This is a genomic window from Paenibacillus rubinfantis (assembly GCF_001486505.1).
GTDB lineage: Bacteria > Bacillota > Bacilli > Paenibacillales > Paenibacillaceae > Fontibacillus > Fontibacillus rubinfantis.
This window is the reverse complement of sequence record NZ_LN909055.1, coordinates 1-57671: the sequence shown is the minus strand read 5'-3', so window position 1 is coordinate 57671 and position 57671 is coordinate 1. Positions and strand designations below refer to the sequence as shown.

Sequence of the window (57671 nt, the reverse complement as noted above, 5' to 3'; positions counted from 1 at the left end):
AATTATCCGATTCTGATCTCGGAGCGGTTGTCGAGCCTGGCTGCGATCCCTTTATATCTGGCGGACCGGGTGGAAGGGGTTCTCCTCGCCGGCTATCGGGGAGAGCAACGGATGTCCCAGGAAGGGCTAAACCAGCTGTATGGATGGCTGCAAGGCAGATTTGGAGATTTTGAGATCAAGGAGTTGACCCCATGAATCCGTCATCCTTGAATATACCGGTTGAATTGCTTTATAAGCATTTTGAACACAGCTCCGATGCCATCATTTTCTTTGATGCCGTTCATCGGGTAATGTCGATGAATCCGCAGGCTGAACGGCTGTTGGACCGTCGGGTGCTGGAAGAACCAAGCGATGCGGACAGCAATGCGTTTTGTTTCTCCTGCCGCGGCTACACCAGTGAAGAAGAACCGATGTCCTGTCTGAACTGCTATCTGTCCAACTCGGAGAAGGATTTCAGCTCCTTTCAACTCTATTTGGAGACGAAAACCAAAGGGGTAGTCCCGTTTTCGGCCAGCTTTCAAACAGTAGATCGAGCGGCAGGGGTTCGGGTGCTTATTTTACGCGACCTGACCAATCAGCTGATGACTCAGCAAATGCTGAACCGAAACACGATGATGAAAAGCGTCATTAAAGCCCAAGAAGACGAACGCAAGCGAATTTCCCGCGAGCTGCACGATAGCGTAGCGCAAGAGTTAATCAGCTCGTTAGTGGATCTTCGGGTGTTAAAATATTTGAACGTGCAGGAGGAGGCCCTGCAGAAAATCCAGCAAACCGAAGCATCGCTCACGCGGTTGCTGGAGCAAATCCGCAACCTCTCGGTCGAGCTGCGGCCGGCGTCCCTGGACGATCTCGGCCTCGACGCCGCCTTCCGGTCGCACTTCAAGTGGATCGAGAAGAATTACGGCGTACTGGTGCGGTTTGTGGCAGAGCTAAGCGGCCAGCGATTTAATAGTGAAGTAGAAACGGTTGTCTACCGCGTGTGCCAGGAATCGGTACTTAACGCCTTGAAATATGCCGATGTGGACGAGGTGGACGTGCGTTTGTTTGCCTCGGAGCATATGCTGGAGCTGATCGTCTCGGATCGCGGCATCGGATTCGACGTCAATACGAACGACCCCAAGGGAACCGGTCTTGGCATCTACGGGATGAAGGAGCGCGCCGAGCTCGTGGGAGGAGAGGTCATGATTACCTCTGGGCTAGGGAAAGGGACAACTGTCCATCTACGGGTTCCGTTTGGGGCTGTATCTCCGTGAGTGAGCATCGTGTAACGGTTGGGAGTATAACTTTTCGAGGGTAAGGGGGAAAGGGTCTGTGAAAGTGGTAATCGCGGATGATCATGCCGTCGTCCGAAGCGGGTTTGCGATGATCATCAATTTTCAAGAGGACATGGAAGTGGTCGCAACGGCTGCGGATGGGATCGAGGCGTACAAAATGGTGGCAAAACACCGGCCCGACATCCTGCTGATGGATCTCAGCATGCCTCCCGGGGAAAGCGGCTTGATCGCAACCGCTAAAATCCACGAGGATTTTCCCGATACCCATATCATTATTCTGACGATGCACGATGATGAGGAATATTTATTTCATGTGCTTAAAAAAGGGGCGCGCGGGTATGTGCTGAAAAATTCCCCGGACGAACAGCTCGTCTCGGCCATTCGCATGGTGCATCAAGGCGGAGTGTATATTCATCCGAAGCTCGCTTCTTCCCTTGTCCGCGAATTCGTGAACCATGATCAGCAGGCGGATGAGAGCAATCCCTATCAGCTGTTATCCACCCGCGAAATCGAGATTTTGCCGCTGGTCGCCAAAGGATACGGGAACAAGGAGATTGCTGAGATGCTGCATATCTCCGTGAAAACGGTAGAGGCGCATAAAGCCAAAATCATGGAGAAGCTGAATTTGAAATCAAGACCCGAGTTGGTGGAATATGCGATCAAGAAAAAACTGCTGGATTTCTAACGGAGGCTGGTAACATGGTACAAGGAACACTGTTAAGCGAATTACCCGCCATGCGTATTCTGGAGAATGAGCATCGCTATTTGGCAAGTCTCATGGATGAATGGCATTCGATCGTGCTGGACTTTCAAAACGACCGCTATTCCAAGGATCAGGCGAGTCTGCAATTCGCCCGCCTGCGCGAGCTGCTGAATGATTTTAAAGCGCCTTTGCGTAAGCATTTTCAAAAAGAAGAGACTTATTTTTTTCCGAGATTAGGGAAGCATATAGGATATGAACAAGGCCCCATTGTTTCGATCGAACAGGAGCATGAGGAGATCTTCGCTTATATCGACCATTTTCTCCATTATGCCAACGGCGAGTTTTCGCTGGAGGAAATGAAGGCTTTGTCCCGTGATGCGGGCGAAGCGTTTGAAATTCTGACGGTACATTTCGTGAAGGAAGAAACCGTGCTGTTTTCGATGACCGGTCAGGTCATGAAATCGGAAGAACAAGAGCAGTTGAATAAGGAGCTTTACACCCTGATTGTTGAATAGTTCCCCATTCAATGAGCAGCCCATAAACATCAACCGGTGCTTATGGGCTTTTTTGTGTCCAAATCGGTTGAGTAGGGAGTTTCCCGGGGCGATCAGGGGAAAACCCTATTCAGAGCCACTTAGGGAATCGGCTAAAATACGGGTGGGGAATTCGATGGTTATTCAGAAGACAATTTGGAAAAGGTGATCGATTTGATTAAAAAAGTTCAATTGCCGCTGCAAACGCTAAATCTGATTGTGGGCTTTGCTGTATGGGTCATTATTTCGTCCCTCATCTCTTTTATGGGGGAGGATATTCAGATCCCGGCGGATAAGGTTGCGATCATTACGGCCATTCCTGTCGTATTGGGCTCCGTTCTGCGTATCCCGCTGGGGTATTACGCCAATATTTTCGGGGCAAGGATCGTTTTTCTGATCAGCTTCATTTTGCTGTTGTTCCCGGTGTTTTACATTAGTGAGGCGAGTTCTTACGTCGATCTAATTATCGGCGGGCTGTTTCTCGGGATCGGCGGAGCGGTCTTCTCCGTTGGCGTAACCTCGCTGCCGAAGTATTACCCGAAAGAGCGTCACGGTCTGGTGAACGGTGTGTATGGTCTCGGGAACCTTGGGACTGCCGTTACCTCGTTCTCCGCTCCGGTCATCGCAACGCAAATCGGCTGGTCCGCGACCGTTAAGCTTTATTTGATCCTCCTGCTGGTTTTTGCAGCATTAAATGTCTTCTTTGGAGACCGTAAAGAACCGAAGGTGAAAACGGCTCTGATGGATCAAATTAAAGGTGTTTACAAGAATGAAAAGCTCTGGTTGTTCTCGCTGCTGTATTTTATTACATTTGGTTCGTTTGTCGCTTTCACCGTTTATCTACCGAATTTCCTGGTGACCAACTTCGAACTCACCAAAGTGGATGCGGGAATGCGCACGGCCGGGTTTATCGCTCTGGCGACGTTTATGCGTCCGGTTGGCGGTTGGCTGGCGGACCGATTTAATGCCTTAATGCTGTTGATCGTTGTCTTCACAGGATTTACACTGGCGGCGATCGTGCTGGCGTTCTCCCCAACGTTTACCCTCTATACCATCGGCTGCTTGGTGATTGCGATGGTTGCCGGGGCAGGGAACGGGGTTATTTTTAAACTGGTTCCGCAGTATTTCAACAAACAGGCCGGGATTGTGAACGGGATCGTTTCGATGATGGGCGGTCTGGGCGGATTCTTCCCGCCGCTGCTGCTGTCTTATATCCACTCGGTTACCGGTCAATATTCCATCGGGTTTATGCTGCTATCCCAGGTGGCCTTGGCCAGCTTGATTCTGGTGCTCTGGATGATTTATTCCGATAAGCTAAGCTTGTCCTCGGAAGTGTTCAACACAACGGCGCAGGGGATTTTGGTCACCAATACGAAAGGGACCATTGTGGCGGTGAATCCCGCGTTTACCGCCGTGACGGGTTTTCGTGAAGAAGAGGCGGTTGGGCAGAAACCCAATATTCTGCGGACCGATCGCCAAGCTCCGGATTTCTATTCGCGGATGTGGAAGAGTATTAAAGAAACCGGCATGTGGCAGGGAGAAATTTGGAACAAGCGCAAAAACGGCGAAATTTACTTGCAATGGCTTAACATCAGCGCCGTCAAGGACGAGACGGGTGAGGATGTCCGCTACGTGGGGACGTTCTCCGAGCTTCCGGACGGTAAGGTGCAAAAATAAGGGGAACGACTCACATCAGTGAAGAGGGGGAGTAGATATGCCGGTTGGTCCATCCTTACGTCAATTACACGCGCATCAGGCCATCCATCACAGCGGCTTGGCCGGGGCAAAGTCGAAAACGGAGGAAGTTGAGCAGTTCTATTCCAGTGGGGATCTAGAGCTGGCGGAGCAAGCAACCGCTGAATTGCTCGAGTACTGGGAGTCGCGAATTCTCAGCCATGCCGATGCAGAGGAAGACGGCTTCTATCAAGAGGCTGTAGAGAAGAATCCCGCTCTGCAGGATGTGGTTCTACAACTGAAGCGCGATCATGAGCTGATGCGTATCGTGGTGAAGAGCATTCACCAACTGCGAGAAACTCCAGGATGGAATGTAGAAATTCTGCACAAGCTATATGCTTTGCTGGAGATCAATGAAATCCACAGCAGAGAAGAAGAACGGTTGTTGTTCTAACTACTTGATCGTAAATGTTGCACTTTCTGCAACAGTCCTAACCCAGACTAGACTAAGGAGTATAAGTGCTTCTTTTTCAACAAATAAAAATAATCGGCCAGGTATGAGCACCTGGCCGATTATTTTTTTTGCTAGATCACATAGATACACTCTTCGGCTGACTTGGGCTGGATCCCAAACTCAAACGTATCCTGACGAAGTCCCCGCCGCATCGTTTCGAGCGATAATATATCCTGCGGCTGGATATTGCCCAAATGCACGCCCGCGCCGAATTTGCGGAGCAGCAGCACTTGCTGGTGTTTCAGCGGAGCTTCCCACATCAGTCTCGTTGAATCGGGGACGAATTTCAGGATATTGTCTAGAATATCCAGACGACATTCTCCATGATCGTCGAAGATGCCGACCCCCATCCCCGATTCACGTGCCTCCACGGTCATCAGCTCGGCTCCAGCTTCCAGATCGGCCTCCTGCGTCTCTGCCAAATGCGTGGCATCGATTAACGAACCCGATAACTTCTTGCCAAATTCGGTCACCACGCGCAAGCCCCGATTGTTCCCTTCCTGAATCAGTTCGGTACGGCGCTTGCGAGGCAGCTCGATCGTTCCGTCGGACACCTCGATGCCGTTAAAGCCCAGCCGGCAGATCGTCGTGAAGAAATCCGAGACCACCCCTTGTTGAACGGCCGTTTCCAGCAGTGTTCCGCCAGGCATCACCATAATGCCGTGCTGCTTGGCAAGATTGATTTTGTACATCAACAGCTCCGTGCTGTAGAGGGGGGCCGTGCCGAAACCCAATTTGATGCAATTTACGTAACCCGCGGCCAGTTCGATGAAGTCCGTGAAGGCAGTCCGCCCGAGCCCTTTATCGATCACCATCGTCAGGCCGGGTCCGGTCACCTGCAGCTCCGGCAAGTTTTCTTCCGGCTCGCGGGTTTGCCGTCTTCCGCTCGGATCAAACAACTCGGCAGGCCATACGGCGCGTAACGTACTCTTCATCCTGATAATCTCCTCGTTTCCTTATGAACTTATCCTTTCACCGTTGACATAGGCATCATATGCGATTTCCACGCGGCGGGTGCCCAAGAATTAACAATTCTTAGTGAAGGTTCAGTTGATTTGACGAGGAGGTTTGATGAGGAAAAAAACCAGTCCCAATGTGACCAGGGATAAGCAGGAAACGGTGATAAACACAACGCGGTCGGAGATGTCCATCATCCACCCGAACAGGGGCGGGCCAAAGGCGACACCTAGGAACCGGAGGCTGTTGTACAGCGAGGTGATCATGCCGCGTTCGCTTTTTTGCACCGATCCGGTAATCATCGTATTCAGGCAGGGCAGAAGCAATCCGGTTCCGATACTGCTGACGGTCAGCAAGCCAATAAAAACATAGATGTTTTTAAAAAAGAAGATTGTCGCAGCCAAAGCCAGCGTCATCATCACAAGTCCGATGTTCATGAGCCAGCGGATCAGCAGGCCTTTCTTCTTAATCAAGCTGCCTGTCGTATAGGAAGTGATGACCATGCCGAGCAAGGGAATCGCCAGAATGGCGCCTTTAAGCACGCCGTCGATTTGGTAAGGGGCATCTTCCAAGGTGTTGGACAAATAAAACAGAACTCCAAAAAGAATAAAAAGTCCCAATGACCCCGCAAAAAAAGAGGTGATCAACCAACTCCCTTTTTTACGGAAAATTTGGCCGATTTTATGGATGTACGACTTGAGCGCCTGTTGTTCGCCATGTTTGGGTTCTTTGATCAGAAACAGGACAGCCAACAGCGATAAGGCGCAAAACACGGGGAACGCGAAAAAGGAAGCATACCAAACGATCAGCACCAGCAAAGACCCGATGATCGGACTTAGAACCTTGCCGACGCCGTTTGACGCTTCGATCAAGCCTAAGGCTTTGCTTTCCGTCCCACCTTTGTATAAATCGCCAACCAGCGCCATTGCAATCGGTGCTGTTCCCGCCGCAGCCATGCCCTGGATCGCCCGTGCTGCAATGATGACAGCATAGGAGTTCCAAATCGCACCGAAACCGGCCAAGAGCCCGGCACCTCCATAGACGATCAACGCCGGGATGATGATTTTCTTGCGTCCAAACCGGTCGGATAAGTAGCCGATGACCGGTATGAATAAGCCTGCCGCCAAGGAGAATATCGAAATGATCAAGCTGCTTTGAAATTTACTGATTTCCAGCTGCCTTTGCATTTCCGGAAGGACGGGCACCAGCATCGAATTGCCGAACACAAGCACGATCGGGATGGTCGCGATAGCCATAAACTCCCAGATCCGTCCCTTTGATCCGCTTTGTTCCGAGGCTACCGCTTTATGGTCGGTACGCTCGGCCATTTCCTCCTCGGGGAGGGAAATGTCGCTTTGAAAGGTGATTTGCAGCCTTTTCCGCGTTTTGGTGTTAGTCATCGGATTAGCTCCTCACGTTATTTTCGGACATAAGAACATGTTCATTATTTGTGATTTGGAGATCGGGTATGCATTCATGTTGCACGGGCTCCCACCTATCGGGCATAAGCTGATAATGTTCAAAGGGAAGGGTAGGGAGACCATGATCCAAATCGTACAGGGGAACAATCACCGGCTGCCGGACGCGGAGGTCCATGTGGTGATCGATGTGATCCGAGCCTTTACGGTGGCACATTATGCTTTTATTCAGGGGGCGCAAAAGATTGTTTTGGCCGGTTCGCTGGAGGAGGCATTTCGCTTGAAACGGGATAATCCAGATCACTTGTTGGCGGGAGAAATCAAGGGCTTGCCCATTCATGGCTTTGATTTAGACAATTCGCCTGCTCGGATTGCCCAAGCGAACCTGACCGGGAAAACCCTGATCCAAAAAACGACAAACGGGGTGGAAGCCACTTTAAATTCGTTAAACGCCAAAGAAGTCTATGTAACGGGGTTCTCTAATGCAGTTGCAACGGCGGCAAGGGTCAAAATCCGGCTTGCGGCTGCCGGCCCTGAACCCATCGTGCGTCTGATCGCTTCGCATCCAACAGGGGATGATGATCTGGCCTGTGCGGAATATATCGCGGGACTCTTACGCGGAGGTGGGGGGCCTACAGCGGCGCAAACGCTGGAGCGGATACGCGGCTCGGAAGCAGCGGCTAAGTTTTTTGATCCGGGACAACCGGCGTTTTTGCCTGAGGATATGGAGTTATGCTTGCGGGAACGACCAACCGACTTCGTGATGAAGGTGGATACCCGAGATGGGATCCCGGTCATCGAACGGGAGGAGGCAAATTAAAGGGAGAATCATCGTAGATTCTCCCTTTTTGTTTCTATTCTGGTTTTTTGACTAGGAGCGGTGGAGGAATCAGCCAGCCTTTTTCCTTGCTCATCCGTAAGATTCTTAGAGCCAGCGCCGTTTTGGTGGCATGGTATTTGGCAAACAACGCGCCGATATCCTCCCGAATGGACAGTCCCATCGCCCCGCTGCAGCCGGCTAGGGAGGCGGCGGTATCCATGGCGATCTTCGCCCCGATTTCCGGATCGGCAAATCTGGCGCCCGGTGGGATATCCTCGAGCTTCACTTCCGGACGTTCCGGCAGCATCGGGGAAGGCGTGATCCCATTGTCCGTTAACAGCTTGTCCAATTCCTTAATTTCCAATTTGGCTTGATCCATCAGATCTTTCAGAATCTCCTTCAGATCCTTGTCGCCAGCATGATACGTGTACAGCTGATAGCAGGACAAGATCATCTTGGCTGCCATCGAGCTCTCCCAAATGGTAAAGATTTCACCGTAATGCATTGGCTCGTGCTTCGGATTACCGTCTAAAACACCCATGAAAAAATCTCCTTTGCTTCGTCATTTTACTTGCCGTCGGTAGTATGTCTCACGGTGGCAGGTTGTATGATGGAGCGCCGCAGGAGTTGTTCTTTTGGGATTAACGATGCACCGTATATTGATTCGCTTTACTAAAACGTCGGATCATCTCAACTTCCTCAGCGCTTAACTCCGAAACATCGGCCGCGGCAAGATTCTGCAGCAGCTGTTCGCGAGATCTTGCTCCGGGAATGGCCACGGCCACTGCAGGATGGGCCAGTGAATAGCGGATGGCCAACTGCGTTAGGCTTCGTTTCGGCGTTTCCAGCTCTTGCAGTTTCCGACGCAATTCGCGCAGCTCGTCCAGCTCATAATCCAGCACGCCTTTCGCCGGTTCACGGTTCGCCGCCAGCGCTCCGCTTGCTAATGGACCCCGGGCGATCACGCTGATCCTCTGTTCCTGAAGCAGTGGAAATGCAGCTTCTTCGCCTCGTCGATCCACGATACTGTACTGGTTCATAACGCTAACGATCGAGGAACGAGAGACGTATTCGCGAATCACGTTCGGACGAATGGAAGAAATTCCGTACTCCCGGATGACACCTTCCTTCTTCAATTGTTCAAACGCTTCAATCGTGTCATCGATCGGATCTTCAATCGTCCCGCCATGCAGTTGATATAAATCAATATAATCCGTGCCGAGCCGACGCAGGCTGTCTTTGACCGCCGACAGGATGTACGCCTTTGACGGATCCCAGCTCCAGCCTTCCTGCCCCGGAATCCGGCGGTTGCCGACTTTGGTCGCCAGGATAACTTGGTCTCGGCGTCCCTTAATGGCCTTGCCGACGATTTCCTCATTGGTTCCGGCATCGTATAGATCGGCGGTGTCGAGAAAGTTGACACCCCGGTCCAACGCTTCATGGATCAGGCCAATCGCTTTCGTTTCCTCCGTCCCCAGCGACATGCATCCAAGTCCAATTTCACTGACGATCAGGTCGGAGGAGCCTAAACGGTTCATTCTCATCATTATGTACTCCTTATCCTTAGGTATGGTCATTCTATTATATGAAAAAAAGATCCCCATTCCAATTCAAACGAAACGCGGGGCGCTTCGTTGTTCCCCGAAAGCCCCGCGCGATCACCTTTTACATATACAGACTAGCCAACAATATCCCCAAACTCTCCTCATAAATCTCGTCGAATTGCGAGAGCGGCAACGGGTTGACACCGGTTCCCAACTCAATCGTAAATCCGGGACGACGGAAATCATAGATAAACCAATCTTTATATCCGGCATAGCTCTCCACATTACGGATGGCCTCGTAACCGCTGACCCGGGCGAATTCATTCGCGATTGTTTCGGCGTAAGGCGGTTCGCGGTTCTCAAATCCCCAATAGATGACTTCGCCTTGAGTGTGGAAGGCCAAGACATGGTCAAAATCGCTCTGCCGAGTTAGGTTAGCCATGGCGATCGCTTCGGGTTCGGTCAGCGGGGCGGTGCCTGGAAAATCCCGAGGTCCCCGTTCCACCGGATTCCGGTCCACCTCGCGTTCCCATAACGCCGGGAACTGGTCGTTTAAGTCAACTCCATTGATATTGGCTTTCCATCCCTGGAAATCGGTACTGCCGCTATTGTAAGACAATACGTTGCTGCGATAAGGCTCTTGTTCCGGCAATCCATGGATCACAAGGTCCACGCCGTCCAGATTCACCATAGGTACCATCGAGAAAGTCACCTCTTCATAATAAGGCCACATCGCCAGACCGCGAATCGAGCTGCTGTTCGTAAGCGCAAGCAGATATTGATTCAAGAACTTGATCAACACCGGCGTTGTAATCCATTCATTCGCATGAAAGGCGCCGTTCACATGCACTTGTTTGCTGCCTTTACCGATGCGCAATTCAGGGATGGGCTTGTTCATCACCGTATTCCCGATATTTCGGTAGACGATAAACGGGTAGATATCCATCAATCGGTTCAAATCTTCCCGTAATGCGGCGGAATCGTACGGTTTTCGGATGTCGACCACGAACCAGGTGACCCGCAGCGGAAGCTGCAATCGCTGGCCGACAGCAAGGTGGTTGGGATTCACCGACTGATTCAGCAGCAGGATTACATCCATTGGAACCCCGCGATCCCGGGACAACTTCCAAATGGAATCCCCAGCTTTGACCTGATATTCGCTGGATACGAATCCGGGGATGTGGACGGTCTGGCCTGCGTGAAGACCCTCCGCTTGGATCCCCGGGTTGGAATCCAAAATCAACTGCAGCGGCAGTTGAAAGATCTGACTGTAGTACCATAACGTATCCCCTGAACGTACTTGAATACGCATAACATATCCCTCCTGCACAAGTATGCCTTATCACAGCCTATGTAGGAGGAAGCGTGCAACATGCCAAAATGAAGGATTCCTCTTCACAATCACCGTGCTTTCAGGTAGACTTTAGAAAGTCTATTGTTAACCGACATTTTATATCCTGGTTAACAATAGATTCTCATTCGAACATATAGAAAGCTGGGATGATTGATGAACCAACGCAAGACGGAAGGACAGAGCTGGGATTCGCTTGCAGATAAAGCCCTAAACGGAGTGGTTTTAACTTGGGAGGAGGGGCTTTCCGTATTACAAGCTGAGAATGATCAATTGCTGCCGCTGATGGAGGCGGCGTATCGGGTCAGACGGTATTACTATGGCAACAAAGTGAAGCTGAACATGATCATCAATGCCAAAAGCGGACTATGTTCGGAAGATTGCGGGTACTGCTCGCAATCCTTGGTCTCTACGGCCCCGATATCGAAATACCCGTTGCTCGACAAGGACACGTTGGTTGCAGGGGCTCGCGAGGCGTTGCAGCGCAAGGCGGGAACGTATTGCATCGTAGCCTCCGGCAAGGGGCCAACCGACAAGGAGTTGGAGCAGGTCGTAGAGGCAGTCGCTGAAATTCGCGCAACGCTGCCGCTGAAGATTTGCGCCTGCCTGGGCATCCTTAGGGAGGAGCAGGCGCAGAAACTGAGTGAAGCCGGGGTTCACCGCTATAACCACAATTTGAACACGAGCCGGACCAACTATCCGTCGATTACGACGACCCATACTTACGATCAACGCGTGGCGACGGTCGAGACCGCAAGAGCGCACGGGATGTCTCCCTGCTCCGGCGTGATCATCGGAATGGGCGAATCGGATGAAGAAATCGTGGAGATGGCTTTAGCGCTCCGCGATCTGGATGCCGATTCGGTTCCGATCAATTTCTTGAACGCCATCCCGGGCACACCGTTGGAACGGGCGGGACGGGTACCGGCGCAAAAAGCGCTTAAAGTGTTGGCCTTGTTCCGTTTCATCTGTCCATCGAAGGAAATCCGCGTGGCGGGCGGCCGGGAGGTCAGCCTCCGGACACTGCAGCCGCTATCCTTATATGCGGCGAACTCGATCTTCGTAGGCGATTACATGACGACAGAAGGCCAGGATGTATCCTTAGATCACCGGATGATCGAGGATCTGGGCTTTGAAATCGAACTAACAGCGATTTAACGGAAGGATAGCGAAACGCCTCGTAATCCATTAAACTGAATTAGGTATAGAATCCTAAAAACGTGGTGATTCGCTTGTTTCAAATCATGTTAATCGAAGACGATCCGTCCTTGTTTCAGGAAATCCGCGAACGGCTGCAGCAATGGTCCTATGGGGTAAATGGCGTTCGGGATTTTGGCAACGTCTTGGAGGAATTTACGGCCATTCGCCCGGATCTGGTTCTGATCGATATCCAGTTGCCCAAGTTCGATGGGTTTCATTGGTGCCGGCAAATCCGCGCCCATTCCAATGTGCCGATCATTTTCCTGTCTTCGCGCGACCATCCGACCGACATGGTGATGTCCATGCAGCTAGGCGCGGATGATTTTGTACAGAAGCCGTTCCATTTCGAGGTGCTCATTGCCAAAATCCAGGCGACGCTTCGCCGGGTATACAACTATAATACCGAACGTGTTGAGCTGAGGACGTGGCGCGGAGCAACGATCGAATATGGACGCAACGCCATCACGGCAGAGCGAGGGACCATTGAGTTAACGAAAAATGAAATGCTCATCCTCAAGCTGCTTGTAGAGCAAAAAAATCGCATCGTCAGCCGCGAGGAGCTGATCCGAAGCTTATGGGACAACGAGCATTTCGTCAGCGACAATACCTTGACGGTAAACGTAAATCGGTTGCGCAAAAAGCTGGAGGACCTCGAGCTTGACGCTTATATCGAGACGAAGGTCGGGCAAGGTTATATGGCAACCGAAGAGGTTCAGACGTTATGATCGGAAAATATTTACGTGAGCGCCTAAGCTGGATCCTGCTCGTGATCGCCCTGCAGCTCCTGCTCCTCTCCGTCGCCGCGATCGATCGGACGATTCCGTTCCTGCCAATGTTATATATTGTTTTCTTATCGCTATTGTTATTTGCGGCATTTTTGCTGATCCGTTATTCGAAGGAAACCCGGTTCTATCAAAGCCTAGCCGTCTGGGAGGATACGTACGATTTGAACGTGATCGCCGCGCCGGAAAGTCCGTTTCAATCTATCGTGATGGATCGATTAAACGAGCAAACGGACAAGTTTCGCAAGGAAACGTCGCAGCTCGTCGCCCAATTGGAAGAGGAGAAGGACGATCTAATGTCCTGGATTCATGAGGTCAAAACACCGCTCACGGCCATGCGGCTGATGCTCGACCGGATGGGCGACGAGCCGCTGAAGGAGCAACTGCGGCTGGAGTGGTTGCGCATTCACCTGTTGCTGGATCGCCAGTTGCACCAGAAACGCATTCCGTTCATCGAAAACGATCTATATATCGAGCAAGTGAAGCTGGAGCCCTTGCTAATTAATGAGATTCGCGAGCTGCGAGCCTGGTGTTTGCAAAAAGGCATCGGTTTTGATGTCAACCTGCCTGTCCAGGAAGTACTCACGGATGCGAAATGGTTGGCGTTCATCGTACGGCAACTGTTGACCAATGCGGTGAAATACAGTTCGGCCTCTGATATCATCGTGGGTTCTGGAATATCGCCGGATGGACAGGCCTGGCTTTGCGTCCGCGACAGCGGTCGGGGGATTGAAGTGAAGGATCTGCCGCGTATCTTCGATAAGGGATTTACCTCTACGAAGAACCATGAGGATCATGCCGCTACCGGAATGGGGTTATACTTGACCAAAAAAGCGGCGGAATCACTGTCGATTCGGATTGAAGTCGAATCCACGCCCGGTGTAGGAACCGCCTTTACGTTGTATTTTCCGAGGAGCAATACTTACGTCTATACCCTGGGCATGTGACAACAATGTCACATGCTCGTTTGCTTTGTTCGGCGAATCGCAGGAAACGCCTATTCCGGTAAGGTAAGATAAGGGCAGGACAAAGGAGTGATCTATTATGGCGATACTCGAAGCCAGCAAAATTCATAAAAGCTATGGCAACAAATTCAATCGTCAGGAAGTGCTGAAAGGGATTGACCTGGGTGTGGAGAAAGGCGAATTCGTTAGTATCATGGGAGCATCCGGCTCCGGCAAGACGACCTTGCTTAACGTGCTTTCTTCGATCGACAAGGTGAGTCTCGGCAGCATTAAAATCGAAGGCAAGGAGTTCACGGGGCTGAAGGAGAAGGAGTTGGCTGAATTCCGCAAAACCCATCTCGGCTTTATTTTTCAGGAGTACAATTTGCTGGATACGTTAACGGTCAAAGAAAACGTCCTGCTGCCGCTCTCGATCCAAAACGTCTCCCGCAAGGAGGCAGACCTTAAGTTCCAGGAAATTGCCACCGAGCTGGGCATTTACGAAATCAAAGATAAATATCCCAACGAGATTTCCGGCGGACAAAAACAGCGTACCTCAGCCGCACGGGCGTTTATCCACGATCCGAGCATCATTTTTGCCGATGAACCAACGGGGGCGCTGGATTCAAAATCCGCTTCCGATTTGCTGAATAAGCTGAACGAGCTGAACCGCAAAATTGCAGCAACAATCATCATGGTTACCCACGATCCGGTGGCGGCAAGCTACACCAGCCGTGTGGTGTTTATCAAGGACGGGCAAATTTATTCGCAGTTGAATAAAGGCGACGAGCCGCGGCAGGCGTTCTTTAACGATATCATCAAAGCTCAGGGTGTATTGGGTGGGGTGCAGGAATGAGTTTGACCCATCTGATTTACCGCAATCTGAAGAAAAACCTGAAAAACTATTACTTGTACGTGTTCGCCTTGATTTTCAGCGTTGCGTTATACTTCGCATTTGTCACCTTGCAGTACGACCCGGCGCTGGACGAAATGAAGGGATCCGTGAAAGGAGCGGCCGGATTAAGAGCCGCCTCGGTGTTGCTTATCGCGATTGTGGCCATCTTTTTGCTCTATGCCAATACTATCTTCATTAAGCGGAGAAGTAAGGAAATTGGCTTGTTTCAATTAATCGGATTAACGAAAGGGAAGATCTTTGGCATTCTTAGCAGCGAAAACCTGATTCTTTATTTCGGCTCCCTGTTGATCGGTATCTTCGTCGGGTTTTCCTGTTCCCGGCTGCTGCTGATGATATTGTTTCAGGTCATCGGCGTGGATGCCGAGGCGAGCCTGCGGTTTTCCCTGCAGGCACTAGTACAGACGATCGTCGTCTTCGCTGCGATTTATCTGCTGATCATGCTGATGAATTTTCTGTTTATCCGACGACAAACCATTCTTTCGTTGTTCCGCGTGACGTCCAGCACGGAAAATGTCTATCGTAAATTGCCGTTATCGGAAGTAGTCATTGGCGTGTTAGGTATTGGATTGGTTCTCTACGGTTATCGGATATCGTCTGAATTATTCGGCGGGAAGTATACCGAGATGAGGGAGTTGTTCCAGGCGATGATCCTGATCTTGGCATCGGTGATCCTCGGCACGTACTTGTTCTATAAAGGGTCGGTTAGTTTTATCTTCAATTTGGTGCGCAAAGCGAAGGGTGGATATCTGTCACTGAATGAGGTTCTGTCGTTATCTTCGATTATGTTCCGGATGAAATCGAATGCGCTGCTGCTGACGATTATCACAACGGTGTCGGCGCTGGCAATTGGCTTGTTGTCGCTAAGCTACATTTCTTATTATTCAACCGAATCGTCGGCCAAGCAATCCGTGCCCAATCACTTTTCGTTGCTGGACCCAGTGGATGTGGAAGCTTTTGAGCAGGCATTAAACCAGGCTGGAATCGCTACGCGCGAAACGCGGCGTCAGGTGCTTACTATGAAAGCGGATGTTTCGCAAATTTTCGGCTCGTTGATGGAGTTAGAGGATGTCAAAGAAATCACGCTAGCCGTTTTAGATGAACGTGAGGTTGTGGGCGTGGAACTCGAGGCGGGGAAAGGGAAATTTGCCGGATCGAGCAATGCGATGGAGCAATTTGCCGGGCTTAAGGATCGGGGAGACGTGATCTTATCAGGCCGCACGAAAGTGATGCAGGTGGCCGTGATCGAGACGATGAAGGATGCCGTCGTATCGATGCCATTCTCGCTGGGTATGCCGTCGTTGATTGTAGATCATTCGGATTTTGAACGTTTAGTTCAAGACGCAGATCCGGAACTCCAACCCAGATATCCGATATATTTCGGAATCGATGTCCAAAATCCCGATTTGTTAAAGCAGGCGAATCAAATCTTTGAGGATATGGGCCTTGATCAGCAACCGGATTCTAGATCTCAATACCAAATCATCATGGATCAAAAGGGCAACATGGGGTTGATTATGTTTATCGTTGGCTTTTTGGGATTGACCTTCCTCATCACTTCGGGTTGCATTCTGTATTTCAAGCAGATGGGGGAAGGAGAAGAAGAAAAGCCAAGCTATACGATCTTGCGGAAGCTTGGGTTTACGCCGGGAAACCTGCTCCAGGGCATTCAGTTTAAGCAACTGTTCAACTTTGGTATTCCGTTGGCTGTAGGCTTGTCGCATAGTTATTTTGCGGTTCGATCCGGCTGGTTCTTGTTCGGGACGGAACTCTGGACGCCGATGATCCTGGTCATGCTGATTTATACCGTTTTATATTCGATCTTTGGGTTGTTGTCGGTTCTATTCTATAAGCGGGTTATTAAGGAATCGCTATAAGCAAGGACCAACGAAGCAAAAACAAGGCGGAGACGTCCTTTTCGGACGACTTCCGCCTTGTTTCATGTGGTTAAGGTTTCTTTGGAAGACCGTAAGCTTCCCGCATCAGTGTGAAATAAGCGTCAGCTAACACAACTTCAAATTCCGGTCCCAGCGCTTGTGTGATCGCTACAACGTCCGATGGTTTCATGCTCCAAGCATTAACTCCTACGGAAACAAACATCGGCGAGTTCCCGTCCCAAGCAGCTTTTGCATCATTCAAAATATGGATTCCATCTTGAACAGTGGTTGTGCCTTTGAAATAGGAAACAGGTAAATTGCCGTTGACGATTTCAACGTAATTTTGGCTCCCGCCACCTAGGAACAGGCCAGGCACTTTCAAATATTTCACATAGGCTTCTGCTTTGGAACCGGTGAGCGGAACGTCTCGGTTGTCTTCACGGTTGATGACAAAAGGATACGACATCCCAGATTTCTTCAAATACGGGGAGGAATCCTTCATGAATTTGGCAAAGCTATCCTCCGGCCAAACCTGCGGGCTGAAGTACCCGGCTCCCGAGGGGCCGGCCACCAGCAGGTCATTCTGCGTAGCGGTAGACTGATAATGGTCTAAGATCGCAGGGGCTGCATCAACGAGGAGCGGACTAGCCGTCCAGTTCATGGGCGCTTGGCCGCGGGCGGGATCCTCCCAAAGATTGCGCATATGATTTTGGTCGTATTGTAAATTGTCTCCCTCACCAAACGTGAAGGTCACGTAAATCTTGTTGTTCAGCTTCGGAGTGACCGGCTTGTTAGGTTTTGCCGGCTTCGCTTTCGTCCCCGCCATGACCGTCATATTGTGGAACCAGTCGGAAGGCAAAACGTAAACGCCATAACGAGAGGTCAGGTCAACCCCGGCGACTTCGCCTTCAACATCATTATCAAACCAACCCATATACGGAGTACCAGGCTCCACATCTGCTAAAATCCGTTCGAACAACGCTCTTTGTTCAGGCACCCCGCTAGAGAGCCAGAACACCATCGCTTTGTTAGCTACGGCATAATCGCGAAGGTAACCGTACGGCTCTTTCTCTTCAGAGGAGAGCGGCTTCACGCTGCTGGCGGAAACTTTAAATTGGTTCCACATTTCGACACTTACGGTTAAATGCTGGGTTCCTGCCGGTGGAATAAATTCGTAGACGAAATAGTTGCCATTGTCGGCAAACCGATGGTCGGCACCTGGTAGAAATTTGGAGCCTTGCCGGTCGTATAAATACGGTTCCTCTTCTGGCGTTCCGGTTTCAAAGTGAAGAATCTCCTCGCCGTCCGCCGATACGCTGATCTCATGAACTGCAGGACCCCAGCCGTCCTGAGTAAAAGCATCCTGGAAGCGCAGGTAGACGGCTTCTCCTCCTAGAAACTCGGACAAATCAAGGTCATACGGCTTCCGGTTGCTGGCATCACGGATTTGCTCCGATTCGGTGAGTACCGTGCGGAACGAATCCCAATTGTCCGAGGGAAGCGGAATGGACGTGTTGGGGCTGAGACCTACCAGCATCCTTTTGGTTGTTTGGTTCCATAAATGCTCGTACTGCCAAGTGTAGGCGTCCATCCGATCTTTAAACTTACCCTGAAGATCCTCGATCACCCGTAAACGATAAGGCTTTGCAGCTAGTACTTTGGCTAATTCCGGACTTACAACGACCGCATCCTTTAAACCGGCAAGGGTTGTCGCCACATTGATGGAATCCGGAACGGCGGGATCATAAACGATAACGCCTTTGATCTCCCGAGCGTAGGTTTTAACGATGTCCATTACGTCATCATGCACCCGATAGGGAACCCGGATGTCGTTTAACCAGGGATCTTTCTCGTTTTGCTGCACATAGATTCTGGGTTCTTTGCGGTTGACGATCCCTTGAAGCGTCGTCAGCAGAATTTTGATGTCCCCTGACTCCTCGTACACCGGGGCCACGTCTAATTTTTTGGGTTTTGCGAAGGTGGGGAGCTCCTGATCTTTTGGCCAAACGATGCCGCTCTTCTTGTTCAAATCTGCTTGGGTGTAATCTTCATTCGCAGAGGCCCCTAAAGGCAGGGTCAATGTACAGACTAGAGCAAGACCTAACGTGATCCATTTGCGAATCATAAATCGTCACCTCTCTGAATGGAATAGGAACTGCGGGAAATGAGCTATGATCGATGATCCACCTCCTGATGCATGATTTGGATGGGATTGGAAAGGCTTACATGATATATTTAATATAGGCTATTGTATATTTCAATACCTTCGACAAAACTTCGTAGGAATCGATGAATTGATTTGGGATTCTGCAATGATTTCGACTTGGTTCTTCAAAATAAACGGCTCTCATTCATACCGCAAAAAATCATTAAAAAATATAACAAATATATCATATGTTTAGCTAATCTGCGGAAGGTTTTCCTCGCCAACAGAGACTCAAGTTGAATGAAAATCCGAGGTGCAGGAGACGCTATTCCTCATAAAGGGGGATTCGACCATGCCAAACCATGACCAGGCACCGATCGAAACGGATGGGGACCCGCGTACAATTTACGAAGATACGACCCCGCATACGCGATCTGGCTTTATGCCGGAGCAACCGGATGTGACCGCCTACGAGTCCGAGGATGGGGAGTCGGAGCAAGATCATACGTGATCCCGATCCATCGGAACAGGCCTTTCTCTTAAGGAGGGAGGCCTGTTTTGCTATGTGAAGAGGGGATGTCATTCTCAAATGCTGGAAAATTTGATATACTAGGGATGTTTCTGCGCTATCAATTTTCGGGCAGGTGAATTTATGAAACCGATTACAGTGTACGACATCGCCAAGGAAGCCAATGTCTCCGTCGCCACCGTCTCCCGCGTTCTGAACAATACGGCCCCTGTAAAAAAGGAGACCCGAGAACGTATCAACGAGCTGATCAGCAAATACCAGTTTCAGCCCAATGCATTAGCTCGAAGCTTATCCAAAAAAGAAACCGGGATGATCGGCATCATTCTCCCCGATATTACTAACCCTTTTTTTCCGGAAGTGTTATCGGGGTTTGATCTGGAAGCGCGCAAGCGAGGGTATACTTATTTTCTGTGCGATACCGTATCGGCTAGCGTGGACAGCGCGGAGCAATATGTTCGGGAATCGCAATATTTGAATGCGCTCGCAGAGAAGCAGGTGGACGGGATCGTGATGATGGGGGGGCGGGTTGATTTAGCCAAACCCGATACCCAACTGATCGAGGAGGTGGTTGAGATCGGCAAAAGGCTGCCCGTTCTTCTCGTGAATGGCCGACTTTCTAAATCTGGGCTGAACCGAGTGGCCGTAGATGAGCGGCATGGCGCGGAGCTGGCCGCCCAGCACTTGATAGAGCTCGGACACCGCGACATCGCGATTGTTGGCGGCTATCATCAGATGTCCAACACGCAGCAACGGACGTCCGCCTTTATGAAGAAGATGGAGCAGACCGGTCATAAGGTGCGCAAGGAGTGGGTGATTCATGGGGGATTTTCCGTTGCCAGCGGCACGGGGTTTATGAATCAATTGCTGCAATTGCCTCAGCGCCCGACGGCGATATTTTGCCTAAACGACTTGGTCGCCATCGGCGTGTTGAAGGCGGCGGTTAGGGCCGGACTACGTGTCCCCGAAGACCTGTCGATCATCGGGTATGATGATATTCCCTTTGCGTCCAACAGTATTCCGGAGCTCACAACCGTCTCCTTGCGCACGCAGGAACTCGGACGAACGGCGGGGGAAGTGCTGCACCAAATGATCACGAGGACCAAGGTGAATAAAACGACATTGCTTAAACCTGAGTTGGTTATTCGCGAGTCTACCGCGGCTCTTAACTAGCGTTAGGAGCTACGACTCGCAGGTGGCAAAAAAAGGATTGACAACTTAAATCTAGCTAGGCTAGAATAACTGCGAAAGCCCTTACATTATACTCGTAGTAACGAATCTTCTTCTTTTACCCTCCAAAATTACTGCTAACTTTACTTCATTCATCAACGACTCCGATGACAAGCATTAATTCTAATCGAGACTTGGCACAACAATCGAACATGGCTTTTTCCCTAAAAATGAAACCCGTTTCATTTATTTTTTGCTAACTAAAATGTAACGGGTTTCATGAAATGGGATTCATTAAAATTCAATATTACGCTAGGAGTGGTCCGCTGATGAGTACGCGTATCGAATCCGAATCCGTGGTAAGTCTAACCGGCCAAGCGGTCAGCATTCATGAGGAAAGTGTGATCCTGCTTTGCGCTTCGCTATTTTATTTCCGGATCCCGCCGGAATTATGGCAGGAGCGGCTGAAGCAGGTTAAAGACGCAGGCTACAACTGCATCGACGTCTACTTTCCTTGGAATTTTCACGAGCTCCAAGAAGGAAGTTGGGATTTCACCGGGATACGGGACGCCGATCGATTTCTGCGACTAGCCGCCGAAGCGGGATTGTGGGTGATCGCCCGCCCAGGGCCATACATTTGCTCCGAATGGGACGGAGGTGCATTGCCATCGTATCTATATACAAAACAACCTCCCCTGCGAATCAGAGATAATGATCCAGCGTTTTTGCAGCATGTCGACAGGTGGTATGGACAGATCTTACCGATCCTCCAGCGCCATGAGGTTACGCGCGGAGGCAGTGTGATCTTCGTTCAACTCGAGAATGAACTGGACTTCTATGATTGCTCCGACCCTGCGGGATACATGGCAGTGTTACGCGACATGGCAATCGCGCAGGGCATATCGGTTCCGCTCATCGCTTGCGCCGGTCAAGGCGGCTTACTGCAGGCGTCTGGGTTAACGGAAGGCATCGTGCCGACCTGCAATTTTTACCCCGACGATCGAGATCCCCATTTCGAGAGTAAGGTGTTGCATTATCGCGAGGTGCTTCACCGGCGGGGAGTTCCGCTGCTGGTTACGGAGACGAACCGCAGTCACTATCTACTCCGCAGGCTGCTATCCGCCGGAGCGAAACTGTTGGGCCCGTATCTGCAGGTCTCGGGGACGAATTTCGGGTTCACCAATGCGACGAATAACTGGGGGAAGCCGTTGGCTTTCCTGACTTCGGATTATGACTTTGGGGGCATGATTTCACCGGAAGGCCATCTCCGCGAAGAAGCACGGGAAGCGAAGCTTCTCGCTAGATTAATTCAAACCTATGGCCGCGCGATTGCGGGAGCTGAGCCGAATCCTGACGGTTCGTGGTTCGTTGATGGAGAAAAGGAGGGGGTATTGGGTCCATATACGCTGCGTTTGGAAGGCGGCGGGGAGTTGATTTTTGTGACGAACGGAGAAGATTATCCCAAACAAATCACTCTGCAAAACCGGAACGAAACCCAAACGCCATCGACCGGTACCTGGACCTTGGCCGGTTCAAGATCTTTGGCACTGCCGGCCAACGTTCCCTTATCAAACTGGGGAATACGAGGGTGGCTTATTGCTTCCACGGCGGAGCTCTACATGGCGAATCAACAGAAGGACGGAGTCGTGCTCGCTTTCCACAAAGAAGGGAGTTCCGGAGAGATTGTACTAGCCGTCGAGGTGACCCATGAGCCGATCGCAGAGGGGATGCGTGTAATCCATCGCGAAGGGCGATACCATTTGCACTTGTCAGATGCAGAGACAGCCTATTGCCGATTTGAGTTGGAGGATGGCCGTCGATTCACCCTGATAGTTTCGGATCGATTGAAAGCGCTTAACGCAGAAACGGTTCAGTTAAACGGTACGATAACGGTTCCCGCTTCCCAGCCTGAGGTTAGCCGCAAGGATCCTTCACCGGCCCCGGATTGGCAATTCGCTTCAGGGGAGGGATGGATAACGCCGGCGGGGGCGTCACCCGCTTTAACGGCAGGGAAGAAGATCGATTTCCTGGAGAGGCTGGGCGTTTACCGCGGGTACGCCTGGTATGAGGCGAAGGCGAAGAATCCAACCCCTGCCGTTCGGAAGCCGCTTGGTCTTCTTCTGCATCAGGTGAGTGATGTCGTTTCACTGTATGCGGACGGTGATTACATCGGTACATGGACACCTGGCGGAGCTAGTGTGTTTGTGCCGTTGAACCGACAGGAGGTCCAGAAGCTTCAAGCGCGCGTGGAGATTTGGGGCCACAGCAACTTTGACGATATCCGGCTTCCTGCGCTTCGCTTGCCTTCTCTAAAAGGAATGGAAGGGATGACGGTGATCACCGCCATTCATGAGCTGACCTCGAATTGGCGGGTGAACCCGGCAGTTGAATCTGTGATGCCAAGCATCGCTACAAAGATGGACGAAACGTTATGGCCCATGGTTAGCTTCGGAAGCTGGTTGTCGGCGGATCATCCCTCCGAGCACCTCTTCCGCCGAGCTTTTGTTCCTGGAGATGGCGGGGATTCGTGGACTCTGCATTTTCGGGGTTTGCAAGGTCATGCGCGGCTTTGGGTGAATGGAGTGGATGCCGGCTCGATTCATCCGATGAATCCCTTTATCGACTTGAAGCCGTATGTCACCCCGGGACAAGAGCTGCAACTTGACGTCTTCCTGCAGCGAACGATGGGGCAACCCGCCGGACAGGTGCTGGTTTATGAGGGGACTGAAGCATCGGAGTTTACGATCGCGGCGGCGGAGGAAGCGGAGCTCCGGGTTGCGGCGGATCTTGCAGCAACTTCCGCCACATCAAGCGAACTGCCGCTGACGCTGGACTCGGGAGAGGTGGGCTGGTTAATGGCTCAAATCCCTAACTCCGCTCATGACATGGGCTGGAGAGTGCGTGTCGCCGGCTCGGGATTAAAGCTTACGGTGTTTATGGAGGGGCAGATCATCGGCCGGCTGTGGTTGCCCGGAGGCGCGGGAAGGCCCACGATGACCGGCGGCAGCGCGGATTCGTTTTATATGCCGGGACCTTGGTTCCGTGATGGTCAGGCGCAGCTGTCCATTTATCTCGAGGCGGTGGATGAACAGACAGCAGGTCGCTTGGAGAAGCTTGAGTTTATTTCCGTATAGAAGGGGGGAGGCCCGACGATGGAAATCACAACGCCAACGAAAGCGCGTCAGCGGCCACAGCTTAACCGACTGCGCCAGGGGCGGTTCAGACGGTTTTGGAACAATAAAACACTGCTGTTGATGTGTCTGCCGGCGATCATTTTCTTTATCATTTTCGCCTATTTACCGATGCCCGGCTTGTATCTGGCTTTTATCAAGTACAACTACACGGATGGCATCTTCAAGAGCCCGTTCGTGGGGTTCGATAACTTTCGATTCCTGGTCATGACGGGGGATTTGTGGCGGCTGACTTTTAATACGGTGGTTTATAATTTGGCCTTTATTCTGCTGGGAAACGTACTGCAAATCGTCGTCGCCGTGTTCTTGAACGAAATTCGCCTCAAATGGTTTAAGAAGCTGACCCAAACCTTGATGTTTCTGCCGCATTTTATCTCGGCGGTCTTGATTGGCCTGATCGCTTACAACGTATTGAGCTACGACTACGGCCTGCTGAACAGCATCCTGACCTCGCTTGGATTTGATCCGGTAAAGACGTATTCGAACGCTGGAATCTGGCCGTTTATCATCGTGCTGACGTATTTATGGCAATCGACGGGGTATGGGTCCATCGTGTACTTCGCCGCCATCATGGGCCTGGATAACGAAATTATCGAAGCGGCGGAAATCGATGGGGCGGGCGCGTTGCAGCGGATTCGCTATATCGTGCTCCCATGGCTGAAGCCCACCTTTATTATCCTGCTTCTGTTTTCGCTGGGCGGCATTTTGCGCGGGAATTTCGGCTTGTTCTTCAACTTGGTGGGGGCCAATAACACGGCCTTGTACGCGACGACGGATATCATCGAGACGTATGTGTTCCGCGCCCTCATGACCAACTTCAACTTCTCGATTGGCAGCGCCGTCAGCCTCTATCAATCGGTCTTTGGCTTTATCGTCGTGATGACTGCCAACTGGCTGGTGAAGAAGGTCTCGCCCGACAACTCACTTTTTTAGGAGGTGCAAGGTATGGATGATGCGTATGAAGCGCGGAGTATCCGCACAGATCTAGGCGGGATCATCGTCAAAATCGTAGGCTACCTGTTTATCGGCTTCTTCTCCTTATGCTGTTTGCTGCCCTTCCTGCTGGTCCTTGGCACATCCTTTACGTCGGAATCGGCAATCAAACGGTTTGGCTTCAACTTCTGGCCCCGGGAGTTCAGCACCTTCTCTTACAAAATCGTCTTCGAAAACCCGGATCTCATCATAGGCTCCTATCTCGTCACGATCGGTATTACGGTTTGCGGTACCGCGCTGGGGTTGTTCCTGGTGGCCATGACCGGGTATGCGTTGCAGCGGCCGGATTTTGCTTACCGTAACCGCATTTCTTTCTTTATCTACTTTACGACATTGTTTACCGGCGGTCTGGTTCCGTTCTACCTGCTCGTGACGCAGTATTTGAGCTTGAAGGACAATTATCTGGCCGTTTTGCTGCCCGGCTTGCTGAGCCCTTTCCTGATCATTATGATGAAAAGCTTCGTTCGGTCGATTCCCCACGCGATTACGGAATCCGCCAAAATCGACGGGGCCGGGGATTTTACGATATTCATCCGCTTGATTCTGCCCATGACGACGCCGGCTTTGGCTACAATCGGCTTGTTTATCGCGCTTGGGTATTGGAATGAATGGTACAATTCCATGCTGTTCTTATCGCCGGACATGAAATACCGCCCGCTGCAGCTGTTCCTGTATAACGTCATCACCAGCGCGGATTTCATTCGCAATTCGGCAGCCGCGTCCAACGTGGAGCTGCGGGATGTCCCGCTCGAATCGATGAAGATGGCGACGGCCATCGTCGCGACGGGCCCGGTGATTTTATTCTATCCGTTTGTGCAGCGCTATTTCATCAAAGGGATCACGGTGGGCGCTGTCAAAGGCTAAGGCTTCACACTTTTATATAGAAGAGGGAGGTTTATGCGAATGGTTCGATGGAAAAAGGCTTCAATCTGGTTTATGGTAAGCCTGCTGGTGCTGCTGCTTGCATCCTGCGGCGGCGGTCAAAGCAACAACGGGTCCGGCGGCGATCAGGCGAACAATGGGGGGAACCCAGCGAATTCCGGTCAGGAGACGGACACCGGGGTGGACACGTCCAAGTTCGTGAAGATCAGCTATCTCGTTCTGGGGGATAAGCCGAAGAATGGCCAATTCGAGAAGGTGCTTGCGGAAGTCAACAAGATTATGAAGGAAAAAATCAATGCGGAGCTGGAATGGAAATGGATCGAATGGGCGGATTGGCAGACGAAATACAATTTGGCGTTAGCCTCCGGCGAGCCGATTGACCTGATCACGATCGGAACCGACTGGCTGGACACCTGGGGGAATGCACAGCGCGGCGCTTTTATGAATCTGGATGAGCTTCTGCCGAAATATGCGCCGGAAACGTGGAATTCCATTCCGAAGGAGGACTGGGACGAGAGCAAATATAACGGCAAAATCGTCCTGATCCCGGAAAACGATTATACGCAGTGGGTGAACCATGGTTTCTTCTATCGCGGCGATTGGGCGAAGGAAGCGGGGATAACCGAACCGATTAAGGATTGGGAAGGCATCGAGAAATACCTGCGGTACATTAAGGACACTAAACCGGACGTTATTCCATGGGATGCCGCATCCGGTGCTCAAACCTGGGGAGGTTTCGTGCAATCCTATACGGATGAGCTGGAGCTTCCGATCTCTACCGGCTTTATGCCTGTATTTACGGCGAAATCATTTGAAGAGAAGTTTACGGCCACCAGCCCGGTGTTTGAGGATGTCTTCCTGAAATATGCCACCATGATGAAAAGCTGGGCGGACCAAGGCTTCTGGCGTGAGGATGCCTTGAATAACAAAAACAACAACCGCGATGCGTTAAAAGCCGGATTGTCGGGACTCGACCAGCACCATACGCAGACGTTCTCCAGCCTTCGCGTGGAGATGGATAAGGCGCAGCCCGGTTCAGAGCTGCAGATGTTTCCGTTCTCCCGGACGCGCGGAACCAACCTGATGGAGCTGTCGATTACCCATGGCGGCACCTCTCTCGGCGCCCACAGCAAAAACCCGGAACGCGCGCTGATGGCTTATGATCTGATCCGCAATCATGAAGAGATCTATCATCTGATTAACTATGGAATCGAAGGGGTTCAATACGCCATCAAGGATGGAAAACGTGCTCGTCCAGAAGGTTATGATGAGGCAAGAGACAATTTTTATGCCGATTTCTGGGGCGGCCGGGTTGACAAGTTTGAAATTCCAAGCGATACGACCTGGGATCAGATTGAAGAGACGTTGTATGCGGAATACGATAAAATCAAGAAGCCTTACGTGTATGGACAATTCGTCTTCGATAAAACGCCGGTGGAAGCCGAGCTAACCGCGATCTCGCAAGTCACCGGCGAGCTTGGGCCAGCCATTGTGATGGGGAAAGCCGGAGATCCGGCGCAAGCGGTCGAAGAGTTCCGCAGCAAATTGAAGCAGGCCGGGTATGATAAGGTGCTGGCCGAGCTGCAAAAGCAACTAGACGCCTATAAAGCCCAGCTAGGAGAATAACCGCGATTTATAAAGCTAATACAGGGAAAGAGATCGAAGGCTGAACCGACGTGGACTCCATGAGTCGTACGAGCGGCGCAGCCTTTTTTTTTGTGGGAACTCCAATTGATAATCTCCGCGATATAAATTGCAATTTCGCAAGAAAATGGATTTACATTTTTCAAAATGAAGCATATACTAAAGCTATAAAGTTGCACTGAGGAAACATTAATGGATATAGACAACTTTGGATTGCGTAAGGGAGGGATTGTCATGATGGAGCAAAGTGTTGCTCAACAAACTACTCAAGTTACTACAAATAAACTGGATCACCGATCCTCCGCTCATGCCGTATTAGACGGCAGAACGAAAGGCCTGAAACGACTGTTACCGTTTCTAGGACCCGCGTTCATCGCAGCGGTTGCATATATCGATCCCGGCAATTTCGCGACGAATATTACGGCGGGATCCAAATACGGATATCTCTTGTTATGGGTCATCTTCGCCTCCAATTTGATGGCGGTGCTGATTCAGTCATTATCGGCGAAGCTGGGTATTGCCACCGGGAGAAACTTGCCTGAGGTCGCGCATGACCGTTTTCCCAAAGGCGTATCAATTTTCTTGTGGATCCAGAGCGAGCTTGTCATTATCGCCACGGATTTGGCTGAGTTTATCGGGGCGGCCTTAGGGCTGTATCTGCTGTTTGGCATCCCAATGCTGCCGGCAGCTGTGATCACCGCGATCGGCTCCTTTGCCATCTTGGAGCTGCAGCGGAGGGGATATCGTGCGCTGGAGGCCGGAATTGCGGCGATGGTACTGATCGTTGTGCTGGCCTTTGCCTTTCAAGTGATTGCGGCGAATCCGGATTTTGGCGCGGTTGGTGCGGGTATGGTGACCCCGCGATTTGACGGGGTGGACAGCGTCTTGCTGGCTGCTGGGATTTTAGGGGCTACCGTCATGCCGCACGCGATTTATCTGCATTCCTCGTTAACGCAAAACCGGATCGTAGGACGTAATGAAGCGGAGAAGAAGAAAATCTTCAAGCTGGAATTTATCGATATTGTGTTGGCGATGTTGATTGCTGGGGCCGTGAATATGGCGATGGTGGTCGTATCGGCGGGGTTGCTCTTCAAAAACGGTTTAGTGGTTGAAGATTTGGACGTTGCCTTCCATCAGTTCGGGACGATTGCAGGACCGGTCACCGCCATTTCCTTTGGGCTGGGCTTATTGATCGCCGGTTTGTCCAGTTCTTCGGTGGGCACGATGGCCGGGGATGTGGTGATGCAAGGCTTCATCAACAAGCGAATCAATTTGTATTTGCGCCGGGCCATTACGACGATTCCGCCGCTCGCCATTATCATTTCGGGCGTCAATCCGACGAATGCCCTGGTGATGAGCCAAGTGGTTCTGTCGTTTGGGATTGCTTTTGCCTTGATTCCCTTGATCTTGTTCACCTCAAACCGCAAAATCATGGGTGGGCTGGTTAATCACCGGGTGACCACCACACTGGGGTGGATGATCTCCGCTTTGGTTGTCAGTTTGAACCTGTTCCTGGTCGTGCAAATGCTGTTGTGAGATTGTAGAAGCAAGAGGACTTCCATTTCCGCGTTAGCGCGGGGATGGAGGTCCCTTTTTGATAAACCCATTTTCAAATGGACAAGCTAGGAGATAACATAAGCGAAAGAGAGCAGTCATCAGGCTGTTCTCTTTCGCCGTCTGCTTAGAAGCACGTGAACGAGCGAATTCGATTCAAATCGATGCCAAAATATCCCCAGAAGAATCCAAACCATCGAAATCCTGCGATGGAATTCCGCCCGACAAACACCGGAAAAAACCAGAATTGCTCTCCGTTGTTCAGCCAAACGTAGGTATTGCGGAACAGGCAGCGTCTGATCCCGCCCGGATCAATGGCGAAAGTGCCGACCTGCATTTGCGGTACAAATTGTGGTGGAGGCGACGTTGGCGGTTGAACGCTTCCCGGTCCTCCTCCCGGAGTGCCCGGGAATCCTCCCGGACCTCCCCCTGGAAATCCCCCTGGAAATCCCCCAGGGCCACCTCCCGGAAACCCTGGACCTCCCGGTACACTAGGTCCACCAGGAAATCCCGGAAATCCTCCGCCGGGTCCCGGCGATGGAAAAAATCCCATATGTGATCGCTCCTTTCAATGAATAGGCAATATCATCATATGCAAACGCGGAGAAGACGGCTGGGCGAATACCATGAAATTTGAGGTGGCCTATCCAAGGGGAGCCGCCTGTCATTATGAACTTGACTCTTCCGATTTGGCAAAAAAGAACTTCATCATCGGCGGCGTAACGATCGTTGTGATCAGCACAACCAACACGATCACGGCAAACATCTCGTCTTGAAGCAGGCCGGCATCCTGGCCGATTGCAGCGATGATTAAGGCCACTTCACCGCGTGAAACCATCGCCGATCCGATCCCTAAAGCGCTACGCCAGCCAAAACCTGCCATCCGTGCTCCGTAAGCCGAGCCTACAAGCTTCGTCGAAATGGCCAGGACGCTTAACCCTGCAATCAACGGAATCTGCGAAGCTAACCCGGTAAAATCCACCTTGACACCGATCGTAGTAAAGAAAACGGGAACAAAGATGGAATAACCGATCGTCTCGATCTTTTCCGTAACTTCATGTTTGTAAGAGGTTAAGCTAAGGGCAACGCCTGCGATATAAGCCCCGATGATGGCTGCTACACCGGCGTACTCCGCCATATAGGCAAAAAGGAAGCAAATAATTAACCCTGCGGAAATCACCGTTTCGGAGACCCGGAGCGGCGAGAACTTGCGCATTACCCAAGGAACAACCTTCCAGCTCAAGAGGATGGCCACCGCGAAAAAGAGAAACTTCTTCAGAATCACCATACCGAGGTTAACGTCTCCGCCCGCAAAACTCATCACGAAAGCCAGCAGAATAATCACCAAGACATCATCGATGACGGCCGCCCCAAGGATCGTGGCGCCCTCTCTGGATTTCAGCCGTCCCATCTCCTTTAAGGCTTGCACCGAAATACTGACACTTGTTGCGGAGAGCAGCAACCCGAGAAAAACCGCTTCAAATAAGGACATGCCCATCAATATAGCGGCCAAATAACCTAACCCGAAGGGGAGGGCGATGCCCGCGAGTCCAACGTACGTTGAAGCTTTCCCGGTTCTCTTAAACTCGTCCACATCCGTTTCCAGACCTGCCAGGAACATTAACAAGATCACGCCAATCTGGCTAATCTCCTCCAGCACGTTGGTTTCGTTAATCCAGCCGAGAAGGGCAGGCCCCAAGACGATCCCGATCAACAGCTTGCCCAGGACTGCCGGTTGTTTTAACCTTACGCTTAGATCACCCGCCAGTTTGGATGCAATCAAAATAATAGCTAGTTCTAAAATTAACATCTGAATCCTCCTTAAGTAGGTATGAAATAACAATAATTACCATTTTGCAGACGCAAAAAAGCCTGTGACCACGGGCGGCTATACCGTAAAACGGCATAATCCTCCCTTGGTGACAGGCTCCTCCAAATCCAACGTATCAAATTTTAAATAACAAAGGTTATTATAACAAACGATCCCAAAAGGCGCTAGTTTTTTTTCGGAACTCTCAAAACAGGGGGTCAGGCGGCATATTGCTGTTCTCGATCAATTGGTACACGCGGGCCTTATAATCTTCTAACTCATTACAGCAGCCGTACATGCGATTCGCGATCGTTTTCCCGTTACCGAAGAAGAACCGCTCAAACTGGTTTTGCCTGCCACCGAACCCACTGCCGCCCAGCTCCCATGCCAGCCTGAAAAGAGCGACACGATCTTTTGCCGGACTGGATAATCCCTGCAAATAGGATTCGAGATAAGCCTGGTTTTCCGAATGAAAATCCGCCCCAAACGGGTTCATGATCAGTTGGCTGGCACTAATCGTACGGATCATCCGCAGCGTTTCCTCATGCAAATCGGGAAATTGGATACCCGCGGCGGTCAGGGGGGCCAGCGCAGGAACATAGTAACCTGATGCGGTGAAGGTCCCGCCGATCTCGGCTGCCATCCGCAATGCCTTCAGGTTCTCCAGCATCGCCATGATTTTGGTGATTGAACCCAGGAATGATTGCTCGGTATCCGTATTCTGCTCTTCGGCCAATGCTTGCAGGAGACCTAGGAAAAATTCAGTCTTGGCCATGTACCGAGTGAGGATCTGGTGACCAGCGTAAGCATGGAAGTGCCCTTCACGAAACAACCGATCGCACAGCTCTTCATCCCCATAGAAAAATACCCGATCCTGCGGAACGAGAACGCGATCAAAGATCACCATCGTATCCATCTCCTCAAAACGGCTGGAGAGAGGGTGATCAAAACTCGAATCAAACGCGTGGCTCTCTCGGCAAATAAAGGTCATCCCATCCAAATCATTAGGCACCGCAAAAGCGAATGCGCTGGGATTCACTTGCCCTTCACCCAACATAAAGGAGGGCGTGGGGAGGACGAGGATTTCTTCGCAGGTAGGTCCCTGGGTTGCCATAAGAAAAGCACCGCTCACAACCAGACCTTCGGGTCGGATCTCTACCACCTTTGCGGCCAGAGATTCTTCATGATCTGCGGGTCCGGACATTTTGCTGATCATGGGTTGAACGAAGGCATGGGATAACGTGATATCGTGGTCCCGGCAATATTCGTAATACTTACGCAGATTCTGGGCATATTCCGGCGCGATCGCCTCCAGTACCGAGGCTGCGGTATAGAACGACATCAATGCAGTGTTCATATAATCGGGGGAGCGACCGAGAAATCCATGATGGAAATGGGCCCAAATCTCGGACATCCTCCTTTTGCGAATCAACTCTTCGGAACTTGTTGGCGGCAAGAATGAAAGGCCAACGCGCTCCCCGGTTGTCGGCGACACATAAGTCATGACGTCTCGCAGGTGATCTTCACACTGTTCATCGTACATCGCGGCTTGCGTTCGGATTAACCCTCGAAAGGCAGGGTGCTCGGATAACGGAACGTTAACGCGTTCTCCGTTGTACCATAGCGAAATGCGCCTGCGATCGATCCGTTCGATGTACTGTTTTCCGTTTTTGATGGGCATCGGTTTTCCTTGTCCCCTTTACGCGTAATGAGTGCGGTTTTTTATATATAGTGCAGGGGCGTTTAGGAATGTGCTTCATATAAAAAAACAGGATCCTGCGGAAATCGCAAGACCCTGTTTCTGCTGTGATCTATTAACTGGTGAAAATATGGTTACCGATTTGAAGCTTCTGCGGACGTGACCAAATCCATTTGCTTGTGGCTGTGTTCGGATTGAAATAGTAAAGCGAACCATAGGACGGATCCCAACCTCTAACTGCATCGAGGGCTGCAAGGTAAGCCGTACGGTCCGGTGTGAGCCAAATTTGTCCGTCATCAACCGCCGTAAAGGCGCCGGATTGAAACACAACACCGTTGATCGTATTAGGGAATAAAGACGATTGAATCCGATTCATCACAACGGCCCCAACCGCCACTTGCCCGGTGTAAGGCTCACCACGAGCTTCACTATAAATCACGCGGGCTAACAGATCCATTTCGCTTTGATTCAGCGTATATTTTCTCAGCGCCGCCCAAGTCTGGGTTCCCGCTGCGCCATCCACTTGAAGCCCATAACGTGACTGGAACGTACGCACGGCTTGTTGCGTTTTGGTCCCGTAATATCCGGTGAGCTGGTCGTTGAAGATGCCCAGCGTCTTCAGTCGGTATTGTAAATCCCAGACATCGCCGCTTGTCGTGCCTAACTTCAGCGTCCCGGAGGCTGCCTGCGTTGGCGTTGCTCCACCCAACAGGCCGATCCCCAGCGCCACCATCAAGAGTAAAAGGAATCCTCGGAATTTGTTCATTTCGGGTGACCTCCTTTCCCTACAACATTGTAGGGGAGAGCGTGAACCGGGACAACCCACAACTTTTGGCATCCAGCGGAAAAACAGGGAAGGGGTGAGAAAAAAATCCCCTCTCAAAGGATGAGGGGGACAGGTTTTCAGCTAACTGGAGCTATATCTTCTGGATTTGTAATACCCTGAGCCCATGTGGCCGTGGCGGTGTTTATAGTCCGAGGAGGAGTGTCCCATCATCGGACGTCTGTAGCCATGACTGCTACTGTAGCGCTTCCCATAATGCTTAGCCGAACTGCTGTAAGGCCTTCGACGGCTATGCGATGAGGAATGAAGTAATTTATTGAGGAGTCTTCTTAGCATGTCATAAACCCACCTTTCTGATTTGAAATGCTTACATTCAATTGTATTCGTTGTTGGATATAAAAGAAACCGGGTGTTCAACTGCTTGGGTCACAAACGCTCGCAAAGCTTCTATTGCAGCGAGAGCGTCTGTATAGGGCTCCCGTAGTTGAAGCAGGCGTTCGATAATTTCAATCAAGAAAGGGGAAAGGGTTAGCTCATCTTGCCAGCTGTGCTCTTCAGCTTTCACGGCGGCGTGGGGCGATTCAAAGCTAGAGTATAGCAAGAACAACATAAAATGCCCGACATCAATCAGATCGGATTGCGGCTCCGCCGGGCTGACTAAACGAGAAGCGTTCAGCTCCAACTCGGAATTGCTACGGGAGGACCGTAGGGCCGGGAGCGAAAACGGAGGTTCGCCAACCGACCGCGCCAATCCGAAATCGATGATGCTTAACTGTCCCTCATGCAGCAGAACGTTGGGAATACGCAAATCCAGATGGACGATACCTTGCTGATGAATGTACTGTACCAGTTCGAGCAGCTGCAGGGTAATTCTCGCACTATCCACTTCTCCATATCGGCGTTCTTGCTCAAAGATCAATTCCTCTAGCGTAGCTCCTTCTACAATGGACATAACCAAGTTAGGACGGCGGCCAACCCACATCCACTCTATGAAGGCGGGGAGCTGCGGATGACTCAGGGATTGGAGAATGTGCGCTTCTCTCTCCAGTATTCGCTGGGCCAATAAACCCTTGCTGGGCCTGGCTTGCTTTACAACTATGGGACGATCCTCCGTCTGATCGATGCCGCGGTAGGTGATCCCGTAGCTGCCTTCGCCGATCACGGCTTTGATTAAATAACGCTGTCCCAGCAAGGTGTTTGGCTCTAGCCGATAATCCCGCCATGCCGCGATAAAGCTGCGGATGTATGCGAAGATTGACATGATATCTCGCCTCCTCCGGCGCCCTAGACTTTGGTCCAGGTTGAATATAGACCATTGCCGTTTTTGAATCTCTGCGGTTTATATTATTATAAAGGATAATGATCTTGGAAGAAGATGAACATAAGCCGAGGGATGCCTGGATGACAATCATAAAAGAAAACAAGGAAAAGGTGGACAGGTGCTATCAAAGGGCAGAAGGTAAAGCCGCGCATTATTTAAGCGTATTGCAGGAACAAATCGGCTCGAAGAGCTACGCGTCCACACTGCTTGATGATTTGATAAAGTGGAAATCAAGGCATCTTCCGACTCGGACGTTGGTCCCCTTCCTGCGCCGCGGTGTCAAACCGCCGGATTCCTCCGACGGGATGCGTTATCTCGCATGGTTGGCTCGTGTCGGGAAATGGGACGATTATTTGGAGCGAAGTGTTTCCTATATGTATCTGCGGGATCTAGGTCAGGATTTGTCCGATGCGCGAACCCGCACGAAGATTCAACGAAGCGTGATCGAGATGAAGCGGCAAGTCGATCCCTCCGCTGAAACCTCAAACGGAACGACTGCCGGAGAAATGCTAAGTCCGGCTTCGCTGTACCGATGGGCGCAGCGCGAAGGCGTGGAGGAAGCCGTGATCTGGGTGATGGGGCGGCTAAAGGGGGCGAGAACCCATCTCCCGCCGGAAATGGATGCCGAGGAAGCCGAACGGAAGTTGATCAAAATTATATTCGGTGTCGTCATGCACGTTATGGACGAGATGGAAGGTGGGATGGGTTCCGCGGAACGTTCTCGCCGGCTCGGAGAGGCCATCAAGCTGGGGTATTATTACGGGCTGACCTACCCGTATATCGATGACCTGCTGGATTCCGGGGCATTGAATGCCGAAGAGCAGGAGCAATATACGAGGATGATCCGCCTAACGATCCGCACGGGGATCGTACCCGAGCTTGGGGAGTGGACCGGACGCCATCAGGAGATGGTCCGTTTTATCCATGCCGAGCTCCGGGAAGCGTATGAGTTTATTCGCAACTATCAGAATCAGGATACGCAGGACGTATTTTTCGAGCAATCCTATATCTTTTTTGAATCCCAGGATGCCGATCGTTGTAAAACTTTAAGTTATGCGCATTACTCCAATGAAGAGTTGTACCTACCCATTATCTTGAAATCCGCGTCGTCGCGGTTGATCGTTCGTTCTGTGATTTCCGCTCCCCGGGATGAGGACTTTGACCAGCGCGTCTTCTATTATGGCTTGTACAACCAGCTGGCCGACGACTTTGCGGACATGGCCGCCGACCTGGAGGCTGAAGCGGTCACGCCTTATACGTACTATTTGAAATATCGGCACAAACGGCCGGATCTCCTCAATCCGTTTGAACTCTATTGGGCGGTCATTTCGCATCTGATTCACTACGTCTACCGCTCGGAGCCCCAAACTCGGGAAATCATTTTAGCTCGTGCCATTAACGGTCTTAAACGATATCAACGACGGGTTGGCGCAGAGCGGTTTCATGAAGACATGGCGATTTTTTCGTTGGGTAACCCGGAGTTGGAGGCGTTGATCCAGCTTCTGGTCCGCCGCGCGGTGGACGTGGACTTCTATGACAAATGGCTGCGGGACCAGCTCCTCGCGACGATGAGAGAAAGTCGTCAAGAGAAGGAACAATTTGTCCAACTCATCCAAAATGCTCGCTCACACATTAATGGGTTATTGCCGATTTCTGATGCAGAAGCCTCTTCGATTGCGGATGGCCGCTTACTGATGGACACGGCGAATTACAGCCTGCAAGGTAGCGGGAAGCGGCTCCGTCCGATTCTGGCCTGGGTCATGGGGGTAGAGGTGTACGGATTGGATCCGTTGGCGTTATCCCCATTGTTCCGGGCGCTGGAATACATGCATACGGCTTCTCTGATTTTCGACGATCTGCCTTCCCAGGACAACTCCGCATCTCGCCGGGGCCGCCCCACGCTGCATCAGGTTCATAATAGCGCCGTTGCTGAGCTGACCGGCATCTTCCTTATTCAGAAGGCGGTCGAAGAGCAGGCTTCCTTGAAGGGGTTTGATCCCGAGTCCGTGCTTGCGCTGCTGCAATACTTATCCCGGAAAGCTGGGGAGATATGCATGGGGCAAGCGATGGATTTAAACGCCAAGGGGAAGTGGTTAACGGTGGAGGAACTCGACCGAATTTGCTTCTACAAAACAGGGATTGCGTTTGAAGCATGCTTGGTGGCGCCGGCGATTTTGGCTCGGGTTCCGGAGGATGAAATGGCTGTCTTAAGAAAAGTCGCTTACCACACGGGCATCGCCTTCCAAATTAAGGACGATTTGCTGGATGGGGAAGGGGATCCGCATTTACTCGGCAAACCTACCGGGAAGGACATCGAAAACGACAGCTCGACCTATGTGACGGTGCTGGGTCCGGATGCGGCCAGCAAAGCGATGTGGGAGCATTATTGCTTGGCAATGGAAGCCCTGATGGAGCTCCCGCGACCTCCCGTCTTTCTGAAGCATTTACTCAATTACATCATCAACCGGGAAAATTGACGGCATCCTGACATTTGATCTGCTGGAGTGTGCCTTGAACTCAAAAAAGGACTATGTTAGAATACAACTAACTTTAATGAGGGAGCTGAAACGGATGGATATTTCTTGCTAATGAGATGGAACCAAATCGCGAATGAAATTCGCTTGGTTTATTTCTTATGCAAGAAAGTTACTTCATCCTTTCACTCCAATCGTATATGCTAAATCCATACCCGCCGATGGGTTTGGATTTGTTTTATATTTTTGGGCTGCAGGAAAGGTATCTTTCTTGCAGCCCATTTTTATTGTAGGAGGGATGTTGTTCATGTCATTAATTAATGTGAACCATCTAACGTTTGCCTATGAAGGCAGTTACGATAACATCTTTGAGGATGTGAGCTTTCGGATCGATACCGATTGGAAGCTGGGCTTTACCGGCAGGAACGGCCGGGGGAAGACGACCTTTCTGAATTTGCTGCTGGGTAAATACGAATACAGCGGTCAAATTTCTGCGGATGTGAGCTTCGATTATTTTCCCTTTGAGGTGAAGCATAAGGAGTATCTTACGCTAGATGTCGTTGAGGAGATTTATCCGGACTACGTGATGTGGGAATTGATGCGGGAGCTATCTTTGCTGCAGGTGTCCGAAGATGTGTTATACCGTCCTTTCGAGACTTTGTCGAACGGGGAGCAGACGAAGGTGATGCTCGCGGCTTTGTTCCTGAAGGAGAACAGTTTTCTGCTGATCGATGAACCCACCAACCACTTGGACATGGAAGCAAGGGAACTTGTGGGGGATTATTTAAATCGTAAGACCGGGTTTATCCTGGTGTCCCATGACCGATTCTTTTTGGATCGTTGCGTCGACCACATCCTGTCCATCAACAAGACGAATATCGAGATTCAGAAGGGCAATTTCTCCGATTGGTGGGAGAATAAAAAGCGTCAGGACAACTATGAAATGGCCGAGAACGAAAGGCTGCGGAAGGACGTCAAACGCTTGGCGGAAGCGGCGAAGCGGACGAGCAACTGGTCGCATGAAGTGGAGAAGACGAAGAACGGCACTCGGAATTCCGGCTCAAAGGTAGATAAGGGCTACATCGGCCATAAAGCGGCGAAGATGATGCAGCGCTCCAAATCGATCGAGCAACGGCAGCAAACCGCCATCGAAGAAAAGTCGAAACTCCTCAAGAATATCGAAACATCGGAAAGCTTAAAAATCGCTCAGTTGCCTTACCACAAAACCCAACTTGCCGAGTTGGCCCATGTCTCGATTTATTATGACGAGAAGCGGGTGTGCCAGGATATCCACTTCACGCTTGAGCGGGGAGACCGGATCGTGTTGATGGGACGAAACGGCTCCGGCAAGTCAAGCATTTTGAAGCTGCTTTGCGGGGAGGATATCTGCCATACAGGTACGTTACGGCTAGGAAGCCAACTCAAAATTTCCTATGTGTCTCAGGAGACGTCGTGGTTGCAAGGAAACTTAACCGATTTTGCCAGCGAGCATGGGATTGACGAGAGCTTGTTTAAAGCGATTTTGCGGAAGTTGGACTTTTCCAGATTGCAGTTCGAGAAGGATATGGCGGATTACAGCGGCGGCCAAAAGAAAAAGGTGCTGATCGCCAAAAGCCTCTGCGAACAAGCGCATCTGTTGATCTGGGATGAACCGCTGAATTTTATCGACGTCATCTCCCGCATGCAAATCGAAGATTTGCTGCTGGCCTATGAACCTACGATTTTGTTCGTTGAGCATGACCGCGAGTTTTGTGAACGGATCGCGAACAAACAGATACAACTATAAATGAATAGACGTTTCCGGTAAAAGGAGGCGTCGCCAGAATTTCAACCGCGTGGATCGCGGTTTTTTTTATTCAATTTTTTTGCAAATTCCGATTGTAATTTAATGGATTATAGCTTATGATCATTTCTGTGATAATGAGAATCATTATCACAGAAAAAGATAGGGGAGGTGAAATTCTGAATACTGCAGCTGCGAATCCCAAAATGGGGAATCTCTATTATCTGGTGATCCTCCTCTTCATCGGCCTGATTGTCATCTCCGCCGTTTATTCCGTATCCATCGGTCAAGTGCATATTCCGTTTAAACAAGCGATGTCGATTTTACTTCACTCCTTGACCAATGGCCGATGGGGGACGCTGGAACATATCGATAGCGAATCCTACCTCAATATTATTCTTCAGGTTCGGATGCCGCGTGTCATTTTTGCGCTCTTGATCGGCATGGGGCTTTCCTTGTGCGGAGCTGTGATGCAGGCAGTCGTGCAAAACCCGCTTGCAGACCCCTACATACTTGGCATCTCGTCAGGCGCTTCGCTTGGCGCTACCTTCTCCATTCTGATCGGGTTCGGAAGCGGCGCGCTATTATCCCAATTTGGCGTAGCATTTGGTGCTTTCGTTGGTGCGATGATCACTTCGATCGCCGTGTTGGTTCTATCCAGCATCGGAGGCAAAGCCACCTCGGTGAAACTTGTTTTATCCGGGGTTGTACTCGGCGCCTTGTGCAGCTCCTTCTCCAGCTTGATCATCTATTTCGCCAACGATGCGGAAGGGATTAAAAGCGTGACGTTTTGGGCGATGGGCAGCTTGGCTTCCTCCAGCTGGGACAAAATGCCAATCCTTGCGGTGGTCATTTTGCTTGGCTGCGGGTTGTTTCTTTTTCAGCATCGCGTGTTAAATACCATGCTGTTAGGCGATGAATCCGCGATCACCCTCGGGATTAATTTAAGCGTCTTCCGCAAATTGTATATGATTCTCACTGCGCTAATTACCGGTACGATGGTGGCTTATGCCGGAATGATCGGCTTTGTTGGTCTCATTATCCCGCATATCTGCCGCGGCCTGTTTGGCGCAGACCACAAGCGATTAATGCCGGGGACCTTGCTGTTAGGCGGATTGTTCATGATCTGGTCGGATATCTTGTCTAGAACGCTCATTCATCATGTTGAGTTACCCATCGGGATCATAACGTCGGTGATTGGCTCGCCCTTATTTATTTATATGATCGTGAAAAAAGGCTACAATTTCGGAGGTTAAAGCATGGAACTGACCGCGAAGCAATTAGAGATCAAGCTCGGAAAAAAGGAAATCGTCAAAAATGTTTCGATCCACGTTAAAACCGGGCAATTTGTAGGGCTGATTGGTCCAAATGGCTGCGGAAAATCAACGTTGCTCAAAAGCATTTATAAGAGCTTACCTCCGCAGAAGGGCACCGTTTTTCTGAATGAGATGGATATTCTAAAAACCTCAGAAAAGAAAGTATCACAACGTTTAGGCGTGGTGGGTCAATTTAATGAAATGCATTTTGATTTAACGGTGCACCAGATGGTGATGTTGGGCCGGACTCCGCATAAAAAACTGCTGGAATCCGATAAACAAGAGGATGTTGCCATCGTGGAGGATGCGCTAAAGCGAACGAATTTGCTGGATTACCAGCACCGCAGCTATTTGTCGTTGTCCGGAGGGGAGAAGCAGCGGGTAATTCTTGCAAGAACCATTGCTCAGCAGCCCCAGTTCATGATATTGGATGAACCTACAAATCACTTGGACATTCGCTATCAATTGGAAATCTTAACCTGTGTTAAGGATCTGAAGATTGGGGTGCTGGCAGCCCTTCACGACTTGGAAATCGCTGCGCACTATTGCGATTATCTTTATGCGATCAAGGACGGAGAGGTCTATACGCACGGCAGGCCCGATCAAGTCCTGACACCGGAAGTGATTGAATCACTCTATCAAGTGAAATGCCAGACTTATATTAATCCAGTTACGAACGGATTAGGTTTCGCATATGGAATATAGAAGGGGAGACTCGTTCATGAAAAAGAAATGGCTGGGACTTAGTTTAACATTCCTGCTGACCTTAACGGCTTGCGGAGGGACAAACACGAGCTCGAGTACGAGCAGCGGCTCGGCGTCCGCGCAAAATCAAGCTCAAAATGAAGCCCAAACCCAAACTCCAAATCAAAATCAAGAAGCAGCTACCACCCAATATCCCGTAACGATCGTGAACTACACGAAGGCGGAAGGCGGCACGGTATGGGAAGAGAAAGAGCAAGTCTTCGATCAAACGCCTGAACGGATCATGGCCAATACGAGACCCGCCGCCGAATTGTTATTGCACTTGGGATTAGGCGATAAAATTGTCGGCGTGGGCGCAAACTTTGGTGCACCGGATACCTCGGTGGAAGAGGAATACAACAAATTGAATATTTTGAGCGATGGTTATGTTGGGAAAGAAGTAACCCTGGGAACGGATCCGGACCTGGTCGTTGGGCGCGGCGGTTTATTTGAGAACGCCGATTGGGGCGTTGGGACCGTTGACGTATTAAATGAGATGGACATCAAAACCTACGTTCTGGAATCTTCGATTACTGGGGGAACCTATGAATCGGTCTACAAGGATATCGAAAATTTAGGGAGAATTTTTAGTGTGCAGGAGAAGGCAAATGAATTTATTCAAGAATTAAAAGGAAGACAAGAAGTGATTAGCTCCAAACTAGCGGGCATTACCGAAGAAAAAACCTTCGTTTTATTATTTATGAGCGATCCCAAAGAAGTCAGCGTTTATGCTGCCCATGATGAAACTTTCTTTAACGATGCTTTTCGTATGGTGAAGCTTGATAATATGTTCAAAAACGAAACCGGCGAGGTGAGTGTGGAAACGCTGATTGGAGCTGACCCGGACGTCCTGATCATCCCGGATTGGAAAACCTACGACGGATCGGATGCCAAAACACTTAAAGAAGCACTTTATACCAATCCCAAATTATCCAGCATGAAAGCGATCCAGAACAAGCAAATCTATGCGGTCGACTACAACTATATGTTTGGTTATGGTTATAACACAATCGACGGGATGGAGCAGTTGGCGAAAGAGATGTATCCGGATTTGTTTAAATAAGCGTTAGGATATAAAACAAGGCAATCCGCATTTGCGGTTTGCCTTGTTTTTGTTCGTTCAATTATTTTACTTACGCCTCAACGTTATTTACCGCTTTGGCGGCTTGTTTAACATTTTTTTAAAAGACGCAATTTAGGAGAATGGGGCATATACATAACCAAAAGTGAACCTGAAAGGGGTGGGCCCATGAGATTTACGGTGCAGTATATCCCTCTAAATCAGCTTAAACCCGGAATATCCGTCCAGCTTACTGAGCGGCTCAAGAAGCTGCGGAGGGCCGCGCAGGACTGCATGCATCTGATGATTGTCCGCAAAAGCCGCAAGGATGGAGGTTACGTGATCGTCAGCGGCAGCCACCATTACGATTTTTTAAGGAAACATACGAAAAATGCGGTAGCTCCCTGCCTTGTCGATGAGAGTAAAGCTTCGGCCCGATTGAGTTCGTTGGTTCATCGCATACGTAAGCCAAACCTTCCTTATGAGGCGCCACGAATTCAACGGGAACGAACTTCGGCCAACAGTTGGTCGATCATTCGCAAATTTATGCGGCAAGAGCCGCGGTTCAGGCAATTATCCCGCACGCAGCAGTTGAAGGTCTTGCGACTTGCGCTGCAGTACCGGAAAACCACCATCCAATCAATGAAAAGCAAGGTGGACGTTTATCTTAGATCCAGAAAAACCGGATAACCTAACTTCGATGGGTCAATAAAGCCGCAGCTCTGCGGCTTTTTATTATGATGGAGTTCCGTTGATATTCCCGTACCGTTGTTCAGCCAACACCGGATCATTATAAACGGCGATTTTCGAATCGATAAGATCCAGATTCTTCTGTAAAGCCTCCATCTGCTTGACGACATTCAAACGATGTTTTGTCAGCATGTCTTTCCGTTCCTCCAGCGTTCCCATTCCTTTCGCACACCAATCCGCGTATTGTTTGATTTCTTTGATCGGCATTCCCGTATCTTTTAAACAGCAGATCATGGTCAACCATTCCAGATCCTTCTCCGTAAAAATCCGGTTGCCGGATGGATCCCGGTCAATAAAAGGCAGCAGTCCTTCTTTATCATAATAACGCAAGGTATGTGCAGTTAAGCCGAATAGGTTGGCAATTTCATTAATGGAATATTTCAATTCTTCTCCCCCTTGACTTAGAGTTAACTCGAAGCAATATACTCACTATAGTCCACAACGAGATCCCGTTCAAGTGGCGATATTCCACCTAAAGGAGAAGTGATTGAAAATGAATTCCAACAAGACCATTGCACTGGTTACCGGCGGCAGCCGGGGGCTTGGGAGAAATAGCGCTCTTGCGCTCGCACGCAAAGGAATCGATGTGATTATCACGTACCATTCCCGCAAGGAGGAGGCGGAGAAGGTCGTGCAGGATATTGAAGCACTGGGGCAAAAGGGGGCGATGCTGCAGCTGGATACCGGAAAAGTCGCCTCGTTTGATACATTTATTTCGCAGCTGACGAACGTGCTGAAGGAAGGATGGAACCGCGATAGCTTCGACATTCTGGTGAATAATGCAGGATTTGGCGCTCATGTTCCGATTACGGAAACGACGGAGGAACAATTCGACAGCCTCCTGAATGTCCAGTTCAAAGGGGTCTTCTTCTTATCGCAGAAGCTGTATCCGCTGATTGCCGATCAGGGCCGTGTTGTTAATCTCTCTACGGGTCTGACCCGTTTTGTTATTGCCGGATTTGGAGCTTATGCGGCGATGAAAGGCGCCATCGAGGTGCTAACAAAATATATGGCAAAAGAATGGGGGAAACGCGGCATTCGCGTCAACGTCATCGCCCCGGGCGCGATTGCAACGGATTTCGGCGGGGGCTCCGTCCGGGATAATCCACAGATGAGAGATTTTATTGCAAACAATATTGCCCTAGGTCGTGTAGGGGAGGCCGACGATATTGGAGGCGTGGTCGCTTCCCTATGTACGGAGGAGTTCGGCTGGGTGAACGGGACGCGTATTGAAGTATCGGGTGGGCAGATGCTCTAAACCCATGGCAGGTTTGCAGTCCATATAGAGGCTTAGTATAATGTTCATAATCTATCAACGTGGACCGACAATATACTATTCTCTCGAAAGGGCAGGTGCATGCCATGAAATTTAGCGAATACCGCTATGAACGCCCAGATGTCCAAGTTTTCCAACAGAATTTTAAGGAGCTCCTTCACGCGTTCCACGCGGCGGCTTCCTATGCGGAGCAGGACCGGATCATGCGGGAAATCAATCAGCTGCGGAGCGGCTTCGACACGATGCAGGAGATCGCCAGCACCCGGCATACGATCGATACCAATGACGAATTTTATAAAGTCGAACAGGAATTTTATGATGAAAACGGGCCGGTCGTACAGGAATCCATCACAGAATACTACCGGGCTTTAATTAGCTCGAGATTTCGCACCGAGTTGGAGCAAAAATGGGGACGCCAGCTGTTCCGCCTTGCTGAGCTGTCGTTAAAGACGTTTAGTCCTGAGGTGATCGAGGACCTGCAGCGGGAGAACAAATTGACCACTGAATACGCCAAGTTGATCGCTTCCGCGAAAATTCCGTTTGAAGGCGAGGACCGCAATTTATCCCAACTGATTCCGTTCCAGCAGTCGACGGATCGGGAGGTTCGCAAGCGCGCGGCTGAAGCGGCGTATGGTTTTATGGCCGAGCATGAGAATGAACTCGATCGGATCTACGATGAGCTGGTCCAAGTCCGAACGAAGATCGCTAAGCAGCTTGGATTCAGCAACTTCGTTGAGCTGGCTTATGCCCGGTTGTCGCGGACGGATTACAATGCCGAACAGGTGGCGAACTTCCGAAGCCAGGTTCTGGAGCATATTGTGCCGGTGGCCACGAAGTTAAAAGAGCGGCAAAAGAATCGGATCGGTGTGGACCAGCTGCTGTACTATGATGAAAGCATTGCCTTTAAGTCCGGAAACGCGGTGCCCAAAGGCGATCCCGAGTGGATTGTGAAGAACGGGGCAAAGATGTATAGCGAGCTGTCCCGGGAGACGGATGAGTTTTTCACCTTTATGACAGAAAATGAATTGATGGATCTTGTCTCCAAGCAAGGGAAACGGGCCGGCGGGTATTGTACCTTTATCAGCGATTACAAGGCGCCGTTTATTTTTTCGAATTTCAACGGCACGTCCGGCGATATCGATGTACTGACGCATGAAGCGGGGCATGCTTTCCAAATGTACGAAAGTCGGGGCTTCGAGGTGCCGGAGTATCAGTTCCCGACGCTGGAAGCCTGCGAAATCCATTCCATGAGCATGGAATTCTTCACTTGGCCCTGGATGGATTTGTTCTTTGAAGAACAAGCCGATAAATACCGATTTGATCATTTGGCTAGCGCCATCGTCTTTATTCCCTACGGCGTGGCGGTGGATGAATTCCAACATTACGTGTATGAGCATCCGGAGGCGACACCGGCGGAGCGCAAGCAAGCTTGGCGGGAGATCGAACGCAGATATGTGCCTTACCGGCAATATGCGGATAACGCTTATTTGGAACGGGGCGGGTTTTGGCACCGGCAAGGTCATATATTCAATTCGCCGTTTTATTATATTGATTATACCCTCGCGCAGATTTGTGCGTTTCAGTTCTGGAAGAAGATGCATGAAGATCGCGAAGCGGCATGGGCGGACTACTTGCGTTTATGCCAACAAGGCGGCAGCCGCTCCTTCACGGAGCTGGTTCAAACGGCCGGGTTGATTTCTCCGTTCGAAGACGGCTGCGTCACTTCGGTGATCGGAAGCATAGAAGCCTGGCTTGAGAGCGTAGACGACACTGTACTATAAAAAGAATAAAAGACGTTTGCAAAGGACTACATTTGCAAACGTCTTTTTTCGTGGAGAGTCTTCCTGGAGGTCCCGCGGAACATAAAGTAGTACAAGAGCGAAGCGGCAGTATATAAACAGCCGGTCATGCTAAAGGTGATGGCATATCCCCAATAGGTACCGTAGGTCGTGACCAAATACGATTGAACGGGCCCCATCGTCGCCCATCCTAGCATAAACGCCGTTTGAGTCAGCGAGTTTGCGATCCCTCGCCGCTTGTCGGAGACGCGGTCGATCATGATCGCGGATTGAATCGGATTGGCGGCATTCATTAACGCTTGCCGGAACAGGAAGCTCACAGCGGCGATGAGGAATCCATTCGTAAAGCCGGTCAACAGTAGAAATGGCAGGGACAACATTTGAAAAATGACTACTGCTCTCACTTGGCCCACCCGGCTTGCCAAAGAGGGGCCGATCAGCATGGAGACGATGGTCATCACTTGACCCAACGAGATTAACAAACTCATTAGGGACAGCGAAATGGAGAAACGGTTGGTAAAATACAAGTTGAGATAAGGAACGACAAGTCCCGAACCTAAGCCAATCAGCAGTTGGGCGGCAACAAAACGCGCAATCATCCGGGAATCTTCGGCTGCTCCTCGCGTAATCTCGCCAGTAGGGGAAACGGTTGGCTCCTTTGCGGGCGAGTTGCCTGGTTCCTGTTTTACCTGCGCTGTAGCTAGATCGTTGTTTTCGCGGACGAACAGCATCGGAATAAAGGCGGCTAAGGTTGCAGCTCCGCCGAGGATCAACACGGTTCGAAGGCTAGGTAAATTGGCGAAACCAAGTGACTTAAGTGCATCAGCGAACACCCCGCCGCCTAAGCTGCCAATCACTTGAGAGGCCAGACCAAGGGAGGAGAAGTAGCTGAACATTTTCAGCCGGTTGGCGGTGGTGACATTTTCGGCTAAGAAGGGGATCGACAGAACTTGAAAAAAAGAAGCAAACAAGCCCGTAAACACGGCGAATCCAAGCAAAGCGGATTCTCCGGAGGAGAAGGAGCGGAGAATGAAAGCGACACCGCTTAACAAAGCCCCCAAAACGAGGATTTTCTTACGGCTCGTACGGTCGCCCCAAATTCCGATCGGCACGAACATTAGAGCCGTAGCAAAGGACTGAAAGCTGACAACGCGTCCGTTCATGGCGTCATCGTAACCCAGTCCTTGAATGTACAAATTATACAGCACCCCAAACATCCCGGTGCCGATTTGATAGAGAATATTAGCCAAGAAGAAGAGCTTGATATTTCTGGACCATCCGTCCATCTCACGTGTGAAAGCGCGTAAATAACCCACTTGGTTCATCCTCCGGTTGCTTGTTGTCGGCTAAAATAACATTCTAGCACTTAACGGCTGGCGAAGGAAGATGCAGGTGAAAGGAAAAAAGAGGCCCCTCAGGTCTCTTTTTTCGATGGTTTGGCTGGACGTTTTGCATTCTGCTTGATGCGTTGGTCGATACCGGCCTCACCCTGGATTTCGGCGGCTGCTTCCATCTGTTGGTTTAATTGTTTCTCAATCTGGCCGATGCCGTGAGCGCCTTGGTGATTTCTACTGGATGCCATTGCGACAGTTGTACCTCCTATGGTTTATATGGTGTGTGTTGGGGAGCGACTTCAGGATTTACGATCTTACGATTCGCCACATGCGGAAGAAATATGCGTTTCAAAAAATCGATGGTGTATTTTACTGATTCCTTTTAAAATTAAAGCAAGACCTTTGTACTACCAAACATAGAAGGGTGGCAGGACATGGAGCAGCGACGACAACAAGCGTCATGGATCGCGGGGGAAGGTCTCAAAACTAGATGGGCTAAAGAGATCGACCCGCTGCAGGTGCTTCCGGAATATCCACGTCCCCAAATGGTGCGGGAGCGATGGATGAATCTAAACGGATTGTGGGAGTATGCGATCCGTCCAAAAGAGGGGGATTCGGGCCCCGAACAGGTGAAGGACTATGATGGATCGATTCTTGTTCCCTATCCGCTCGAGTCGGCCTTATCCGGGGTGAACCAGCCGCTGCAACCCGACGAGTGGCTGTGGTACCGAAGAACCTTCGTCATCCCACCGGCCTGGAGCGGACAAAACGTGTTGCTGCATTTTGGGGCGGTCGACTGGAAGGCGGAGGTGTGGATTAATCAGCGTAAGGCGGGAGAGCACACCGGCGGGTATACGCCTTTTAGCTTTAACATTACTTCGTACTTGCGTGAAGGTGAGAATGAAATCGTAGTAAGGGTATGGGACCCGACCGAGCGCTTCGGACAGGAGCGGGGCAAGCAAACGTTGCAACCTAAAGGACTGTTTTATACGGCGGTTTCAGGAATCTGGCAGACCGTTTGGCTTGAACCGGTACCGGAGTCATACATCACTTCCTTCCGAATCACCCCGGACCTTGCGGCAAGGGTGCTTACTGTACATATTGAGCGCAATGCCGGTCAGCGAACTCGTGAGCCTCAGCCTTCGCTTGTTTATTACGAAGCGGTCGCTCTTGAGAATGGGAAAGAGATCGCTACTGCCCGCAGCATTACAGGAGAGGAAATGCAACTCAAATTATCGGACGTGCAGTTGTGGAGTCCGGACTCACCGTTTCTCTATGAGCTCATTTTGCGTCTGGTGGTTGATGGGAGTACGGTTGATTCGCTGCAAAGTTATTTTGCGATGAGAGCGTTTAGCGTCGAGAAGGATCAGGCGGGGGTACCTAGGCTGCTTCTGAACGGGGAACCCTTGTTTCAACAGGGAGTATTGGATCAAGGTTATTGGCCGGACGGCTTGTACACCGCGCCTACGGATGAAGCCCTTGCCTATGATGTCATCATGGCCAAGCAGCTTGGTTTTAATATGATTCGGAAGCATATCAAAGTAGAGCCCGCAAGATGGTATTATCATTGCGACCGCTTAGGGATGATTGTCTGGCAGGACATGGTGAACGGCGGGGGCGGCTGGAATCATCTGCATCATCTGATTCTCCCCAATTTTGTAAGCGCACTCAAAGTGAAGGATAACAAGTATAAAGCCTTAGGGAGGTCCGACCCCGCAAATCGGGAGAACTACCGCAAGGAACTGAAGGAAATGATCGACGCACTCTATAATGTACCTTGCATTGGGATGTGGGTCCCTTTTAATGAAGCCTGGGGGCAGTTTGACGCATCCAATATCGCAAAATGGCTGAAAGCCTACGACCCTTCACGTCCGGTTGATCACGCCAGCGGCTGGCATGATCAAGGGGCTGGCGATGTGATCAGCAAGCATATCTATTTCCGGAAATTACGGATGCCAAAGCATCCGGACAGTCGGGCCGTGGTGATCTCGGAATACGGCGGCTATAGCCTGATGGAGCCGGGTCATGTGTGGCGAGAAGGGCAGGGCTTTGGCTATAAGAAATGCAAGACCCGGGCTGATTTTGAGATCGCCTACTTTTCGCTGATGCAAAATCAATTAAGGCCATTAATTACAAAAGGACTAGCGGCAGCGGTTTACACGCAGCTCACCGATGTGGAGACCGAACTTAATGGGCTTTTGACATATGACCGGGAAGTCGTGAAGATCGATCCGGACGTGGTATCCCAGCTGCATGCAGCTCTAATTGAGGAGGAATGAGATGAATCGCCAATCGGGGATCTCCGCACGAAATTGGATGCTGATCTGGGTGCTCGGCATGGCCGGGCAAATTTGCTGGAACATCGAGAACTCCTGGTTTAATACGTTTGTATATGCCAAAATCGCCAAGGATCCCGCGATTATCTCTTGGATGGTGGGGATTAGTGCCGTCGTCTCAACCATGACCACCTTTGTCATTGGAACCTGGGGGGACCGAGTGGGCCGAAGGAAGCCGTTTATCGCCGTAGGTTATATCGGCTGGGGGATGTTTACAATGGCTTTCGGGGCCACGGAGTTTCTACCGAAAGAGCCTTTGATCACCGCGATGGTAATCGTGGTTGTCGCCGATGCGATTATGAGCTTCTTTGGTTCCACCGGATATGACGCCGGGTATAATCCTTGGACGACGGATATCTCCAATGTCCATAACCGGGGCAAGCTCGGCGGGGCGTTAGCCGCCATGCCGGTCTTCGCTACGATCTTCGGCGCCGTCGTCTCGGGGATGCTGGTGGATGCGCTGGACTTTTTTCCATTTTTTTCGCTGATGGGTGGTTTGGTGACCGTGATGGGCATCTTCACGCTGTTTAGCTTAAAGGATGATCCCGGACTGAAGGGGAGAAAACTTGAGGGCGGTTATCTCAAGCAATTTGCGGAGGTTTTCCACCTGAAGACGGTGCTGGACAACAAAGAGTTGTTTTGGGTGTTTGTCATCAACGGCGTGTTTTTCACCGCGTTTAATGTTTATTTTCCGTATATCACAATTTATTTGAATAACTACCTGAAGATGAGCTATTCGCTCTCCGGTACCCTTCAGGGCATCGGGCTTGTGGCGGCGATTCTTCTAACGATTCCTGCGGCGAAACTCATTCAAAAAGGAAAGGTCACGATGGTGATCTGGTTAGCTGTTGTGGCTAATACACTTGGACTCCTCGTCATTTCTCAAGTCTCAAGCATGTATCTGTTGCTCTTAGGAATCTTTGGAGCTGGGATCGGTTATGTGCTTATGATGCAAACGATGACCGCATGGGTCAAAAACCTGTATCCGGAGCAGCAACGAGGACAGTTCGAGGGGATTCGAATGATTTTTGCCGTATGTTTGCCTATGGTGATCGGACCGTTCATTTCCGGGATTGTGATTCGCCGATTTGGCGTTTACATGGTGATGGACGGCGTAGGAGGGATGGTGCCCACCGAGCTGCTGTTTCTGGTGTCCGCAGGGGTTACCATTTTGACGTTGCTGCCTTTAATTCCAGCCGGGAAGTATGCGAGATCACGTGTGCAGTCCGAAAACAATCACGCTTCAACATGGGAGGGGTAATTATGCAAAATAGGATCCATATGCCGGGGAATCTGCTGGATTCCAACGGAAGGTTGTTGCAGCAGGGATATTCAACCCAAGCGGTTCTCCATTATAATCGGGAATCCATTCAAGCACGCCCATGGCGAATCAAAGAGTGGGATTTCTATCAGGTCTCAAACGAGAATTACTGCTTGCAGCTGACGATTGGTCATGTCTCCTATGCGGGGAGCGTGTCGGTTAAACTCTTTGAGTTCGCCACGGGCAGGCATTATGAAATTACGCAAATGCTGGTCTTGCCTTTTAACTCCTTACATATGCCGCTCACGGCGGAAGAAGGGGATTTAACGGTTGATCGAAAGAACCTGTTTATGCAATTCCAGGTGTTTGAGGGAGGCCGGAAGCTGATTTGCCGAGCTAAGGATAAGAAGCTTCCAACGATAGAGCTTGAGGTTGAATTATCTCAACCCGACAAGACTTCGATCGTGATGGCCACTCCGTTTGACGAGCATCCGTCCCAGTTTTATTACAATCACAAAATCAACTGTATGCCCGCCAGCGGCGTCGTTCGGGTTGATGGACGGGAGTATCGGTTTGAACCGGAATCTGCCTTTGGTTTGCTGGATTGGGGCCGAGGCGTATGGCCTTTTTCGCATGAATGGTTTTGGGGGAATGGGAGCTGTTATGTTGATGGGAAACGATTTGGCTTTAATATCGGGCATGGCTTCGGAAACACTTCGAAAGCGACGGAGAATATCCTCTTCTATGACGGCACTGCCCATAAATTAGGTCAGGTTTATTATGATCTACCGGCGGGAGGGTATATGTCCAAAAAACAAATTACCAGTGAGGACGGCAGATTTGAGATGGAGTTCACGCCGATCTATGATCAGCAAACCGCTACCAAGCTGCTTTTTATCGACAATAAATGCCACCAATTATTTGGTACGTTTAAAGGCAAAGCCGTGTTGGATGACGGCAAAGTTCTTGAGATCGACCATATGGTCGCTTTTATTGAGCATGCTGTAAATCACTGGTGAGGAAACAACTTGTCTATAATGAATTATAGACCTCATAGGTTGGAGGAATGAAACCGGGACGAGATTGTGCTTGCGACCAAGGTGTGGGGGCGTATGCATCCCGGTCCAAACGGAGCCGGTTTATCGCGGAAAGCGATTTTAAGCGAAATCGACAAGAGTCTGAAGCGGCTGGGAACCGATTACGTGGATCTGTATATCATTCATCGCTGGGATTACACCACACCGATCGAGGAAACGATGGAAGCTCTTCATGAGGTGGTCAAATCGGGAAAAGCTCGATATATCGGAGCTTCCGCGATGTATGCCTGGCAGTTCCAGAAGGCGCAGCATGTTGGGGAGAAACACGGATGGACCCGGTTCGTCTCCATGCAAAATCATCTCAACCTGATTTACCGGGAAGAGGAGAGGGAGATGCTTCCGCTCTGCAAAGACCAAAACATCGCCGTCACGCCATACAGCCCGCTCGCTTCCGGGCGACTGATTCGAGATACCTCGGTTACGACTGAACGATCGGAAAGCGATGCAATTCAAAAGTCCAAATACGATCCGACCGCAGAAGCCGATCGGTTTATTATTGAGCGAGTGGCGGAAGTGGCGGAGAAACGCGGTGTTTCCCGCGTGCATATCGCGCTGGCCTGGCTGCTGCAGAAGGAACAGGTCGCAGCGCCAATCGTGGGCGCAACGAAAATTTCGCAACTAGAGGATGCGGTTGGCGCCTTGTCAGTTAAACTTAGCGCTGAGGAAATTGCTTATCTGGAAGAACCGTATGTCCCACATCCTGTGGTGGGGGCGGAGTAATATAGGAGAAGATCAAAAAAGGAACCCGTGAATGATCCGGGTTCCTTTTGCTTGTTGTATAGAGGAAGACACCATGTTATAATTACCGCACGACTGTCAGTGTTGGATAAACGGACATAAAAATCCATCTTACAATTTTATTGTACCATGCGGTTAAACTCTTGTCAAACGGATTTTATCCGAAAAGGGTCGAAGGAGTGAGGTTCGTGAAAGCAATGGTTATCGGATTACGTGAGTTGGATCAAGCACAGCTAGCCGATGTTGGCGGTAAAGGGCTAAATCTAATCAAATTATCTTCGCTGGATAGCATCCAAGTCCCTGATGGCTTTATCGTAACAACAGCCGCCTATCAACAAGCGATTGAACAACAAGAATCTTATCGCACTTTGGTCGATAAACTGATGCAGCTTCAACCCGGGGATGTCGCAGAAATCGGCAAGATCAGTCGGCAGATTCGCCAATGCCTCGTAGAGGCCGTGATCCCTCCGGAAGTGGCTAAAGAGGTATCTTCTCATCTATCCCGATTTGACAGAAACCAAGCGTATGCCATTCGTTCCAGTGCAACCGCCGAAGATTTGCCGCATGCTTCTTTTGCCGGGCAGCAGGATAGTTATTTGAATATTATCGGATATGAATCGATCCTGGACCATCTTCGCAAATGCTGGGCCTCTCTCTATACGGATCGCGCGGTGATTTACCGGATGCGAAATGGATTGAATCATCGTCAAATCTCCATCTCCGTGATCATTCAGCAAATGGTGTTCCCCCAAGCCTCCGGGATTATGTTCACGGCGGATCCGGTGAGCTCCCATCGAAAGATCTTGTCCATCGATGCCGGTTACGGACTTGGCGAAGCTCTGGTTTCCGGGCTGGTGTCCGCGGATGGATATAAGGTGAAAGAGGGAAGGATCATCGAGAAACGGATACCCGATAAAACCTTGGCTGTTTATGGACGGAACGAAGGTGGGATAGAGACGAAAGACATTGATCTCGATCAGCAAAAAGCTCAGGTCCTTACGGATGAGCAAATCTTACGCATGGATCGGATCGGGAGACGGATTGAAGCCTTCTTTGGTCAGCCGCAGGACGTCGAATGGTGTTTGACGGAGGATGCGTTCTATATTGTCCAGAGCCGGCCAATCACTACCTTATTCCCGATCCCCGAAGAAACGGATCAAAGCAATCGGGTGTATATCTCGGTTGGCCATCAGCAAATGATGACCGACCCCATCCGGCCGCTGGGACTCTCCTTCTACTTATTAGTTACTCCGGCGCCCATGCGGACCGCGGGTGGCCGGTTGTTTGTTGATGTTACGCCGATGTTGGCTGCGCCAGGCAGCCGGGAAATGATTTTAGACACTATAGGGCATTCGGAACCGTTGATCAAAGATGCGCTAATGACCATCCTGGATAGAGATGACTTTATTCCGACAACATCTCCCGCTCCCAAGGACGGGGCAGCCGTTCAGCGAAAAGCTCCCGTGTCAGCTGGGAACGATCCGTTTGGGATTGAACAAAATCCAAGCATCGTATCCGATTTAAGAGAACGGACTCAAGTCTCGATTGAAGCCTTAAAACAACATATCCGCGGGAAATCAGGGCCGGAGTTAATGGATTTTATTAAGGAGGATATCTCGGAACTAAAGAAAATTCTGTTTGACCCCCAAAGTTCAGCTGTAATTATGGCTGGGATGAATGCTTCCAAGTGGATCAACGAAAAAATGAATGAATGGTTAGGTGAAAAAAATGCCGCCGACTCGATTTCCCAGTCCGTACCGGGTAATATTACTTCGGAAATGGGCCTGGCGCTTATGGATGTCGCCGACGAGGTTCGTCCATATCCAGAGATCGTCGCGTACCTGGAGCAAGTAAAAGACAATCGCTTCTTAAATGAACTCGCGAGGTTCGAGGGGGGAGAGAAGGTACGTACCGCGATTCAGCGTTTTCTTAACAAATACGGCATGCGGTGCCCTGGGGAAATCGATATTACCCGTACGCGTTGGGTAGAAAGCCCGGTCATGCTTCTCCCGTTGATTCTTGGCAATATCAAGCAATTCGAGCCCCATGCCAGCCAGCGAAAATTTGAACAGGGTCGACAGGGTGCTTTGAACAAAGAACAAGAGCTGATGAAACGCCTGAGAGAATTGCCGGATGGAGAGCAAAAAGCCCAAGAAACCAAACGAATGATCGACCTCGTCCGGAATTTCTCGGGCTTTCGCGAGTATCCCAAATACGGCATGATCTCGCGCTACTTTATCTATAAACAGGCTTTGCTAGAAGAAGGTGAACGCCTTGCTCAAGCGGGGGTTATTTCCGACAAGGAGGACATCTATTACCTCACGTTCGAAGAACTTTGCGAAACCGTACGGACGAATCGGCTAGACAGGGAACTTATCACCCAGCGGAAAGACGCATACGAACACTACGAAAAACTTGTTCCTCCACGTGTGATGACATCAGACGGTGAAATCATAAGGGGGAATTATCAACGTAAAAATATCCCCGCGAATGCGATGGTCGGTTTGCCGGTTTCCTCCGGCGTGGTTGAAGGTCGCGCACGAGTCATCTTAAATATGGAAGATGCGGTGTTGGAAGAGGGAGATATCCTCGTCACTACCTTTACCGACCCGAGCTGGACGCCTTTGTTTGTTTCCGTCCGAGGTTTAGTCACTGAGGTCGGCGGTTTGATGACCCACGGATCCGTCATCGCCCGTGAATATGGCCTGCCTGCGGTTGTTGGTGTAGAGCATGCAACCCAACGAATCAAAGACGGCCAACGAATTCGCGTGAATGGTACGGAAGGGTTCATCGAGTTCATTTAAACCCTTTACTGGACCTCATCGGACAGTTTGCGCAAGCGATAAGCGTTTATCGCAAATTCTCGCAGCTCCTCCAGGATGGTGTAATTTGCCCAAGCGCCGGCAATCGCGCCGATTCCGGGAACCATCTGGAGCATTTTACGGAAGTCGATCGCATCGCGGTATTCGATCTGAAAGGTCTCCCAGTCCAGCGTTTCGGAGTATTCGGTATCATATGCCCATTGCTCCTTTTCGATATGCCATTGTTTGATGGATTGTAAGATATCGGCGCGGTTTTGGGGACCCGCAAAGGTCATTTGAAAGACTTTGAGAATAAATACGCGTTCGGAAAACACCTTCGTGTCATATCCGTAGACATGAGCCAATTCGAACAAAAACTTCATCTTTATCGCAATGAGTGCCGGAAAATCCACCGCATTCAGCACAATACCGCCTGCTCCGGTTCCCGCACCTTCCGCAACCGCGATTTTTTGGTAAAGGCGAAACAGTTCATTCGCTTCTTTATCGGCGGTCTCCAGTTCTATTTGGTGCTGAACCGGACGTTTTGGCGTGTATTCGGCTCCGAACAACGCCGTACGCACGATGGAGCGGATGGTTGTGGTGATGATCTGGTGCATTTTCGGCGGGATCCATTGATTGATTCGTTGGCTGATGGACTTTGAGGTTTTCTCCAACCATCCTGCCGATTTAAACATGTTGCGCTCCCACTCGGCCAATTCCTTACGCACTTGCTGTTCGTAAATCACGTGTGAATTCCCCCTCAAAAAACATCAGTTAAGCTTATTGTAACGAAGATCTCCCTGAAAATGTATGGACCGGGGCCGGTGATCTTCCCACGACCTAAGTCCAGGGATGTCTAGATCATGCTAGTGACTGACTTGAAAATCAAGGTTCTCCTTCAAGGGGTGAATTATAATGAGGTGGTATTCGAGGGTAAATTTCATGATAGAACTCCGGTCCAATCACGTTTTCGTTCTTTGGGGCCGACGCCAAAGACGTGGAAGGATCTGTTCCCAAGTGAAGACGAGCTTCCGGTGAAGGAATGGGGCGCGTTGTACAATATGCAGGTGGTCCTAATGAAGGAGATTATCAGGTGATCTATCAAAAAACGCAGGATATCATCCAGAAACGGATTCCGGAAGCGATTCTAAGCAAACCTGCTCAGTTTGTGCCGTTTATGATGATTTTCTCGCCGAATTGGATCGCGCTGGGGCTGAGAAAATGAACAAGAGTACACTGCGCTGGTTAAAGCGGGAGTGACGCTTTTTACGGGGAAGGACGTTAAGTAGTAGCTTCAATAGATTTGAGGGATATCGAGCCGTTATTGGGTGCGATATCCCTCTTTGCGTGCTAGGACTCGGTAATGTCATATCGGGCACGCTCGGTCTCCACTGATATCGAGTGGCCGTCGATCCGTGCCTGCTTCAATTCATCCACTGGTATGAGAAAGGTATCCTGAGGCAGGGGAAGCTCCGAGCCATTGGGCTGGATGACCCGGCCTTCTCCCCGTAAATACAAAACAGGCCCACCTGTATAATCATCCAACGCATGGCTATGATCCTCATGGATGCCTTTTTGCTCCAGTTTGAGTTTGACCTCGTCGGTGTCGCCTTGCTCCTCTTTGCGGATATGCAATTGGCCGCCGATATGCGCCTCAAGCCAGTCCATCACAGGCTGCAGTTGCTCATTCATGGGTATTGGCTTCCTTTCGGTTGTTCTGCGCATCTGGCGATACGGTACCGCAGGACCCCTGAAATCCATCATGCATTTTGAGATCATCAAGATGTTCGCGTAGGTTTTCATCCCCCGGCAGATCCGCCGCGAGTTGGACCCTAGGCGGGCGAAACTCCACATGTCCTCGTTTGCGGGCGTTGCTCATCGTTCAGCACTCCTTTCTGTATCAAGAGAGATAACGCCGAATGCACGTAGTATGATCTTCTGCCGCTGGGCTTATCCTTTCTCCTATCCTGGAGATGGAAGGAATTACTTCTTGCTAGGTAACTTGCGGGGGTGATATATTAGTTATCCGGCCCGCGGGAGTCTTCGCAAGATGATCTCCGTAAAGGCGTGGGGGTGAAGGTTGTAGAGGTTCAAGCGATGAGCTTGAATGGAAAAACTTTCACCTAGATGTGAGCTTTGCTGATATGGTATATTGATTTTCCTGCCGGTTGAACGGTAGGCGGTAAGCGAAATGGTAAGAATTACTTCTTGCAATGAAGCTTGCTGAAGTGATATATTATTCTTTCGGCGCTTGAACGGCCGGGATGATAACGAAGTTGATCTTTGAAAACTGAACAACGAGTGAGTAATAAATGAGATTTTAAATCTCGTCAGTTTTGAAAAATGAGCAAGTCAAACACTTTATTGGAGAGTTTGATCCTGGCTCAGGACGAACGCTGGCGGCGTGCCTAATACATGCAAGTCGAGCGGACCTGATGGAGTGCTTGCACTCCTGAGGGTTAGCGGCGGACGGGTGAGTAACACGTAGGCAACCTGCCTGTAAGACTGGGATAACTACCGGAAACGGTAGCTAATACCGGATACGCAAGTCTATCGCATGGTGGACTTGGGAAAGACGGAGCAATCTGTCGCTTACGGATGGGCCTGCGGCGCATTAGCTAGTTGGTGGGGTAACGGCTCACCAAGGCGACGATGCGTAGCCGACCTGAGAGGGTGAA

At 50.5% G+C, this 57671-nt stretch carries 47 protein-coding genes, 1 rRNA gene and 2 pseudogenes (1 of these 50 running past the window's edge); 34 read left to right on the top strand and 16 right to left on the bottom strand.

The genetic code is table 11. From position 1 onward, the window contains the following. The 6 genes from BN3277_RS01380 to BN3277_RS01355 form a co-directional block, all read left to right on the top strand. Positions 1–195: the end of a GAF domain-containing protein gene (locus BN3277_RS01380; protein WP_059040534.1), read on the top strand. 264 nt of this gene lie to the left of the window's left edge; 195 of the gene's 459 nt are visible here — the last part of the coding sequence; its start codon lies off the left edge, out of view; the stop codon is at positions 193–195. Continuing rightward, positions 192–1253 carry a sensor histidine kinase gene (locus tag BN3277_RS01375; protein ID WP_059040533.1) on the top strand — a complete coding sequence of 354 codons (1062 nt, stop codon included), beginning with the start codon at positions 192–194 and terminating at the stop codon, positions 1251–1253. The genes BN3277_RS01380 and BN3277_RS01375 overlap by 4 nt, the downstream gene beginning before the upstream one ends. Positions 1254–1311: 58 nt before the next feature. Then, positions 1312–1959 (top strand): response regulator, encoded by a 648-nt coding sequence (locus tag BN3277_RS01370; RefSeq protein ID WP_059040532.1) that lies wholly within the window; start codon positions 1312–1314, stop codon positions 1957–1959. A gap of 14 nt (positions 1960–1973) precedes the next feature. Further along, the gene (locus BN3277_RS01365) at positions 1974–2492 is read left to right on the top strand and encodes a hemerythrin domain-containing protein (RefSeq protein ID WP_059040531.1); all 519 of its coding nucleotides are present in this window, start codon (positions 1974–1976) and stop codon (positions 2490–2492) included. 192 nt (positions 2493–2684) lie between these two features. After that, positions 2685–4187 (top strand): nitrate/nitrite transporter, encoded by a 1503-nt coding sequence (locus tag BN3277_RS01360; protein ID WP_059040572.1) that lies wholly within the window; start codon positions 2685–2687, stop codon positions 4185–4187. A gap of 37 nt (positions 4188–4224) precedes the next feature. Further along, the gene (locus tag BN3277_RS01355) at positions 4225–4638 is read left to right on the top strand and encodes a hemerythrin domain-containing protein (protein ID WP_059040530.1); all 414 of its coding nucleotides are present in this window, start codon (positions 4225–4227) and stop codon (positions 4636–4638) included. 131 nt (positions 4639–4769) lie between these two features. Here BN3277_RS01355 and comA read toward each other — a convergent pair whose 3' ends face one another. Together comA and BN3277_RS01345 are read right to left on the bottom strand one after the other, a co-directional pair. Continuing rightward, entirely contained in the window at positions 4770–5633 is an 864-nt protein-coding gene (gene comA, locus BN3277_RS01350) for a phosphosulfolactate synthase (protein WP_059040529.1), read from the bottom strand. A gap of 111 nt (positions 5634–5744) precedes the next feature. Next, positions 5745–7055, bottom strand: a complete 1311-nt coding sequence (locus tag BN3277_RS01345; RefSeq protein WP_059040528.1) for an MFS transporter — start codon at positions 7053–7055, stop codon at positions 5745–5747. Positions 7056–7197: 142 nt separating this feature from the next. On the opposite strand from BN3277_RS01345, the gene BN3277_RS01340 reads away from it, so the two are divergent. Continuing rightward, positions 7198–7893 carry a 2-phosphosulfolactate phosphatase gene (locus tag BN3277_RS01340; protein ID WP_059040527.1) on the top strand — a complete coding sequence of 232 codons (696 nt, stop codon included), beginning with the start codon at positions 7198–7200 and terminating at the stop codon, positions 7891–7893. Between the two features lie 34 nt (positions 7894–7927). On the opposite strand, the gene BN3277_RS01335 is transcribed toward BN3277_RS01340, so the two are convergent. From BN3277_RS01335 to BN3277_RS01325, 3 genes are all read right to left on the bottom strand, one after another. Next, positions 7928–8434, bottom strand: coding sequence for a DUF3231 family protein (locus BN3277_RS01335; RefSeq protein WP_059040526.1), 507 nt, complete (start codon positions 8432–8434; stop codon positions 7928–7930). Positions 8435–8534: 100 nt separating this feature from the next. Then, a complete protein-coding gene (locus BN3277_RS01330) occupies positions 8535–9437 on the bottom strand; it encodes an aldo/keto reductase (RefSeq protein ID WP_059040525.1) in 903 nt (300 codons plus the stop codon). A gap of 121 nt (positions 9438–9558) precedes the next feature. Next, a complete protein-coding gene (locus BN3277_RS01325; protein ID WP_059040524.1) occupies positions 9559–10749 on the bottom strand; it encodes a M14 family metallopeptidase in 1191 nt (396 codons plus the stop codon). A 195-nt stretch (positions 10750–10944) separates the two neighbouring features. Here BN3277_RS01325 and bioB point away from each other — a divergent pair, with 195 nt between their 5' ends. From bioB to BN3277_RS01300, 5 genes are all read left to right on the top strand, one after another. Then, positions 10945–11946 carry a biotin synthase BioB gene (gene bioB, locus BN3277_RS01320; RefSeq protein ID WP_059040523.1) on the top strand — a complete coding sequence of 334 codons (1002 nt, stop codon included), beginning with the start codon at positions 10945–10947 and terminating at the stop codon, positions 11944–11946. 74 nt (positions 11947–12020) lie between these two features. Continuing rightward, a complete protein-coding gene (locus BN3277_RS01315) occupies positions 12021–12713 on the top strand; it encodes a response regulator transcription factor (RefSeq protein WP_059040522.1) in 693 nt (230 codons plus the stop codon). Further along, positions 12710–13717 carry a sensor histidine kinase gene (locus tag BN3277_RS01310; protein WP_059040521.1) on the top strand — a complete coding sequence of 336 codons (1008 nt, stop codon included), beginning with the start codon at positions 12710–12712 and terminating at the stop codon, positions 13715–13717. Before BN3277_RS01315 ends, BN3277_RS01310 begins: the two co-directional genes overlap by 4 nt. Before the next feature lie 97 nt (positions 13718–13814). Then, the gene (locus BN3277_RS01305; protein ID WP_059040520.1) at positions 13815–14570 is read left to right on the top strand and encodes an ABC transporter ATP-binding protein; all 756 of its coding nucleotides are present in this window, start codon (positions 13815–13817) and stop codon (positions 14568–14570) included. After that, a complete protein-coding gene (locus BN3277_RS01300) occupies positions 14567–16504 on the top strand; it encodes an FtsX-like permease family protein (protein WP_059040519.1) in 1938 nt (645 codons plus the stop codon). Before BN3277_RS01305 ends, BN3277_RS01300 begins: the two co-directional genes overlap by 4 nt. Positions 16505–16574: 70 nt before the next feature. On the opposite strand, the gene BN3277_RS01295 is transcribed toward BN3277_RS01300, so the two are convergent. Next, positions 16575–18629, bottom strand: coding sequence for a GxGYxYP domain-containing protein (locus tag BN3277_RS01295; RefSeq protein WP_059040518.1), 2055 nt, complete (start codon positions 18627–18629; stop codon positions 16575–16577). 373 nt (positions 18630–19002) lie between these two features. On the opposite strand from BN3277_RS01295, the gene BN3277_RS25415 reads away from it, so the two are divergent. The 7 genes from BN3277_RS25415 to BN3277_RS01265 all read left to right on the top strand — a co-directional run bounded on the left by BN3277_RS25415 (position 19003) and on the right by BN3277_RS01265 (position 28592). Further along, positions 19003–19161 carry a hypothetical protein gene (locus BN3277_RS25415; RefSeq protein ID WP_157688663.1) on the top strand — a complete coding sequence of 53 codons (159 nt, stop codon included), beginning with the start codon at positions 19003–19005 and terminating at the stop codon, positions 19159–19161. A gap of 141 nt (positions 19162–19302) precedes the next feature. Beyond that, positions 19303–20349: a LacI family DNA-binding transcriptional regulator gene (locus tag BN3277_RS01290; protein ID WP_059040517.1), complete on the top strand. Its 1047-nt coding sequence runs from the start codon at positions 19303–19305 to the stop codon at positions 20347–20349. 326 nt (positions 20350–20675) lie between these two features. Then, positions 20676–23480 carry a beta-galactosidase gene (locus tag BN3277_RS01285; RefSeq protein ID WP_059040516.1) on the top strand — a complete coding sequence of 935 codons (2805 nt, stop codon included), beginning with the start codon at positions 20676–20678 and terminating at the stop codon, positions 23478–23480. 18 nt (positions 23481–23498) lie between these two features. Then, complete coding sequence (locus tag BN3277_RS01280) at positions 23499–24470, top strand: ABC transporter permease (protein WP_059040515.1); 972 nt, start codon at positions 23499–23501, stop codon at positions 24468–24470. Positions 24471–24482: 12 nt separating this feature from the next. Beyond that, entirely contained in the window at positions 24483–25394 is a 912-nt protein-coding gene (locus BN3277_RS01275; RefSeq protein WP_059040514.1) for a carbohydrate ABC transporter permease, read from the top strand. 39 nt (positions 25395–25433) lie between these two features. Continuing rightward, positions 25434–27038, top strand: a complete 1605-nt coding sequence (locus BN3277_RS01270; RefSeq protein ID WP_059040513.1) for a DUF3502 domain-containing protein — start codon at positions 25434–25436, stop codon at positions 27036–27038. Between the two features lie 252 nt (positions 27039–27290). Then, positions 27291–28592 carry an Nramp family divalent metal transporter gene (locus BN3277_RS01265; RefSeq protein ID WP_059040512.1) on the top strand — a complete coding sequence of 434 codons (1302 nt, stop codon included), beginning with the start codon at positions 27291–27293 and terminating at the stop codon, positions 28590–28592. A 685-nt stretch (positions 28593–29277) separates the two neighbouring features. Here BN3277_RS01265 and BN3277_RS01255 read toward each other — a convergent pair. The 4 genes from BN3277_RS01255 to BN3277_RS01240 all read right to left on the bottom strand — a co-directional run bounded on the left by BN3277_RS01255 (position 29278) and on the right by BN3277_RS01240 (position 34164). Beyond that, complete coding sequence (locus tag BN3277_RS01255; protein WP_059040510.1) at positions 29278–30420, bottom strand: cation:proton antiporter; 1143 nt, start codon at positions 30418–30420, stop codon at positions 29278–29280. Between the two features lie 205 nt (positions 30421–30625). Beyond that, positions 30626–32101 (bottom strand): 4-hydroxyphenylacetate 3-hydroxylase family protein, encoded by a 1476-nt coding sequence (locus tag BN3277_RS01250; protein WP_059040509.1) that lies wholly within the window; start codon positions 32099–32101, stop codon positions 30626–30628. 133 nt (positions 32102–32234) lie between these two features. Continuing rightward, entirely contained in the window at positions 32235–32852 is a 618-nt protein-coding gene (gene sleB, locus BN3277_RS01245; protein ID WP_082691258.1) for a spore cortex-lytic enzyme, read from the bottom strand. Between the two features lie 424 nt (positions 32853–33276). Continuing rightward, on the bottom strand, positions 33277–34164 hold the full coding sequence (locus BN3277_RS01240) for a serine/threonine protein kinase (RefSeq protein WP_059040507.1): 888 nt from the start codon (positions 34162–34164) through the stop codon (positions 33277–33279). A gap of 140 nt (positions 34165–34304) precedes the next feature. Between BN3277_RS01240 and BN3277_RS01235 the strand changes: the two genes are divergently transcribed. From BN3277_RS01235 to BN3277_RS01210, 6 genes are all read left to right on the top strand, one after another. Then, on the top strand, positions 34305–36701 hold the full coding sequence (locus BN3277_RS01235) for a polyprenyl synthetase family protein (protein ID WP_059040571.1): 2397 nt from the start codon (positions 34305–34307) through the stop codon (positions 36699–36701). A 304-nt stretch (positions 36702–37005) separates the two neighbouring features. After that, on the top strand, positions 37006–38484 hold the full coding sequence (locus BN3277_RS01230) for an Lsa family ABC-F type ribosomal protection protein (protein ID WP_059040506.1): 1479 nt from the start codon (positions 37006–37008) through the stop codon (positions 38482–38484). A 203-nt stretch (positions 38485–38687) separates the two neighbouring features. Beyond that, positions 38688–39737 carry a FecCD family ABC transporter permease gene (locus BN3277_RS01225; RefSeq protein WP_059040505.1) on the top strand — a complete coding sequence of 350 codons (1050 nt, stop codon included), beginning with the start codon at positions 38688–38690 and terminating at the stop codon, positions 39735–39737. A gap of 3 nt (positions 39738–39740) precedes the next feature. Further along, entirely contained in the window at positions 39741–40502 is a 762-nt protein-coding gene (locus BN3277_RS01220; protein WP_059040504.1) for an ABC transporter ATP-binding protein, read from the top strand. Positions 40503–40518: 16 nt separating this feature from the next. Beyond that, positions 40519–41604, top strand: a complete 1086-nt coding sequence (locus BN3277_RS01215; protein WP_059040503.1) for an ABC transporter substrate-binding protein — start codon at positions 40519–40521, stop codon at positions 41602–41604. Between the two features lie 186 nt (positions 41605–41790). Then, complete coding sequence (locus BN3277_RS01210; protein ID WP_059040502.1) at positions 41791–42291, top strand: hypothetical protein; 501 nt, start codon at positions 41791–41793, stop codon at positions 42289–42291. Positions 42292–42336: 45 nt separating this feature from the next. Here the strand turns inward: BN3277_RS01210 and BN3277_RS01205 are convergent, their stop codons facing one another. After that, positions 42337–42735, bottom strand: coding sequence for a MerR family transcriptional regulator (locus BN3277_RS01205; RefSeq protein ID WP_059040501.1), 399 nt, complete (start codon positions 42733–42735; stop codon positions 42337–42339). A 109-nt stretch (positions 42736–42844) separates the two neighbouring features. Between BN3277_RS01205 and BN3277_RS01200 the strand changes: the two genes are divergently transcribed. Continuing rightward, the gene (locus BN3277_RS01200) at positions 42845–43609 is read left to right on the top strand and encodes an SDR family NAD(P)-dependent oxidoreductase (protein ID WP_059040500.1); all 765 of its coding nucleotides are present in this window, start codon (positions 42845–42847) and stop codon (positions 43607–43609) included. Positions 43610–43713: 104 nt separating this feature from the next. Beyond that, entirely contained in the window at positions 43714–45408 is a 1695-nt protein-coding gene (locus BN3277_RS01195; RefSeq protein WP_059040499.1) for a M3 family oligoendopeptidase, read from the top strand. A gap of 26 nt (positions 45409–45434) precedes the next feature. Here the strand turns inward: BN3277_RS01195 and BN3277_RS01190 are convergent, their stop codons facing one another. Continuing rightward, positions 45435–46751 carry an MFS transporter gene (locus BN3277_RS01190; RefSeq protein ID WP_187380020.1) on the bottom strand — a complete coding sequence of 439 codons (1317 nt, stop codon included), beginning with the start codon at positions 46749–46751 and terminating at the stop codon, positions 45435–45437. An 89-nt stretch (positions 46752–46840) separates the two neighbouring features. Continuing rightward, complete coding sequence (locus tag BN3277_RS25665; protein ID WP_187380019.1) at positions 46841–47008, bottom strand: hypothetical protein; 168 nt, start codon at positions 47006–47008, stop codon at positions 46841–46843. A 186-nt stretch (positions 47009–47194) separates the two neighbouring features. Here BN3277_RS25665 and BN3277_RS01185 point away from each other — a divergent pair, with 186 nt between their 5' ends. The 5 genes and pseudogenes from BN3277_RS01185 to ppsA all read left to right on the top strand — a co-directional run bounded on the left by BN3277_RS01185 (position 47195) and on the right by ppsA (position 54996). After that, complete coding sequence (locus BN3277_RS01185; protein ID WP_059040497.1) at positions 47195–49039, top strand: glycoside hydrolase family 2 protein; 1845 nt, start codon at positions 47195–47197, stop codon at positions 49037–49039. A gap of 1 nt (position 49040) precedes the next feature. After that, positions 49041–50357 (top strand): MFS transporter, encoded by a 1317-nt coding sequence (locus BN3277_RS01180; protein ID WP_059040496.1) that lies wholly within the window; start codon positions 49041–49043, stop codon positions 50355–50357. A 2-nt stretch (positions 50358–50359) separates the two neighbouring features. Continuing rightward, positions 50360–51376: a DUF2804 domain-containing protein gene (locus tag BN3277_RS25255; protein ID WP_059040495.1), complete on the top strand. Its 1017-nt coding sequence runs from the start codon at positions 50360–50362 to the stop codon at positions 51374–51376. A 51-nt stretch (positions 51377–51427) separates the two neighbouring features. Beyond that, positions 51428–52174: pseudogene (locus tag BN3277_RS25250) on the top strand (aldo/keto reductase); the annotation flags it as partial. Positions 52175–52380: 206 nt separating this feature from the next. Further along, positions 52381–54996, top strand: coding sequence for a phosphoenolpyruvate synthase (ppsA, locus tag BN3277_RS01165; protein WP_059040494.1), 2616 nt, complete (start codon positions 52381–52383; stop codon positions 54994–54996). 5 nt (positions 54997–55001) lie between these two features. Here ppsA and BN3277_RS01160 read toward each other — a convergent pair whose 3' ends face one another. Beyond that, entirely contained in the window at positions 55002–55739 is a 738-nt protein-coding gene (locus BN3277_RS01160) for an EcsC family protein (protein ID WP_059040493.1), read from the bottom strand. A gap of 249 nt (positions 55740–55988) precedes the next feature. Here BN3277_RS01160 and BN3277_RS24780 point away from each other — a divergent pair. Continuing rightward, a pseudogene (locus BN3277_RS24780) lies at positions 55989–56282 on the top strand (ABC transporter substrate-binding protein); the annotation flags it as partial. 61 nt (positions 56283–56343) lie between these two features. Here the strand turns inward: BN3277_RS24780 and BN3277_RS01150 are convergent. Further along, a complete protein-coding gene (locus BN3277_RS01150) occupies positions 56344–56685 on the bottom strand; it encodes a protein YmzB (RefSeq protein ID WP_059040491.1) in 342 nt (113 codons plus the stop codon). Continuing rightward, positions 56678–56872, bottom strand: a complete 195-nt coding sequence (locus BN3277_RS01145) for a hypothetical protein (RefSeq protein WP_059040490.1) — start codon at positions 56870–56872, stop codon at positions 56678–56680. Before BN3277_RS01145 ends, BN3277_RS01150 begins: the two co-directional genes overlap by 8 nt. 482 nt (positions 56873–57354) lie before the next feature. Between BN3277_RS01145 and BN3277_RS01140 the strand changes: the two genes are divergently transcribed. Then, a 16S ribosomal RNA gene (locus tag BN3277_RS01140) occupies positions 57355–57671 on the top strand; the annotation flags it as partial.

Excerpts from the sequence above, each read along its gene's own strand:
- BN3277_RS01375 (WP_059040533.1), top strand. The coding sequence starts at position 192 with ATGAATCCGTCATCCTTGAATATACCGGTTGAATTGCTTTATAAGCAT.
- BN3277_RS01365 (WP_059040531.1), top strand. The coding sequence starts at position 1,974 with ATGGTACAAGGAACACTGTTAAGCGAATTACCCGCCATGCGTATTCTG.
- BN3277_RS01355 (WP_059040530.1), top strand. The coding sequence starts at position 4,225 with ATGCCGGTTGGTCCATCCTTACGTCAATTACACGCGCATCAGGCCATC.
- comA (WP_059040529.1), bottom strand. The coding sequence starts at position 5,633 with ATGAAGAGTACGTTACGCGCCGTATGGCCTGCCGAGTTGTTTGATCCG.
- BN3277_RS01345 (WP_059040528.1), bottom strand. The coding sequence starts at position 7,055 with ATGACTAACACCAAAACGCGGAAAAGGCTGCAAATCACCTTTCAAAGC.
- BN3277_RS01340 (WP_059040527.1), top strand. The coding sequence starts at position 7,198 with ATGATCCAAATCGTACAGGGGAACAATCACCGGCTGCCGGACGCGGAG.
- BN3277_RS01335 (WP_059040526.1), bottom strand. The coding sequence starts at position 8,434 with ATGGGTGTTTTAGACGGTAATCCGAAGCACGAGCCAATGCATTACGGT.
- BN3277_RS01330 (WP_059040525.1), bottom strand. The coding sequence starts at position 9,437 with ATGAGAATGAACCGTTTAGGCTCCTCCGACCTGATCGTCAGTGAAATT.
- BN3277_RS01325 (WP_059040524.1), bottom strand. The coding sequence starts at position 10,749 with ATGCGTATTCAAGTACGTTCAGGGGATACGTTATGGTACTACAGTCAG.
- bioB (WP_059040523.1), top strand. The coding sequence starts at position 10,945 with ATGAACCAACGCAAGACGGAAGGACAGAGCTGGGATTCGCTTGCAGAT.
- BN3277_RS01310 (WP_059040521.1), top strand. The coding sequence starts at position 12,710 with ATGATCGGAAAATATTTACGTGAGCGCCTAAGCTGGATCCTGCTCGTG.
- BN3277_RS01305 (WP_059040520.1), top strand. The coding sequence starts at position 13,815 with ATGGCGATACTCGAAGCCAGCAAAATTCATAAAAGCTATGGCAACAAA.
- BN3277_RS01300 (WP_059040519.1), top strand. The coding sequence starts at position 14,567 with ATGAGTTTGACCCATCTGATTTACCGCAATCTGAAGAAAAACCTGAAA.
- BN3277_RS01295 (WP_059040518.1), bottom strand. The coding sequence starts at position 18,629 with ATGATTCGCAAATGGATCACGTTAGGTCTTGCTCTAGTCTGTACATTG.
- BN3277_RS25415 (WP_157688663.1), top strand. The coding sequence starts at position 19,003 with ATGCCAAACCATGACCAGGCACCGATCGAAACGGATGGGGACCCGCGT.
- BN3277_RS01290 (WP_059040517.1), top strand. The coding sequence starts at position 19,303 with ATGAAACCGATTACAGTGTACGACATCGCCAAGGAAGCCAATGTCTCC.
- BN3277_RS01285 (WP_059040516.1), top strand. The coding sequence starts at position 20,676 with ATGAGTACGCGTATCGAATCCGAATCCGTGGTAAGTCTAACCGGCCAA.
- BN3277_RS01280 (WP_059040515.1), top strand. The coding sequence starts at position 23,499 with ATGGAAATCACAACGCCAACGAAAGCGCGTCAGCGGCCACAGCTTAAC.
- BN3277_RS01275 (WP_059040514.1), top strand. The coding sequence starts at position 24,483 with ATGGATGATGCGTATGAAGCGCGGAGTATCCGCACAGATCTAGGCGGG.
- BN3277_RS01270 (WP_059040513.1), top strand. The coding sequence starts at position 25,434 with ATGGTTCGATGGAAAAAGGCTTCAATCTGGTTTATGGTAAGCCTGCTG.
- BN3277_RS01265 (WP_059040512.1), top strand. The coding sequence starts at position 27,291 with ATGATGGAGCAAAGTGTTGCTCAACAAACTACTCAAGTTACTACAAAT.
- BN3277_RS01255 (WP_059040510.1), bottom strand. The coding sequence starts at position 30,420 with ATGTTAATTTTAGAACTAGCTATTATTTTGATTGCATCCAAACTGGCG.
- BN3277_RS01250 (WP_059040509.1), bottom strand. The coding sequence starts at position 32,101 with ATGCCCATCAAAAACGGAAAACAGTACATCGAACGGATCGATCGCAGG.
- sleB (WP_082691258.1), bottom strand. The coding sequence starts at position 32,852 with ATGGTGGCGCTGGGGATCGGCCTGTTGGGTGGAGCAACGCCAACGCAG.
- BN3277_RS01240 (WP_059040507.1), bottom strand. The coding sequence starts at position 34,164 with ATGTCAATCTTCGCATACATCCGCAGCTTTATCGCGGCATGGCGGGAT.
- BN3277_RS01235 (WP_059040571.1), top strand. The coding sequence starts at position 34,305 with ATGACAATCATAAAAGAAAACAAGGAAAAGGTGGACAGGTGCTATCAA.
- BN3277_RS01230 (WP_059040506.1), top strand. The coding sequence starts at position 37,006 with ATGTCATTAATTAATGTGAACCATCTAACGTTTGCCTATGAAGGCAGT.
- BN3277_RS01225 (WP_059040505.1), top strand. The coding sequence starts at position 38,688 with ATGGGGAATCTCTATTATCTGGTGATCCTCCTCTTCATCGGCCTGATT.
- BN3277_RS01220 (WP_059040504.1), top strand. The coding sequence starts at position 39,741 with ATGGAACTGACCGCGAAGCAATTAGAGATCAAGCTCGGAAAAAAGGAA.
- BN3277_RS01215 (WP_059040503.1), top strand. The coding sequence starts at position 40,519 with ATGAAAAAGAAATGGCTGGGACTTAGTTTAACATTCCTGCTGACCTTA.
- BN3277_RS01210 (WP_059040502.1), top strand. The coding sequence starts at position 41,791 with ATGAGATTTACGGTGCAGTATATCCCTCTAAATCAGCTTAAACCCGGA.
- BN3277_RS01200 (WP_059040500.1), top strand. The coding sequence starts at position 42,845 with ATGAATTCCAACAAGACCATTGCACTGGTTACCGGCGGCAGCCGGGGG.
- BN3277_RS01195 (WP_059040499.1), top strand. The coding sequence starts at position 43,714 with ATGAAATTTAGCGAATACCGCTATGAACGCCCAGATGTCCAAGTTTTC.
- BN3277_RS01190 (WP_187380020.1), bottom strand. The coding sequence starts at position 46,751 with ATGAACCAAGTGGGTTATTTACGCGCTTTCACACGTGAGATGGACGGA.
- BN3277_RS25665 (WP_187380019.1), bottom strand. The coding sequence starts at position 47,008 with ATGGCATCCAGTAGAAATCACCAAGGCGCTCACGGCATCGGCCAGATT.
- BN3277_RS01185 (WP_059040497.1), top strand. The coding sequence starts at position 47,195 with ATGGAGCAGCGACGACAACAAGCGTCATGGATCGCGGGGGAAGGTCTC.
- BN3277_RS01180 (WP_059040496.1), top strand. The coding sequence starts at position 49,041 with ATGAATCGCCAATCGGGGATCTCCGCACGAAATTGGATGCTGATCTGG.
- BN3277_RS25255 (WP_059040495.1), top strand. The coding sequence starts at position 50,360 with ATGCAAAATAGGATCCATATGCCGGGGAATCTGCTGGATTCCAACGGA.
- BN3277_RS01150 (WP_059040491.1), bottom strand. The coding sequence starts at position 56,685 with ATGAATGAGCAACTGCAGCCTGTGATGGACTGGCTTGAGGCGCATATC.
- BN3277_RS01145 (WP_059040490.1), bottom strand. The coding sequence starts at position 56,872 with ATGAGCAACGCCCGCAAACGAGGACATGTGGAGTTTCGCCCGCCTAGG.